The following is a 57,671-nucleotide window of genomic DNA, read 5'->3' as shown; positions in this document are numbered from 1 at the left end:
CCTTGCTTTAATTGCTTTATTATATACTATAATTGTAATGTTTGTTTTAAAAGGTCAGTATATCGTAGAGCTTCCTGGTGACGTAGTTAGAATCGCCATACCCCTTCTTATATACTTTGCAATTATGTTCTTTTCAAGCTTTTTTATGTCCTACAAAGGTGGGTTTAAATACGATCAGACCGTAACATTAGCTTTCACAGCGGCAAGTAATAATTTTGAGCTTGCAATAGCGGTTGCTGTAGCAGTTTTCGGGATTGGTTCAGACCAGGCATTTGCAGCCGTGATAGGCCCCCTGATCGAAGTCCCAGTAATGATAGCTTTAGTTAATGCTGCCTTAATTTTCAAACGGAAATATTTTGACGAGAATGGCTTGCCAAAACGTCATGTAAAGGGAGCTTAATATGTCAGAAAAAATAAAAGTCGCTTTTATTTGTGTGCATAATTCATGTCGTTCCCAGATGGCTGAGGCTCTCTCGAAGCTTTTGGCTGCAGATAGTTTTGAAGCTTATTCAGCAGGTACTGAAACTAAACCTCAAATTAATCAGGATGCGGTAAATGTAATTAAGGAACTCTATGCTGTGGATATGAACGATACTCAAAAATCAAAATTACTATCTGATATTCCCCCTGTCGATGTTGTAATTACGATGGGATGTAACGTAAAGTGTCCTTTTCTGCCATGTAAATACAGGGAAGACTGGGGGCTTGAAGATCCAACTGGTAAAGATAAGGAGGAGTTTGTAAAAACCGTTAAAATAATTGAACAAAAGGTCTTAGACCTTAAAAAGAGAATAAATAATTTGTACTAGAAAATAAATAGTATTAGCTCAAATCTTACCTCTTTGTGGAATCTAATAAGCTATGTCGACGGGGCCGTGAGAAAACTAAGTTTCTACACGGCCTTGTTTGTAAAGTCTTCTTTGAATTAACTTCTAAATTAATAAGAATATAAATTACAATAATTCCTACAGGAAGTAGTATATTTGATAAAAACAAAGACTATTCAAAGGTACTCGTATTTTCCTCATGGGAAATGGTGCCGAGAATGGTGTCGGTTATGCTTTCTTATGAAGCGGAAGGCTGACAATCGGCAAACTCTCATAACGCAAAACTGAAGCATGGCAGAGTATACTTTGCGACTAGGGAAGAACGTCGTTTTGGTACTACAAGGCTTAAAAACGTGACGGAAGATATTGTTTGCCATGTATCCGGCATTCTTGCACGGCTTTATAATCCAGATGAGCACATCGGCAAGGATATTAAGCAAATCAGGAGAGAGCTTGCCGAAAAGCTTCAGCCAAAGCTGAATGCCGTTAAAGCCAAATACAAGCTTTCCGAAAGCGGAGCTGCCGGTGCAAAGTCGCTGATAGAGCTCATAAAAGCACTGGACAGCAATCCATCAGCGACACCTTCGACTATCCCAGCTGGAATGTTGGCATATTAGTCAACATGGCAATTGGTTCACCTGCCATTTGTGCCTACAGGCTTTTTAATTCTAACGAAGTGATACCCAGGGAGCTTTCTAAAAAAGTATTTGTCAGCTTATTTAATAAAGCCGAAAGCTCGGCTGTTCTTGACTTGCTGTATGGCAGCAAGGGCGGCGATTCCTATTATGAAAATGTCTTTCGATATTGTGTGGCGGTAATCTGCAGGCTATGCTGGATGAATACGCTCATATACTTGGCGAACAGGGAGATGCTCTTGCAGATGCGATGATCGATGCTTTTTCGGATACGGCCTCTCTGCAGGTAGATACGCTGGAATCCTTTACAGGAGCAGAAAAAGAAAAGCCGTGTCTGGGCACGCACTTTGCTGTTGGATATTTCAATGCTCGCATCAGCAACGAAAATGTGCAGAGAACTGAGAAAATCCGCAAAGCATTTAATTCACCATTCCGTCCGTTTGTGTTGTCCACTACATCAATCGGACAGGAAGGATTGGATTTCCAATTCCACTGCCGCAAGGTCATGTGCTGGAACTTACCGTCAAACCCTATAGACCTGGAGCAGCGTGAGGGATGTATTAATCGGTACAAGTGCCTTGCAGTGCACCAGAATATTGCACACAAATACAGCAGTGAAAAAACATGGGATGCTATGTTTGAAAAAGCCGCACAAACAGAAAAGGGAGATCTGCCGAATCTTGTTCCGTACTGGTGTTTGACGGATGGAGAAGCAGCTCCAGTCAAGATTAAACGTATCGTTCCGATGTATCAGTTGAGCCAGGATCACTTGCGATACAATCGCTTAATTAAAATACTGTCGTTATATCAACTGACATTAGGCAGCCAAGACAAGAGGAGTTAATAGAGATAATCAGCAGAGAAATTACCGGAAATCGACAATCAGCTATTTATTAATTTAAGTCCATTTTACAAAATGGAAATATAATGTGCACCGAGTAGTCTTTATTTCGGTATATTTTACACAGAAAAATCTAAAAGCATCAGTCATCCAAAAGCCCCTCTTACAGAGCAGTAAGAAGGGCTTTCGTGTTATTATCTTTATCTCCGCTCAACAAACCAGCGGCCGATATTATTTTCGGTAATTGAGACATTACCCTCAAACCCTCCTTAGAAAGAACGGTTATCTGATCAAGAAATCTGAGCGTGGTGTATAAGCTGTATTGAACGAATAGCCTCTGGAGTTCATATCTCCCAGCTTTATCAGCATGAGGTTAATATCTGTGTTCATCATGGCTGCAATCTGGACAACGTCATAACCTTCACGGGCATACTTATGAACCTCATCATCGGGAAGAAGCAGTGAAGCCGCAAACAAATTGGCTTCATACTCAGGACGTGTATTCATGGAATAAAGAACGTATTCACGGAACGGACTGTCATCGGCAAGATTCCGATGATGTGCGTCATGTCCGAGCTCATGGGCGCATACCAAGGTCTGCACCTGTTCCGGCAAGTTACCATTTAAAAAGATAAAGCGGTTGCGCTGAATCACGCGGTAAAGCCCTTTCAGCTTAGTGAAGTCATTGCGGAACAGAACCTCAATGCCCAGCTCGTCTGCTATGGCAAAAGGATCACGCGTTCCGAAGCGCTTGATATATTTTTCAGCTGATTCAAAAATAAGCGCCTTGTTCAATGAATTCCCCCCCTATGCTAATTCTATCACAGCAGCAGTCCGAAAAAACGGACTACTCCTTGTCTGCTTTACGATACTTTTTCGGCGTGTACTTTTTGTTTTTCTCCTTGGCTATCCAATAAGCGTCGGAGATTGCTCTCATAACGGCATCCAAATCCTCGTCATCCATGTCGCCTCCGGCAAAAAGGCCGTTGACCTCTGTGATGAGCTGCTGAGCGTACTTCTTTCCCCGGTAGCCGTATTTTTCTCCGGCAGCGTTTATAAATTCCTCATTCTCGGTCAGCAGATAATTCGTATCAACACCTAAAACTTCAGCCAGCTTCCCGTACACCTCGCGTTTTTTAGGATAGCAATCTCCGTTTTCATAGCTGACCATTGTGCGGAGAGATACTCCGACTGCCTGCGCCAGTTCCGCCTGCGTCATGTCTTTTGCGACGCGGGCATTTTTTATTTTTTCTCCGAATTTCATGTAGACCGCCCTCCTAAGTATAAGCAGGTAAATTTCATGTTATATATTGACAAATACAAGTAGATTGCATATAATTCAAATATGCAGATAACCTGCACATTCATAATAATTCATGTTGCATATGGTGTCAAGAGTTATTTCTTCTGTGAAAATGATTGAACCCAACAGATTGCCGGGAAATTACCGTCTGCAAAGCGCATGACGGCTTTAATTACTCTGACAGCTAAAAATAGATAAAGTTAAGGGCAAACCTGTCTAAAGGCAGGGACGCAAAGCCGAGGGTCTAAAGCGTTTGACGCGCTATGACAGCCTGGTTGCCGATCTTTGCGAATGCCTGCCCTTTTTCAGAGCAGGTATTTGTATTGATAGAGATAAATGATGCAGGAGGGTATGAGATGGTAAAAAAGAAAAGGCTCAAATGTCCAAATTGCGGACGCCGAATTGCTGATTACAGCGGAAATGCTGAGGCACTGGCCCTGTTAGCTGAAACGAGTGAGGCTGAAAGTGATGTTGTAAACGTAAAGTGTCATCTATGCAAGTCTCAGGTTTCAATTTTGCTGGACAATAACGAGGTCTATGAGAGTAAGAAGTTCTCAGACCTCAAGTTATAAGGCGACTCCACAATCAAATAAATGAACTTATGATATTCGATTCCAGCGCTTGACGCTATCCTCCCCTTGTAAAGCGGAGTGATTATAAAGGTGCCGGCCGGGCCTGACGAGTAGCACTATTGCTATGCGTCAGGCCCGGCCGGTTCTGCATTAGAAGAAGCTGCTCGTTTGGCTCCCCAGAAAGGAGCAAAACGAGTGGCTTTTATTTTATGCAATAACAAAACAGCGGCTCGCTGCAGATCTCCTCCGCTTGTTCTTCATTTCCGGATTTTTAGATTCTCGAAATGGAGGACAAGCTTATGAATAATCATGATAAAAAATATACCCTGCTGGTCAGAGGGACGCGTGTCACAGTGACCAAGGAGGTCTACAAAGCCTATTACCACTGCCGGGACAGAGAAAAATACCTGGACAGGCTGGCGGGGGATAACAATATCTCGCTTGAAGGATGCAATGAGAAAGGCATCTCTGTGGAGTATACAATTTCTACTGCAGAGGATTCCATGGAGGATGAAATTGTTCAGCGTGATATGATTAAAAGGCTTCAACAATGTCTGTTGCTGCTAAATGAATCTGAACGCCAGCTGATTATAGCGCTTTATTACCTCAAAAAAAGCGAGCATCAATTGTCTGCAGAAACAGGTATTCCTCGCATGACCATACACAATCGCAAAAAACGAATATTTGGTCAGCTCAAAAAACTTTTAGAAAAATAAAAGTTTTTTGGTCCAACCCCTCACTTTTTTCCCTAAAGAAGTGAGGGGAATTTTTTATTCTCCTGTTGTTCTTTGAAAATATTATATCCGGCAGCATAGATACATGAGCTATCCAGCCGTGTGAAAAGCGGCAGCGACGTTGACGGGCGCGCCAAGACTGCCTGCGGATGAATTTCATCCGTCGAACCGATGGCATCGAAGGTGACGAGCGGGAACGCCCGGTCATTGAACGGTCCGTGGTGGACTGTTTCGCAATGAAATGGACAGTGATAATGCTACTTCCGTCCAGCCACAGGCTTAAGCAATGGGGGCGGCTCCCAGAGATCCTGGGGGAGGTAAAATTCTTATGGTGTTTGCTTAACCGGCAAACCGTTTATGCTGCCGCCCTGAGAGCCGCAAGGCTTTTCCGCTTCGGGAAGTAGTGTCGAATAGAAGCGGCAATTCGTAATGAAGAACAAGCAGATCATTTTTGATCTCAGAAACAATGCGGCAGGGCTATTTTTTTAACGCCCTGCCGTATCCTTCTGAGATTAAATTCAAAATATCAGGGAGGAAAACGAAATGGAAAAGGAAGCATTGGCTGAATTGCTAAAGAAGGAGCTAATTATCGGTTACGTGTACGGGCTTGACGGAGAGAGTCAGGAATTCTATTTTGAGAAATCCCCGTCCGGCATTGCAAGCTTTATCATGCTGAAAAAAGAGCATGCGGACAAGATGGTTTTAACAGATACGCTGGACAGGCTGGTTCTGGACACCTTCGGCGAATTTATCAACCGCTGCCCGGATCAGAGGCTTCTGAAAGGGATCACTAAAGAACTGGTACCCATGCAGCAAGGCGAAAAGGAGCCTGTAAATATTCCGATTGTGAGCGTTGATGAGGCTCTTGAATTTTTAAGCCATGGAAGCCAGAAGCGAGCATGGATTTACTGTCGGATCGACGCGCCGGAGGATACCCACGGCGCTCTGAAAGGCCAGAAAAAGGAACTTATGGATTACTCCGAACAGATGGGATTTGTTGTTGTCGGCGAATCAGTGGATATAGGAAGCGAGCTGGATTTTGACCGTACCGGTCTTGCGGAGGTCATGAAGGCTGCCGGAAATGGCATAATGGATGTATTGCTTGTAAAGAAGGTTGACTGCCTGAAGCGGGATACAGCCAAATTACTGGAGCTTCAAAGAGGTCTGGATCAGCTGGGCATTGAACTTTATTCGCCGTTGGAGGGTCAAATCCAATTGGAATATCAAAGCCCATCCCTTTCTCTGCAGTAAAATAGGGGGTGAGCGATATGTCAAATAATCAGACGGCCAATGAAGTCAAGTATAAGGCAGCGTTAAAGCTTTTGGATATCTTGCTCCGAAACGGCCTTATCTCCCCTGCTGAGTACAAAAAAATCGATGAATTGAACCGTCAAACGTTCACTCCGGAGCTTTCCAAGGTATATGCGTAAAAACACCTGGATATCTCAAAGCTTGTGTGGTATTGTGTGTTGCTGACAGGAGTCAAAAACGAGAGAAAGGAGAGAACGCATGGCTAAGAACGTAGTAAAAATAGATCCTGTAAAGCAGCAGATCGTCCGGCAATTACAGCCGAAAAAGCGGGTTTGCGCCTATTGCCGGGTAAGCACCGACTCCCGTGAGCAGCAGAATTCCTTTACCGCACAGATGGAGTATTACACCGCTTTGATTGAAAATCAAGAGGATTGGCAGTTTGCCGGAATCTACGCCGATGAAGCAAGAAGCGGAACAAATCTGCAAAAAAGGGATGACTTTTTAAGGATGCTGAAGGACTGCGAGGATGGCAGGATAGATATGGTCATAACCAAATCCCTGACCCGGTTTGCTAGAAACACAGTGGACAGCATCCAGGCCATCCGTCGCTTGAAGGAGCTTGGCGTCGCCGTCTATTTTGAAAAGGAGCATATCAACAGCCTGTCGGAGAAAAGCGAACTGATGCTGACCATTTTAAGCTCTTTGGCGCAGGGCGAATCCGAAAGCATTTCCACCAACAATAAATGGGCAGCAGTTAAACGTTTTCAAGACGGCACCTTCATCCTCGGCACTCCAGCCTACGGCTATACCAAGGATGATAAGGGCGAGCTGATAATTCAGGAGGAAGAAGCTGCTATAGTCCGACGCATTTTCCGGGAGTACTTAAATGGAAAGGGCACTTATGCAATCGCCAAGGATTTGTCCGAGGAAGGAATCCCCACAATACGCTCGGCTGAGAAGTGGAACGACGGCGTGATAAAGGAAATGCTTTTAAATCCCATATACATAGGAAATCTACTATATCAGAAAACCATGACCACAGAGGTGCTGCCCTTTAAGAAAAAGAGGAACAAAGGGCAGCTTCCTCAGTATCTGGTTGAGGATAACCATGAACCCATTATCTCACATGAACAGGCGGAGGCAGTAAAGGAAATCCTTGAATACCGCAGAATGCAGATGGGGATGGACGATTCGGAGAAATACCAAAGCCGATATACCTTCAGCAGTAAAATCCTCTGCGGCGAATGCGGAGGTACGTTCCGAAGACAGAAAATCTACATCGGCAAGCCCTATGAGAAGGTCCAATGGTGCTGTCGGCAGCACATTTTGCACAACACCAGATGCAGCCAGAAGGCAATCCGGGAGGATGATATTCAATGGGCTTTCACCGTAATGTGGAACAAGCTCGTAAGCAATTATGCCGAAATCCTCACTCCCTTATTGGATACGCTTAAAAAGCTCCGGATGGATGAGCAACAAGAGCAGAAAATTGGGGAATGCAGCAATAGAATCATGGAACTGACAGAGCAGGGTCATATACTCAGCAGACTTGTATCGAAAAGGTATATCGATCCTGCGGTATTTATAGAGCGGCAAAATAGCCTGACCATAGAGCTTGCCGCTGTGAAAAAGAAAAGAAGCCAGCTTCTGGACAACAACGGCTTCGACATAGAGATTGGCGGTACAGAACAGCTGCTGGAGCTGATCAGAAACAATCCCCACGTTATAGAAGAATACCGTGAGGATTTATTTTTACAGGCGATAGACAAGGTCATCGTACAGAAAAACGGCCAAATCACCTTCCGGCTCATCAACCGGCTCGAACTGTCCGAACCCTGCAGGAAGGGGGAGATTGAGGATGATACAAAGGCATATGCCCATCGGGTATGAGCTGGTAAATGGGAAAATACGGCTTGATGAACCCAAAGCCGCTGTTGTGAAAAAGATATTTTCAGATTATCTGTCCGGAGTCTCCACCTCTGCGCTTGCAAAACGGCTGACCGAAATGGGATTTCCAAACGCCAACAACAAAGCCTCTTGGAACCACGGGTCCATCGGCAAGATATTGGAGAATGTCAAATACCTAGGTGATGAATTCTACCCTCAGATGATTAGCACCGAGTTTTTTGAGCAGGTGCAGAAACGCCGCAAGGAACGCTGTGATCAGCTGGGGCGAAGCATCCAGCCAAACAGCGGAAACCATCAATATCCATTCACCGGTAAGCTACGGTGCGGAGAATGCGGCGAGGTTTACCGCAAATACATTGAGCACTGCGGGAAACTATCGGAGAAGTCCTTCTGGAAGTGCAAAAGGTATATTTACAAGAACCGAGTTTGCTGCCGGTGCGGTTTTCTTACGGATGAGCAGCTTGAAAAGGTCTTCCTTGAGGCAGCTAACCGGATTCTGGCAAGGTTACAAATCCTCGACCGGAAGCCTAAGAAAGAACCAATTTCATATAACCCTGAATTTAATAGCTTGGATCAGCGGATCAGAGAGCTGGAAGCAGAAGGGCGGTTTTCGTCCAAAGAGCTTCCGGCTCTTATTTTTAAGCGAGCGCAAGCTTTTTATAAAACAGCGAAAATCGATGACGCCAAATATAACACCGAAAAGATGAAGCAGGCGTTTTCAGGCAGACAGCTTCTCACGGAATTTGATGAGGAACTGTTTATGATGGTGATAAAGCAAATCACGGTCTATGCCGACCATCGGCTAGTGTTTGAATTTATAAACAGATTAACCTTGGAAGCCAGATACTAAACCAAGGAAGGAGAAACAATGATGCAGACAGCGACAGCAAAAAAGAAAAGCATATCTATGATACCCTCCAAGCCGGAGTATGACAGGAGTATAAAGCCTCAGTTTAAAGCCCTGCGGGTTGCGGCATACTGCCGCGTCAGCACTACGCTGGAGCAGCAGGAAACCAGCTATGAAGCCCAGGTATCCTACTATACTGAAAAAATCAAGAGCAATCCCAACTGGAAGCTTGCCGGAATTTACGCCGATGACGGGAAGAGCGCTACAAACACCAAAAAGCGTGACGACTTCAACGCCATGATCGAGGACTGCATGGCCGGAAAAATTGACATGGTCATCACCAAGTCGGTCAGCCGGTTCGCCAGAAACACGGTGGACAGCCTGCAGAACATCCGCAAGCTCAAGGAAAAGAACGTCGCCGTCTTCTTCGAAAAAGAAGGCGTGAATACGCTGGAGGGGACCGGGGAGCTTTTGATTACCATCCTGAGCAGCCAGGCGCAGGAGGAAAGCCGGAACCTGAGTGAGAACACCCGGTGGGGTCTTGTCAGACGGTTTGAGAATGGCATCGTCTCGGTCAACCACAATAAGTTTTTAGGCTACACCAAGGATAAGAACGGCGAGCTGGTCATCGTACCGGAGGAAGCGGAGCTGGTCAGACGTATTTTCCGCCTTTACCTTGAAGGGAGCAGTATCATACAGATTACCAAGATATTAGAATCGGAAGGTATCAAAACCGTCACTGGCCTGACCAGGTGGTGCCCCGGAGTCATCGAAAAGATGCTGAGCAATGAAAAATATATGGGCGACGTCCTGCAGCAGAAAACCTACACCATTGATTTTCTCACAAAAAAGCGGGTGAAGAACAAAGGCATCGTCCCCCAGTATTACATAGAGGATGATCATGAAGCTATTATCCCAAAGGAGCTTTATTATCAGGTGCAGGAGGAAAAAGCGAGGCGGGCAAGCCTTGGTAAAACTGCGGCAGCCCGAAGGGCAAAGCAAGAGAAAGAGAAAAGCAAATACAGCTCCAAATTCGCTTTAAGTGACATCATGATATGCAAAGAATGCGGCCAGCCTTACCGCAGGCAGGTATGGTCTAAATATGGCCAGAAAACCGCAGTATGGCGGTGTGAGAACCGCCTGAAGAACGGAACTAAGAACTGCAAGCACTCCCCCACTTTCAAAGAGGATATCCTGCATGAAGCAATAATGACCGCCATAAACAGCGTCGTGGAAAACCGTGGCGAGTTTGTCGGAGCCTTCCGTGAGAACGTAATCCGAGTCATCGGCAGCTATTCCACTAAAAACATGACCACCGACTATGACGGGCAGATTGAAAAGCTGCAGGGTGAAATGCTGGCCTTGATAGAGGAAAACGCCAAGCAAGGCTCCATCACGGAGGATTTTGACGAGAGATATAAGAGAATTTCAGAGAAGATCAACGAACTGAAGCAGAAAAAGTTGGAGCTGGTGCGGGAGCAAAAAATGGCGGCGAATTTTCAGCAGAGGCTCGACGATATGGATGCCTGCCTGAAGAAAACCACCTGCGAGGTCAGGGAATTTGACAACGACCTGGTCAGAAGGCTACTGCAGAGCATCAAGGCTGTCAAGGATGATCTGATAGAGATCCAATTCAAATCCGGAATCGTGATGAACCAGAGGGTTTCATACTTTGATTAAAACGAGGCAGGGACGGCTAAAAAGGTCATCCCTGTTCGTTTATAAAAACACAGGAGGGAATAGAACATGCTAAATGAACGAAATATGGTTGAACGCCTTAAGAAAATGTATCCTAAAGGAACCCGCATTCGATTAGCTGCAATGTTTGGAGAAATGGACATGCCTTCAGGATTGATGGGGACGGTGGATTTTGTAGATGACATCGGTCAGCTTCAAATGACCTGGGACAATGGCAGAACCCTTGCCCTTGTTCCCGGTGAGGATAGTTTCTCTGCCATCTCACGACCGGAGCCGGTACAGACACGGACGGAGAAGCCGAATGCTCCGCTCATTGGCGCCAACGGAAACATCTTCAATCTGATGGGGATTACCTCATGCACATTAAAAGCGGCAGGCATGCCGGAGCAGGCTAACCAAATGTGTCAGAGAATCACTGCTTCCGGCAGTTACGGGGAAGCCCTGGATATCAGGTGAGTACGTCAATTTCACTGAGGTAGATCATCTGGATATGTCGAATGACGAGGATGAGCTATTTGGTATGAAAATGAAGTGATGAACCAGCGGGTTTCATACTTTGATTAACACAGAGGCAGGAACGGCATAAAAGCTGTTCTTGCCTGAAGATAGCATCTGTTAAGACTAAAATCCTCAGTGTTACTGAGGGCTTTAGTGTTGGCAGTGATATTGTACCGGGTAGGTTTCGCGTATTTTTAATTCATGTTCGCGAATTTATTAATTGAAAACAACCCCATATTATGCTATTATCGTATAAACGAAATCTATGGGGTGGAAAGAATGGCATTAAGCTACAAGAAGCTATGGAAGCTCCTTATTGATAGGAATATGAAAAAAAAAGATCTGCGGGAGTTGTCTGGTATCAGCCCTGCTTCTATGGCTAAATTAGGGAAAAATGAAAACGTCACTACAGACGTACTTGTAAAGATTTGCACCGCCCTAAAATGTGATATTTCAGACATCATGGAAATGGAAGAAGATTAAGATTGATTATAAAGACAATCAGAAAGAGAAGGTGTTCACATTGTACAGCTCAATCGAATTGTTCAGTGGAACCGGCGGTCTTGCGTTAGGTTTACAGCAATCCGGGTTTAGCCATCGAGCGCTGCTTGAATGGGATAAGGACTCGTGCGACAATATCAAGGCAAATATTCAGAGGGGTAACCATCTTATTCAACACTGGAATGTAATTCAAACTGATGTGAGGTTGGTTCACTATGATGATTTTGGTAGCAATATCAAATTAGTGGCCGGCGGACCTCCTTGCCAGCCATTTTCTTTAGGTGGCAAACATCAGGCGTATAATGACAAAAGGGATATGTTCCCAGAAGCTGTGCGGGCTGTTCGTGAGCTGCGGCCTCAAGCGTTTATCTTTGAAAACGTGAAGGGTTTACTGAGAAAATCCTTCAGTACATACTTCAATTATATTCTTCTGCAATTGTCTCACCCTGAAGTTACAATCAAAGAAGGAATGACTTGGCTCGATCATTTAAAAACTTTAGAGGAATACCATACATCTGTTGGTGATCGCGGACTTTCCTATAATGTAGTTTTCCGGCTGGTTAACGCAGCTGATTATGGTATCCCACAGGCAAGACACCGTGTAATTATAGTAGGCTTCAGAAATGATTTGAACGCTAACTGGTCGTTCCCGAACCCTACGCATTCTCAAAACGCCCTGCGCTACTCAAAATGGATCAGCGGTGAATATTGGGAAGAGCACAAAATAGCAAAGGCAAAACGACCGACAATATCTGATACGGAGCGTATGCGTATCCTCAAAGCCACAGACCATGAAGATATGCTCAAACGATGGAGAACCGTGCGGGATGCCTTCGTCGGGTTACCAAATCCTCAAAAAGAACAGGGAGAAAGCGGATTCCAGAACCATGAATTCCGAGCAGGTGCCAAATCATACCCAGGGCACTCCGGAAGTGTCATGGACGAACCTTCAAAAACATTGAAGGCTGGTGCGCACGGCGTTCCGGGGGGCGAAAATATGATCATATTGGATGATGGTTCGCTCAGATATTATACAGTTAGGGAAAGCGCAAGGCTGCAGACATTTCCTGACGATTACATCTTCCACGGCTCGTGGACAGAAAGCATGCGTCAGATCGGAAACGCAGTACCCGTACAGTTAGCCAATATTATTGGCGGCTCTGTTTACTATCAACTTGAAAGGTTGAATGAATATGAAAAACAAAGACATTCCGGTTATAAAGCCGTTTAACCCACTCGACAAGAAGCAGCTCGGCCAAAGCGCAGCCGAAGCATTACTTGCAACAAACGTCCATCCCATACCACCCGAACCTTTTATAGGCGCGGGTGTATATGCTTTATACTATACTGGCCCTTTTTCTGCTTACAGAGAACTTGCAGCTGTAAATCGGGATAATCAATTCAGATGCCCGATCTATGTAGGAAAGGCGGTACCGGCTGGGGCACGAAAAGGCGGTTTAGGTTTGGATGTTGACCACGGACAAGCTCTGCAAAAAAGATTGGCAGAGCACGGAGAGTCTATATCTGCTGCTGGTAATTTGGATATTAACCACTTTTTCTGCCGTTTTCTCGTTGTGGACGATATTTGGATACCGCTAACCGAATCACTGCTTATTGAGAGATTTCAGCCCGTATGGAACCGGGTACTTGATGGATTCGGAAATCATGATCCTGGCAGCGGAAGATACAATCAGCAAAAATCACCATGGGATTGCTTACATCCCGGTCGTAGATGGGCTGAACGCTTACAACCTTGCCAATTTACGGCAGAACAGTTGGAACAGCGTGTAGCTGATTATTTGCACAATTTCTTTAATACTAACAGATAAAATGACTACCGCCTAGCAATGACACGAAGACGGTCTTTCGTATTGATATAAACGGAGAGGGGGGTATACCGTGTCATTCTTCGATCTTTTCAGAAGGAAACCGAAACCAGCTAATACTGAAAAGCTACCTACACAGAATATAGTGCCGGTCGAAACATCAAAACTGACTAAATCCAATATATCATCATTTATAAAGGTGACTTCAGAAATAATACCCTCTGCAGCAGAGGAAGTTATTCCGGCTGAGAAAAGAATCAAAGACGCCATTGCAAGCAAACACGGGTTATATCCTCATGAGGTGCTGGTTCTTGATTATGCTGGTTCGTACTATACGGAAGGTAATTCTTTTCAAGGCTTTTGGTGGTACAGATACGGTGTGAGGGATGTTGACAAATGTCTTCGTTCCCTGCTTGAACGAGGATTTCTGCAAGTCGGAAACCTGCAGAGTGCCATTGAAAAAGAAACCGCAACAGTCCTCAAGGATGAATTGAAAAAATACGGGCTTAAAGTGAGCGGTAAAAAAGACGAACTGGTACAGCGTCTGATGGCAGAGGTATCTCAGGAAGAACTTAATTCTCGTTTTACAAAAAGAACATATCAATTAACCGAACTTGGAAAGCAAGCGCTTGCTGAAGAAGGTTATGTGCCATATATACACCGGCATACGCTTGAAGATCTGGATATTTGGTCGCTTAATAAAATAATGCATGAACCGCCCCATATGCCATACCGAGATAAAATATGGGGTTATCTAAATAGGCGTAGCATGGAACACTTTGCATCCGGTAACTTTGGATTATATAGAAACTGCCGACATCATATGCATAATTTTCTGATGGAAGAAAAGAAGATAAAAGATGCGCTAGGCATGTTATCAGAAGTGGTGTTTTATGATTTGAGCGGCCTTGGTAACAACTACGATCCGCAGTATCTGGATATTTTTGCTAAGCATTTTTTCCCTTACAAAGATTCTACAGTTACAATGGCGCCTGGCATCACAAGCGCTGTTATACATTGTCAGAAAGAACTCAGTTTAACTGATGATGAACTTAAAACAGCAATGCTTGACCGGATGAACCGCTTGAGTGCGCCGTTACATCTTTTTACACCGGATGAATGTGTAGATATAGTATTAATGGAAAGTAGAGAGGATATTGACGGATTGACAAAGATATATGCTAAGGCAAAGCGGCGATTCAAGCAGCGTTTTCCGAGCATTAAGTGCTAAGGGGTTTTGGGGGGTATCAGTATGATTCTATCAGATAATGAAACAAAAATTGATATGATAAACAATCGTGCCATCGCCAAGACGGTTGCTGAACTTATTATAGAATGTGACGACCGTCCTATTTCTATTGGGGTTCATGGGGATTGGGGTGCCGGAAAATCGAGCATCTTGGCAATGGTCGAGGATGAGCTTTCAAAGCAAAAAGATGGCATCGAGTGCATTCGCTTCAACGGTTGGAAACATCAAGGCTTCGAAGATGCTAAGATAGCTTTGATGAGCGCGATTGTTTCCGAATTAACAGAAAAGCGAAAACCCACTGAAAAGGCAAAGGATATATTGAAAAAGCTCTGGAAGAACATCAATTGGCTTAGTGTAGCAAAAGCCGCAGGTGGTGTAGCTTTTTCTGCCGCTACTGGTATTCCTCCCATTGGGTTACTAAGCAGTTTGATGGAGAATCTAAAAGGTTCAGTAACCGATAAAGAAAAAGTAACGACCGCTATTGAGAGCGTGGGCGAATATCTCGCGGACGCCAAAGTGTTTGAAGACAATTCTCTGGCAAAGGAATTCTCCGAATTCCAAACTTCTTTTGAAGATCTGTTAAAAGAATCGAAGATTAAAAAACTTGTGGTGCTCATAGATGATTTGGACAGATGTCTGCCCAAGGTCACAATCGAAACATTGGAGGCTGTTCGCCTATTTATGTTCTCTAAGTCTACGGCTTTCGTAATAGCCGCAGACGAAGCAATGATAGAATACGCAGTTCGAAATCACTTCCCTGATTTGCCCGATGAGGGCGACATCCGGACGGGGTTTGAATACTCAAAGCGTTACTTAGAAAAATTGATTCAAGTGCCGTTTAGAATTCCCGCATTGGGTGAAATTGAGTCCGGAATGTATATAACTCTACTTCTGATAGGGTCACGATTAAAAGAGGATAGCGCGCAGTTTGATAAGCTCTTGACGGTCGCGATTGATAAAATGAAAAAGCCGTGGGAGAATTTAGGCTTCACAATTGAACAGCTCAAGGAAGCTCTCGGAGATCAATATACATCTGTATTAAATGAGATAACCGTATCGAACCAGATAGCTGATATATTAGCGAAGAACACCCAAGGTAATCCGCGAAAAATCAAACGTTTTATCAATATGCTATTGCTGAGAGATAAAATTGCCGGAGCCAGGGGTTTTGGAGATTCCATACAGATACCTATCCTGGCAAAAATGATGCTCGCGGAATATTTCTTCGTAGACGAATATAAGAAAATAGCAGCTTTAACAGATGACAATGGAAAGTGTTCTTTGCTTCATACCTTTGAAATTCAAAAGCAGCAGCTTTCAAAGGAGTCTGAGACAGCGGATGAGGATGCGGAAAAATCGAAACAAGAAAAAACAAAAACACCGACTTTAATATCAAAGCCTGAAAAAGACAAAGACTTAGTCGCATGGGAAAGTAATGCCGATTTTACCGCATGGGCATCCAGTGAACCCTACTTGGGCGAAATTGACTTGCGTCCATACTTTTTTGCCAGCAAAGAAAAAGAAGACTTTTTCTTTGCACAAGTTAAATCTGAACAGCTTCGGAACCTCATTAGTAAGCTTATGGGCGGCGAAATGAATATAGCCAGCGCAAATGATGAGATTAAGGCGTTGTCTCCTTCAGACGCTAAGAAAGTCTTCGAGGTTCTATCCTCAAAGATTTTCAGGAATGGCGACATTGCTAATAAGCCTAATGGAATTGAAGGGATCAAAGCACTTGTTTCCCATCATGCCGAATTAGAGCCGTCGCTGATTGGTTTGATTGAAACTTTTGATTGCAAGAGAGTTGGGGCTTGGATTTGTACTGGATGGGATAAATGCTTAACTTCGGAAAAATCTAAATCAAGTTTGAGTAAGTATTACGAAAGCCTATCTAAAGAAGGCGGCATCATTGTAAAGACAGCTTTGAAAAATACGCGGAAGTGAGGTGCTGGAAATGGGAACATCAACAAGTAATCGGGGACAAAACGGCAATACGCCGTTAGTACCTTCCTGGCTGGGTGATAATAATGATGGCGATCAAAAGCCAGAACAACCTCAGCCAGCGCAACCCCAACCGGAACAACCTCAACCAGCGGACTCCAAACGCTTTTCAGCGCCTCGTAGTAACTTTACGCGATATGTAAATAGCGGTGGTAGCGGGAACGGAAAATTACATCGGGCAGCGTCTAATTACGTCCGGCATTCATTAGGAGGTTCGCAAAACGCGACTACCCGGTTGGGTTCGGCCCGAAATAGTACCACTCGCCTTCTTTCTGTGTTTAGCAGTTTTGCGAGTCGTGGTGTAGCTGACACAAGCCGAGATTATAAACTTGGGGATATTATTGGGAAAAGTGCGTCTGATGTTTTACTCCGTATTATGGATTTTGTTTGTCCCGACGGAGGGAGTACTGATGAAGGGATTGCCAGAAACTCTTATGTCGAAGCACTTTCCACATTGCCTGACTGGGAGAACAAGCCGATTGAATCCCTCACCCCTCCTGAGTTTCTCGCTTTTGCTGAGATTTATATGGCTAATGTTATTGAGGGAAGGCTTGTAAATGACATCGGGAATAAACTATTTGCCTTGCCCAAAGATGTCGCTCAAGTCGAAAGCATTCAGGGGCAACTCAAAGACTATATAAAAGGAGCGGTTTCGGATGCTGTCTCCAAGCTTAAAATAGACATTCGATCTATAGATACATCGCAAACAAAAGCTATAGTGGATTCCATCTATCGAACAGCTTATGATATTTTATCAGAACTGGAGGAATAGCGTATGAATAAATACCTTCTTGTCGGCGATTATGATTGCAAAGAAGTTGTGTCTACGAAAAAAGAAGATTACATAGAGGTTATCATACCTTTCACGGGTAATGATAATTCTCTTCGGTTTGGTATAGGTCATGCTCTGGAAAAACTTAAAGAGAATGGTTTATATCCAACCGAAGAGGGCATTGATATTCTCAGCCTCGCTAGTTTGATCTATCTTGCCGATACTCGAATTTCACGAAGTCTCCACTCACAAGACAGTTGGACAAGAGAAATCGCCATTGAAATACCCGTTTTTCACCTTGAAAAGTGGGTGCCTCTTGGAGAGTTGTTTACAAGGAAGCTAAATTTCCTAACGGGAGATCGTTGGATAATATCGTTCAAAAAAAGAGATAAAGAGCTTTCAGAGAAACCCAAAGATGATGCAAAGCCGCCGGAATTTGATGCGGTTACTCTTTTTTCTGGTGGAATGGATAGCTTAATCAGCACAATCAATCACCTCGAAAACCATAATAAAATAGCCCTTATAAGCCATGCTGGAGACGGATATACAAAAAACGCCCAAAGCAAGCTGTTGAGTTGTTTTGGTGAAAAATACCCTGATCTCTATCCGCTATATCTCGATTTATGGATGGTTTTTGATAAAAATATAATTCCTGGTGGGGGAATAGAAAACTCAACAAGAAGCCGGTCTTTTCTATTCATAGCGTTTGGTATCTTTGCCATGAGTGGAATGAAAGGGGTGTCGACCCTGGAAGTTCCTGAAAACGGCTTGATAGCATTGAATGTTCCGTTGGATGAATTGCGTATTGGTTCCCACAGTACACGTACGACACATCCCTTCTACTTGGAGTCGTGGAATCGGGCGTTAAATGGGTTGGGAATTAACTTATCCGTTCTGAATCCATACTGGAATAAAACAAAAGGTGAAATGGCTGACGAGTGTTTAAACAAAGAATTTCTACTGCAAGTGATACAAGATTCAATTTCTTGTTCTTCTCCTCATAAAGCTCGTTGGAGTGGTTCTGCTCCTCAACATTGTGGGTATTGTGTACCTTGCATAATCCGCAGGGCAGCAATGAATAAGGCTTTCAGGGAAGAAAAGGACTGTACTCCTTATCTAATAGACAGTGTTTCAGAAATAATTGCCAATCATGCAAAAGGAAAAGGAGTACAACTTCGTTCTTTTCAAATTGCAATTAAAAAAATTAAGGAGCAACCGCAACTGGCAAAAATTCTGATACACAAGAGTGGTCCCCTTCCTGGCGATAGTGCTTATCTGCAAGAGTTATCGGAAGTATATCGGAGAGGGCTATTGGAAGTTGACAATTTCATAATAAAAAATTCCGAAAGTGAGAGGCAGACACAAGAAAGCGTATAAAGAAGAATGGTGTGGTGACTGGTTATGGATGTTTATGATATGCACTGCCATGTAGATTTGATGCAATCCATGGATGAATTCAGCAAAGCAGCTCTGGAAGAGAGAATCAATCTATTGGCGATGACAACAACGCCAAAGGCATTTGAGATTGAGCAGAAAAGGATTGGAAATTTTTCTAATGTTCAAGTTGCCTTGGGTTTACATCCGCAACTTGTTTTCGATAGATTCCAGGAGCTTGGTCTTATTGAAAAATATATACACGTAACAAAATTCGTTGGTGAGATTGGTTTGGATTTTAATAAGCAGTTCTATCATTCCAAAGAACTTCAGATAGATGTATTCTCACAAATCATCAAATGGTGCCAAAGATCACCCATGAAGATTATTTCAATACATTCTGTTCGATCGGATAAAGATGTACTGGATATTTTAGAAAAATATGATTGCACAAAACATAATAAATGTATCTTGCATTGGTATTCTGGAACATTAAAACAGCTAGATAGAGCTATAGAACTTGGTTGCTTTTTCTCGGTCAATGAGTATATGCTTAATTCTCGAAACGGGCAGTCGATAATACAGAGAATTCCTGTTGAACGATTATTATTAGAGTCTGATGCTCCGTTCATCTCAGATATTAAAACGGTAGAGCAACTAAAGCGAAGTTTGAGGCACTGTATTAATGAGCTAAGTGTACTAAAGGGAAACGAAGTACCAATGTGCATTTTTGAAACAAGCCATCGATTACTTGAAATATATTAAAATTGCCCAGGCCGGTTCAGCATCGGAGAGTATTATCTCATATTTATAGGTAAATAAAACACAAAACTGACTCGAAGCATCATTAGAGATGTTTGACGGGCAACAGTTACTCAATCAACTGTAATCTAATGCCTGATCTTTATAAGGGGAATAATCTATGGATTATATGGAGGCAAACGATATAGTATATAATGTTGATTTAGAACGAGCATTAGTACAAAAAGGAGTATCGGCAGAACATATAGCATATCTCAAGGCCAATAATCCAAAAGATTTCTTTGAGTATTACGAGTATTATGAGCACATATCGGAGAACGACAAAAATAAAGTATTGGTAGAAACAAAAAAAATTATAGGTATTTCCAGGGCTAATGTATGTGCTTCATTTTACGATAATGCGACCGGAAGATATGAATCAGAATTAAATGTATATAGGATGGCTACAGCAATAGAGCATATAAGAGACGATGCCCTTGGACAGCTTTATGCTTGGTACGAAAATTTATATGATCCTGTCGCTCTCATATATTTTAGCGATGAAGATGTGTACAAGGTAGGACGTGACGGAAATCACCGATCGTTATATGCAAATGTTATAGGAGCCCCGTTTATAAAGGCAGATGTTGCTTATTATAGTCGAAATGATGAAAAATACAAGACTTTTCTTCATTTCAAAGAAGTATGCTGTAAATATAAGTTGGAGTCAGTTGAACCAAGTATTTATGGAGATCCAGAATTTACCTTCAGTTATAACAACGAGGAATATGTTGTAACTGGATACGTTAATCCCAAAATAAACGGTCAATATAGCATAGAGCAAATTGATACCTTAGCGTCTCAATTAAAAGTGGATTGGAGATTCATAAAAAAAGACCGACTAATTAGCTTTTTGAAAAAGCACTCTCGAGTGTCGAATATGGTCTTAAAAGCCCTTTGCAAAGATTCAAAACAGGCTTATAGACTATATCAACATATTTGGCACAGAAATATAGGTAAAAGTAACCAATGATTATTAGTGCATACACCGCAAGGAGATAAGGGCAATGTTTTTTATAAATAAAAAAAATGAAGATATGAAAAGGCATTTGCAAAGTATCATTGCTATTGCTCAAAACATTATTGATAAATCGGAAATGTCCGGCGATTTTTTGCATCCAATTTATAGATATATTAATGCAATAGGTTCTTCGGTTCTACAGAGGCTTTTAATGCAATTATTTACTGGTCAAGAAGTCGACCATGTAGATGTTTTGTTTTATGATTTGTGTCATTATATAAAAAATGAAAATTATATTAGTGATTATGAGACTATCGAAAACAATGAAAAAATATCAATAAGTCTGAAAGATAACCTGGTCATTCCTGTTGCTTGGAATATGAGCAGATTCGAAACTACTATTACAGGAATAGGTACTGATTGTGGAAACCAATTTGAATTTCAAAAATTGAATCACATGTCAAAGTTATTCTTGCCCATCGGGGTTACCATTGTCCATAATGGAAATCATTCAATTTTGAGTGGTATTATAAAAAGAGAAGGTATAATCCATCCAACAGAGATGGTTAATTTAGCCTCGCTATATGAAAAGATTAAGTTTGATGGAATGTATTATCGGGATGTAGACAGTAACCAAGTTATTCAAGAGGTCAAGAATTTTGAATTAGGCGCTATATATGAGATAGGAAGATTGTTAAGAAAAAATGATATAAAATTTCTTGAGGAGAGAGACTATTAAAATCTGGTGTTCCGTTTATAGCCGCCGATTTTATGCAATAAATTGTTGGTATGAAATTGTATCGAATAAAGCCTTCAAGAGGTCAACACTCTTTTGAAGGTTTTATTGCTTACAATTACTAAGGTTGTAAAGCAAAATACGGTTCTTAATCCTGCAAAAAAGCCTGCAACAGGCTGTGATTTCTGAAAGATACCCCGCCGCCAGGGGGATACTAGAGTCAAACGGCATCTTTTTTGTATCCTCAAGGCACGTTGAGAGCATCGTTCGCCTCGAAAGAAAACGCACCCCCTAGATATAGCGTGAGCAAAGATTGATAGCCACTATATGTAGTATTTTTGGCCGAAATTCCTATGTTTCTGTATACTACTGAAAGGGGTGTGGGGAAACATATATTTTTCAGCTTAGATGTTTTATGGATTTTGCCGGGGTTGAAAAAACATTAAAGCAGTATGTTACCTATAACCCAAAATGGAGATTGTACGATGTATATAGTGATAAAGACTCGGGTGGGAATGTGTTTCGTCCTGATCTCCAGAAACTGACTTTTGATTGCTATGAAAATCGGATTGATATCGTTTTGGTGAAAACCATCTAGGAAAGGAAAGTGCATCTATAAAAAATTGAACAGATGCAAAAAATTATAATGAAAAAATTAAATGATTATTTATACTCAGGCGATACCGTTCTTAAGATATTACAGAGATATGCTGAGGATTTGAAACAGTCGGCGAAAGAAACTCATAATCAGATTGATCTTTTGCACTGTAATTTTCTGCTTCAAATTGCGGAACTTTTGCAGCACAACGAATTCCTGACTTCGCAGTCTCAGCGGATTCGGGAATTCTATAAACTTATGGCAAATGAATATCCTTTTCTTGCATTTACTTTTAAGGGCCGAATTAAATCTCTGATACGCGCGGAAGCAAAATTTAATGGATACATCGTAGAATATATTTACGAGTATTATATTGAACACGGCAATTACCCATCTCTTCCTGAACTGAAAAACTATTTAAACTGTTTTCGGGACCTGATTGCATACAGAATCGTGATTTCTCTTCCCAAATGTCATCTAAAAGAAGGTGAGATTTGCGCTGATGAAGAAAATAAATATCTATATGATGTTGCTAACAAGTTGCTTGGTTTCCTTGAAGAACGCGGATTTACCGCAGAATTGGCTTCATTTACGGGTCAGAAAAAATCGTCCTTGTTAAGAGATAGCGTAAGCCCATACTATAGAGATTATGTTGCAAATCCAGAGTATAGTGGCTATCGTTCGCTACATATAACATTTTATGATAACATTGCCCGTTGTTATGTGGAAGTACAACTTCGTACAAAAGAAATGGACGATTTTGCTGAAATTGGTCATGCCAATCATTTAGGTTACGAAAAGCGACAGGAAAGGGAAAGAGCTAAACGAGATGCAATTCCAAAAGGAGAAAATATTTATTTTGATGATGCTTATGAAAGAGGTATCATGTTGCAGCAGCTTGAATTATCAAAATTAGATGTAAATATGTTTTCAGCAGTGAATAATTCCCTTATTAACGATGGTTGTGGCCTCTACCGTGGAAGACTAATTCTTCCGTACGAGCATCTTTCAAGATTCCAAAATGACCTTATTGATTAATTAATTGCTGAGCAATTTAGACTACTTATCATCAGAGCGAGAAGTTCATAAGGCGAAGGTGATACTATGGAAAATGAACAACCAAAATCTAAAGTAATAGTAATCCCTCCTGCCCGACTTCCAGAAACTAATTTTTGACTGCTATGAAAATCGGATTGATATCGTTTTAGTGAAAACCATCAGCCGTTTTGCCAGAAATACAGTAGATTTGCTTGAAACTGTAAGCCGACTCAAAGGAATAGGTGTCGAAGTTATATTTCATCAGCAAAACCTGAGAACCAGCGAAACGGACAAAGATATCCTTATCTCGGCACTCAGCGCAATAGCCCACATAGAGACGGTAGTTCTTCTCGAAAGAAAACACACCACAATATAGGGCGTAAATCCAGTGATAGAGCCACTATATATTGTGGTTTTGGTCAAAAAATCATGTGTTTCCTCGTACTGCAATGTAAGTGTGGGGAAACATTATTTTTACAGTTTTCTATCAGAATCTAAGAACCGCCGTTACTTTGAACCTTCGGAGTATGGTTACACAAAATTACAAAAGCGTAGAGAGAAGGTGTGTGACTAAAAATGGAAGACAGAGTACTATTCACTTTAAATCATATTTTACAAAAGAAGAAGAGAAAGATAACCTTGGAGAGCCGTTTGCGGGAAGACTTGTTTGTGGATTCGGTAGATATGTCGATGATTATTGGGGACCTGGAGGATGAATTCGAGATAACCATTACTGATGACGAGTTTGCAGATGTGGTTACCGTCAATGATATTGTAGAAAAACTGAAAGCTAGAGGTTTATCCGATTACCAATCATAACCTGTCGTTCCCATGAAGAGAACCGAAGAATTCATAAAAAGGTATAATGGACAAGATATGGTTCATGAAATTTTTAAAATAAGTAATCCCAGCTAGAAAGCAATACCTTATACTGGATACTTCTTTGAAGAAGTTGAGATTGTCTTGTTTATAACATATGTTAGGTTCCCATAATTCTAAATTTGCTCCAGTATATTCCTGCTTATAAACTTCCAAAAATTTAATTAATGCCTGAGAAATAGTAATTCTCCCGTTACTCAAGTAACTGTGGCTGCATGTCACGGATTACTTACTACCTTGGGTATACTAAGAATATTTATGAGGATAAAAGAGGACAGGTTTTTGAGATAAAGTGGTCTTCGATATCGTGCTCGGTGCTAAGAGACATAATTTTTGGAATATGTACCCATGAACGCAGCACGTCGAGACCGTGACAAGTTTGAAAACACTTACATTTTGAGATCCGCCTGTACCAATGGTTTCGAGGCTGGGATTATTTTCAAATTAGCTGAAAATGTCAAGAACGTGTTAAGACTGCGTTTGCGGAAACATCTTGAATGTAAATATAGCGTTTTTGCAGGAAAGATATGCTAATAAATGTGTCGCAGTATCAAAGGGAGCCTTGAGACTGTGACTATTTAGAAAACAGTAATCGCCAGATTGTCCCATTTTTATGGATGGTCTGGCTTTTTATTAAAGTTGCGGACGAAATCGAGCTTTGTATAAAAAAGTATACAATTTAAAATATCGTTTATAGGAAGACCACAATTTTCATAAGTTAAGCAAATGTAGTGGTGCGTACTTCTGATATCTTATGGAATCCTTGATACGAAAGGGTTTCATTTTTTAAAATGTCAAACTCAAGTTAAATGGTTGACAAAATCAATTGCGGTCTATATTATTATAGATAAATAAAGTCTTTAATATCTCGAAAGGGGGTTTTTCATTTGAAATATACAAAGGCCACAAACTATGCTCTGCATATGATTGTATACATGATTGAACATGCTCAAAGTGGAAATTTGAGCTTACACACACTTGCAGACCACTTCAATGTATCAGCGACCTATCTTTCAAAGATTTTAACGCAGTTGGTAAAAGCTGATTTAATTGAGTCAACTTCAGGTGCGAACGGTGGTTACGCTTTACGCAAAAAGATGGAGGACATTTCCTATATGGATGTCATCAAGGCAACCGAAGGAACCGGATCATTATTTGAATGTAAATTCCAAGAGGGAAGTAAATGTTTGATTCAAAATGTAATGGCAGAAGCAGAGAATTTGATGGAGACTTATCTGCGGGATAAAAAACTTTATGAAGTAGCCAAAATACAAATAGGTAAAGGAAAATCCTTTTAACGTAATTTAGTCACATTCTACAGTATCTTTTATATTCAAATTATAGATATAAAATATCTTTAATATCTAATTGGAGGACAAAATGAACAATATTAAAGAACTTGAAATAAAGCCGATTAGAAAATTGCTTGTTCTATACTCCGTTCCAACAGTACTCAGTTTACTGGTCAATTCGCTTTACATCGTTGTTGACCGAATTTTTATAGGAAATATACCGAAGGTTGGCGCGTTAGCCCTGACGGGAGTCGGCCTTACAATGCCGATTACCACGGTGGTAGTGGCCCTGTCTGCCCTTATATCAATGGGCGCCAGCTCTAATATCTCCATAAAATTAGGCGAAGGGAAAAATGAAGACGCCGAAAATACCGCCGGAAATGCAATAACGTTATCCGTCGTCTTAGGGATTACAATCACCATTCTATATATGATATTTCAAAATCAAATATTAGGCTGGCTTGGGATACAAGGACAGACATTGTTTTATGCCAAGGAATTCATTACTATCCTTATACTTGGTACAGTATTTAATATGCTGGGCTTTGCATTACCTTTTATCGTTCGCTCCGACGGAAATCCAAAATATTCTGCCGCGATTACAATTACCGGATGTGTACTGAATATAGGGTTGGATGCGATCTTTATATTGGTACTCCATATGGGGATAAGGGGAGCTGCGATAGCTACGGTTCTTGCACAGTTTGTTACGGTAGTGCTTGGACTTTCCTATTTCGTAAAAGGAAAGCCTACCTTAGGGCTCACAAAGATTAATTTTAGATTAAGCCCAGCAATGGTAAAGGCCATATTTTTAATCGGAATTGTTCCCTTTTCTAATCAATTGTCCATCAGCATCGCGCAAATCGTTAGCAATTATTCTTTGAACTTATATGGAGGAGAACTGGCAATTGGCGCGATGACTGTAATCAACTCCATTGCGGCGTTATTTCTAATGCCTGTTTATGGAATAGCACAGGGTTTTCAGCCAATTATCGGCTTTAATTATGCGAAAAAGCGGTATGACAGGGCAATGAAAACACTTGTGCTGGCTGTCGTATGCGGCGCTGCCATTTTGGCCGCAGGCACATTGATTATGCAGGTATTTCCGAAATTTGTAGTTGGCCTTTTTACTCATGATTCTGAGCTTGTGAACATTACTGTTAACGGCATAAAGAAATATTCGGTTCTTCTTCCGCTCGCTTCCATCCCAACATTCGGTTCAGGCTTTATGATGCTGACGGGAAAACCTAAAACAGCGGTATTTCTAAGCATATCAAGGCAGTTTGTGATATTGTCATTAACGATATTTCTTCTACCTAGGGTGATCGGACAGGATGGACTTTGGTTCGCACAGCCTATAACAGACCTTTTGGCCAGTGTCATCACAATTATGCTGTTTATAAAAGGGTACGGCCATATTTTGCACAACAAACTGTGTCACAAGTAGACTTGCAGTTTATTCATGGCTACTACTTTTCTATTCTTTATTCCCAAATGCAATTAAATTAATATAAACCATATTCGAATTCACCTTGAAATAATCAAGGCGGTGCAAGAAGCCGGGGGGGGGCCGATTCTTTTAAGACTGGGCGCTTCGGATAGCAGTTGTTTGCACGCTTGCTACTTTCCTATCTATCATTGGGGTATTTTCGGCAGCAACCTACTATTTAGATGAAGACATCATATGTATGAAATGGATGATATTTATTGAATTAGTACGAGGGAAGGTTCTTTGCATTGATCTGCTGTGTTCCGACCACAATCGATAACAATTCACCACGCCGGATGTGTCTTGCAAGAATATGCTGTCTTGATAAAGCCTAGCCAGCGGTTAAGTACTGAGTCTTGCGTGGTACGGGAAATACGCACTCGGGTTTTCCGTGGGGGTGGGGTCATCGGACGGTGGCACTTCTACCCGGAGATCGATGGGACTTGTCCGATTTTGGTAAGTATGTGTACAACGTGAAATAGCAATTTATGTGAATTTATATTATAGGAATGTTTATTAGAAAATACAAACTGGTAATATTTGCACATTATGATGTCTCGTAATATAATTTTGTTAAGATAATTACTAAGAAGGGAGAGGATCAACAATGCCGTTTATCAAACTTGAAGCTGGGAAAATGGACAAAGAGACAAAAGAAAAACTGATTAGTGGGTTAACAAAAGTTGCAAGTGAAAACCTTGGCATTCCTGAGCAAGCGTTTACGGTATTAATAAAAGAAAACGAGATGGATAACTGGGGTGTTGGAGGTAAAGTACTTACCAAAGTATTGGCAGAAAGGGCAAATAAACAATAGCGATTATCCTGTGCAGAGACGGAATTGCCCTCCTTCGTTGATCAGCGTTGGAGGGCGTTTCTTAATATTGGTTGCTTTGCTGGTTATTTCATTCACTTCACCGTCGAGGATAAATCACCCCGCCCACTTGTCCTTTGTCAAGTTCAAGAAGCCGTCTCGTGTAAAGGTTAGTCAGAGGTCATAGTGGCGGGGATTGCGTGGTGAGTAACCGGATGGTGGCACTTCTGACCGGAGGGCGTTGGGGACATTAACAGGCAATCCCGCAGGATAGATGTCCTTACCTATCGGATGACCGAACTGGAAAGCTGGAGTTGTCGCAGAAGAACGGCTGGAAACCGGATACAGCCAAGCTGAAGCAAAACTGAGAGCCTTTAGTCCTTCTTTTGTTAACGTCCCGGTATCCGTGATTGGTCAGGAAGGTTTTGCTTCTGCCTTAGCGTCCATGCAAAGGGAGTTATCTCAGTGGGAAATATCAGCCAACCAAGTCTTTAACCAGGTGCAAACGACGACAACAGCCTGGGAAGTGAGCACAGAAACAACCTTAACAAAGGCACAAGGAGACTTATCGTCCTGGGTAACGAATTCATCCCGGAAATTCAGAGAATACAGCTCAACCATGGTCAGTGAATTGAAAACGGGATATTCCTCTGTCAGCTCATTAACCAACGATTGGACTCTTGAGACAGAACAGCGCCTTTCCTCCATGGTCGCAAGTGCGGGTTCCGCTATTACTACGTTTACGAACAATCTGCATAACAGCCTTAACCAAGTCTTTCAAGCGACTGGACAAATGGCGGTTTCTTGGGCAAACAGTATGGGTCAAACGATTACCTCGGCAGTCAGCCAAGTATCTTCGGAAATGCAGTCTCTGGCGGCTATGACAGGACAAGCCATCCCTAATATGGCGAGTACAGCTTGGCAAAGCGTCACTGGGGCTTATTCCAGTGTAGCCAATTGGGCAGAGACGAATAAATCCTGGCTCGTACCTCTTGGAGCTGCGGCTGGAGGCGTTGGATTTACCTTAGCTACAGGCGGGACAGACTTATTGGCTGGTGGAATTGCTGCAGCAGGTTCAGCTTTGGCAGGTATTGGGGCCGCCATTCCGGCGATGGCCTCTGGGGGGATTGTTATAGCGCCACAATTGGCCATGATCGGGGAAGCTGGACCGGAGGCGGTCATTCCGTTAGAAAAATTGGGGAGCTTAATGAGTTCCGGTCATTCAGGAAGTGCCGAAGGGAATGGCCTAAACAGTGGAACCCAACCGATTCAAGTGACCTTAACCCTGGATGGCCGGACGTTGGCAAGGACACTCTATTCCTACACTGTGAACGAAAACGACCGGATTGGCAAAATGATCGGCTATAATTCCAGCTATAATTTGCCGAAGTAGGTGATTCTATGGCAACTTTAATCGTTAATGGTACGGACTTACCTGAACCGCAAAAAATTACCAACAATCTCTATATGATTGGGGATTCTAAAAGAAACGCAGCGGGAACCATGAATATGCAGTATATCGCCAACAAACGGAAATACGATGTTCAGTGGGGGACGATGACGGCAGCACAATTATCCAGTCTCATTTCCCTCATCAAATCAAGTACTCCGCAATTCACCCTGACGGTTCTTGATCCAGGCTTACCCGGTGGCAGTTACACCGGGAATTTTTATGCCGGAGACTTGTCGTATGATGATGTGAAAATTGATACTTATGGTACTGTAACCTTCAATACCATTAAGTGCCAGCTGATAGAATGTTAGGTGGTAAAGCTTATGCTAGGTGTATCTCAGAAATTTCTCAACAGCATCAGTACATTTCCCCGCACGATCACGGCCACAGTGCAGTTTGCATGGTTGATCCGGCGGCCCAGGGAAACTGCACACCGTCTGCGAATTCTATCGGACCGGTTGGCGGAGTGGCCCAGGTTACGGATGGTTATAATCAGACCCGAAACTATATGAGCGAGGAACAAAATTATTTACTCTTGGATGGCAGTTTTTTCACGCCACCTAAGCCCACGGACAATGTCACCAGTGATGAAATAGGTTGGTGGAGTGCGGCGATTTCTGATGCGAACGGGAATTTTGCTCCTCCCTATCCTACATTAACGCTGAATCAATCCGCGCCCTTTACGAGTTTAGGATTAACTTTTGTCTTTTCGTCACTGACGGGGGATTACTGCACTTCACTTCAGATCGTTAGTACAGATAGTAACAACACCCAAACGACGTACAATGTCAGCCTAAATTCAGCGTCTTATGTCTGGGAACAACAGCTGACCAATATTGTTAAAGTTGTCGTAACTTTTTATAGCACGAATAAACCAAGTCGTCGGGTTCACTTGTCGGAAGTCCTGTTTGGTGAGTTATTCACTTGGACAGGGCAGAATATCTTCGAGCTTAGTATCCTGGAGGAACTTGATCCACTCGGAAACAGCGCTCCTCCCAAAGAAGCCCATGCCAGCATCGCCAACAACCTGAACTACTTTAATTTATACGAAGGTTTTCTCCAGAAGAAACAGCAGTTCATCCCATCACTCACCTTGCTTTATGGGGATGGAACCTCGGAAACCGTGCCGATGGGTACGTTTTATCTCTATAATTGGAGAAATGATAGTAATTATTTATCATCCACGCTGTATGCCCGCGATTTACTTGATCTTATGGATGGGACGACCTATTACAAGTACACTTATTCCGGCAGCCCGATAACACTGTATAACCTGGCGGTGTCAGTCATTCAGGATTTCCAGTCCCAAGCCGGATTAACGGTTAATTACACTATCGATTCAGCCTTACAAACTATTAGCACCAACGGAGTTCTCCCGTCCATGACTCACCATAATGCTTTGATGTATATTGCCCAGGCGGGAATGTCTGTCATGTATATAGACAGGTATAATACTCTGCACATTAAGCAGTCGGTGAGTATGCAGCCTTTAAACCCGATGCCCTATACTGCAGAACTCACTCTCAATATGCAAGAGACCTACCCCAAGATTGGAATTCAAGACCCATATAATTATTTCACCCTGAACATTTATACGAGTAGTGTTGCTGGAAGTGCCAGTACCATCTATTCCAGTACCATACCGGTGAATGGGCAAACGAGCCTTTGGGTAACGTACACGACACCGGCCAGCGCTTCCACATGCTCGGCAACTGTATCCGGCGGGACGCTGGTTTCTGCTAATTATTATACGAATGCAGCCTTCTTAACAGTGAGTGGTTCTGGAAACGCGACCATAACCATCACAGGAGAGATCATTACCAGCACCTCTGTCCAATCTGTGTTAAACACTGCCGGAACTCAGCCTGTGAATACAGTGGATTTGGACAATCCGTTGGTGACGGATGCGGCGATGGCGGCCAACATCCTGAACTGGTATGCTGCGGAATGTCAGAACACTTACCTCTATGAAGTAGAGGGTTGGGGAGATCCCTCCATGGAATGCGGAGACTGTCTGTTTTGGGACAGTCAGTATTCTAACGGAGTGAAACAAGCAAAACTTATTCGGCAGGAATTTCGTTTCTCTGGGACTCTCTCAGCAACAATGAATGGGAAAGGAAGTGGATGATCTGGCCTGGCAACAACCAATTACCACTTGGACGACCCAAAATTACTTCAACACTACCGATTTTAACCGCATTGAAGGAGATACAGCCGAACTTGCCGTACTCTTACAAACGTGTGGCTTTAATGTATCCTTAACAACAATCACCAATCGAAGTGATGGGAGTTACCTGGACTTTTACGATTCTCTCAACAGAATTGAAGGCAATATTTTAGCCCTATATAACTGTTATGCCGTAGCCCCTACGGGATGGGTTGACCCGAAAACAACCTGGAGTTATGACCAGAGTTTTTCTTACCAGGATACCAATCGGATGGAAGGGAATGAACTAGCACTTTATAACATGATCAACGGCATCCTTCAGGAATACCAGGTTTGCGGGCAAAGCCTAAATATTTGCGGTTTGGTCTGGAATAACTGAGAAAGCGGTGATTAATTTGGGTTATAAAAAAGATTTATCCGCTCAAATATTTGGTAAGTGGACAGTTGTAAGATTTAGCCATAATGACAAATATGGCCTCTCGTATTGGGAATGCTTATGTGAATGTGGTAGAACATCAGTCATCCCGAGGAAATACCTCACGACAGGTAAGTCAAGATCATGTGGAAAATGTTCGAAAAATGTCTTTTATGATCATCCAGATGGGCATATGGTTGGGATAACAAGAAAGGGACAAAAGTTTATTTTGATAAAGAAGATTATGATTTGGTAAAAGGCTATACCTGGTATATGGATAGAAAGGGATATGTTAGAACTGAAAGAAATTATGAAGCTCTAAAACTCCATAGATTAATAGCAAGAAATCCTCAACACAAGGTTATTGACCATATAAACCATTATCCGGCTGATAACCGGAAAGAGAATTTGAGAATTGTTACTCAAAGGGAAAATGCTGCTAACCAGCAAATACAGAAAAGGAGAAAAACGAGTAGATACAAGGGTGTATTTTATCGTGAAAGTACTAGGAAATGGATAGCCAGTATAAAAGTAAACCAAAAGCATAAGCACATTGGATGTTTCAATTCAGAGGAAGAAGCTGCAAGAGCCTATAATGAAAAGGCTCTTTTTTATTTCGGGGAATATGCGTATTTGAACAAAGTACAGGAGGCGGTTAAATTTGTACAGCCCAAGCTTGTGGCAAGATAGGATTTCCCAGAATCCCGGCCAGTTTTCAGCAACCGGTAGTGTACCAGGAAATGTGACACTAACCCTGTACGATAACCCAACTCAAGCCGGTACTCCGGTGACGGCGGCCCGAATGAATAATATGGAAGAAGGTATTTATTTAAGCACTCAATTGTATAGTGATGCCATCCAGGGGACAACTCAAACGCCTTCCTTCACCAATGGTCAAATTACCCAAATTTTTCACAAGGCAGGGAGTACCACTGTAAGGACGGATACTTTTAGTTATACCTCCGGTCAAATCACCGAAACGAGAACCTTAAATACGAGTGAAACCGTGACCTTGACGTATTACTTTAATGCTGATGGAAGTTTAAACGGAACGGTGGTCGTTTAAGGGATGGATGCTGTTGTTTATAATGCAATTCTCAATAGAGCCAAAGTAAGACATGCTCAAGTGTTTACTTCAAACGGGACATGGACATGCCCAAGTGGCGTGAATCAAGTATTTATTACAGCTTGTGGAGGTGGAGGCGGTGGTGGTTGCGCCTACAGTTATTCTAACCTTCCTGGTTCAGCGGGAGGCACCACATCATTTGATGTACTCCTGTCTTTAGTCGGTGGTTCTGGCGGGAATAGTGGCGGGCAAAGCGTTGGAGCAGGGGCCGGAGCAGGGAACGGCCAAAATGGTGAGACGGGATTTCACAACTCAGGCACTGGGTATTCACCAGAGTTTGGTGGTTCAGGTGGAGCAAGTTTAGGCCCACAGACTTCGAGAGCAGGTCAAGTAGGGGCATATCCTACAGCAGGAAATAACGGGAAACTTGGCGCAGGAGGTTCTGGTGCTTCCGGTCAGAGTGGAGGGTCAACAGGAAGTGCTTGTGGAGGAGGCGGTGCAGATTGGGTAAAAGACCACCCTATCAATGTAACTTCGGGCACGGTCTACAATATCACCATTGGTGCAGGAGGATCAGGAGGTACAGGCGGTTCTGCAAATGGTGGTAGCGGTGGAGCTGGATATATGAAAATTGTTTGGTACGCATAGGAGGATTCAGCAATGAAGTTAGCACAAATTTATAAAGGTAGAGCATGGTGGGTCTTTGATGCTGATGCAGTACCGATGTTTGCACCTGACATAGTCATAAAAGATATCACAAACCTATCACCGCAACCGCAGGAAGGTTGGGATTATGATTCATCCACAGATACTTTTAGCCCACCAAACCCAATTCAAACGCTAGCTCAAGCACAAGAGGCTAAGAGGGATGAACTCAATTTGGCATTTACTCAAGGATTTCTTAAAGGATTTGTCTCAGCGGCGAATGGATCACAAATCAAGTATGGTTGCTCTCCTGATCCTGTCAATGGCCTCCCGAGTGACCAACAGAATATGAGTGATGAGCTCAACAGTGTGAATGCAGGAATTGCCGTCTACCCGATTCAGTGGGCTGCTTTGGATGGAAGTTCGGTTTCCTTTACGACAGCGGATCAGTTTAAACAGTTGTGCCAGGATTTCTATAGCTATAAATGGGCACAAATCACGAACCTGCGGACAAGGATCGCCGCAGTTCAGGCAGCCACGACCATAGAAGCAGTGAGTGCTATAACGTGGTAAGTGAACTAAAGTCAGCAGATTTAATCCTGGTGCGCGGGACAGGTTTAATCAGCAAGGCCATTGAGGATGTGGAACAGAGTCCGTATTCGCACACCGCAGGTTATGTTGGAGAGAGTCAACTTATAGAGGCCAATGGATTCCAAACGATTGGATTCATTGGCCTTTCCGCTTATATAGGAACTTCAGATGTTTACATTTGTGATAGCCTAACCAATCAACAACGTCAAGCTATTCTCAAGGCTGCCATGAATAAAGTCGGCGGTCACTATGATTACGTCCTGCTTGCCTGGGAATTTTTCCGCTATGAGATCCATAGGATCTTACCTTATAGGGAAGGAAAGAATGTGCGGATTTGTTCAACACTCTGGTCAGATGCCTATAGGGAGGCGGGAATTGATCTTTGTCCAGGAATTAAGTTCCCGAGCCCAGGGGATTTGGCCAATTCAAAGTTACTCCGGAAAGTTGGAAGCCTTTAGAATGATATTGTTGGATTAACGCCTTCAACCGGGCGTTTATTTTTATATCTCTGAAAGGGGTTGATTCTATGTCTGAGCAAGAAGTAGCCGATCTCAAGACCCGAGTCGCAGTCCTAGAAACGAAGAATGAAGCTGCAGAAGTAAGACTTAATTCCCTGGAGATTGATGTAGGAAAAAAGTTCGACCGCCTTGAGGCTAAGTTGGATCAAGTTTTGCAGGCTGCCCGAGGACGACCAACGTGGATTGTGGCTCTGGCGATTTCAGGACTCATGACGATTGTTACAGGACTAATTGTTTATTTGGTGACCCGTTAAAAAATCACCGAAGAAGGCTTGTCTGCATATTCTAAATTAAACGATGATCCTTGGTACAGTCGAGGATATAACTTTTGATCGATTGTACTGAGAAGCTTAAATAAGGATCCTAAGATGGTCCATCTGAGCTCTTCAAACTTCTCAGGAAAGTTGGTTCGTAAATTTCAAAGAGGAGGAGTCTTGATTGGATCTATCGACGACGATACCCATAGTTGTTGCTGCAGAGGCGATTAGTGCCCTGATTTTTGGCTATTTAGGTTATGCGAGAGGGGTTAAGAAGGAATCCACCCTGGATGGTCAAGAAAAAGGAAGCATCAAATCAGACATTAAATATATCATGAGAAGGACTGACGATTTGTTAATGGAGCAGAAGGAGACCAACAAGAACTTTCATACTCTGTCTGAACGCCTTGCACGGGTTGAGGAAGGAACTAAGTTAGCTCACAAGCGTATTGACTATCTTGAAAAAGGGGAACGACGAGATGTTAGAAGCCCATGTGATTAAGCGGACGCTCACGGAAATTGTCATTGATCCTTCCCACGCAGAGAGGAAAGAATCGGCAGAATTTCGGCGAAGTAAGGAACGATTGAAAGCCGATGGCCATTATAAATGTTGGATATGTGGAACCACAGAAAATCTGCAGGTCCACCATTTTGGAGCTGAGTGGAGCTTAGAAAACGTGACAGATTTTGAAAAGCTCAAGGTGTTTTGTGAAGAATGGGATCCCTATGGTTATGGGCGGCTTCTTAGGAACCTGCCCATAACAACCGTCGATGATGTTCGAAATATGTTGGTACTCTGTCAGGAACACCATACGGGTGGTTCTAAAGATGGTGCTGCCAACGGAATTCATGAAATAACCTTCCCAGTATGGCTGATTCAGAAACTGGCCAAGCAAGGAGAAGATCCTGTTCCGCAAGACGGTGAGTCTGTGGAGAACGTGGTAAAGAAAATCACGGATTTATAAACGTTGGATTAAGAAGAAAATCAACAGATAAGGCACGAGATAACTCAACGTTAAGTCTCCCGGATTACGGGTGGCTTTTTTTGCGTAAGGAAAATGATGTATTCGAAATAAGGACAATGGTACTTAGCAATAGGAGGGCTAATGAGCTACACAATTGAACAAAACCTTATCCCAGGACTGCCTAAAGAGCCATATGTCGGCGGCGTTGGAAACTATGTTGGAGTTATTGCACACTCAACAGCCAATAATGGAGATTCTGTAGATGGAGAACGTAACTATGAGTTAACCACTTGGCAAAACGCTTTCGCCCATTTTTTTGTAGATGACCAAAAAATCGAACAAGTCGCAGATACCAATTATATCTGTTATGGTGCAGGACATACTGCCAACCATTTGGGTTATGTCCAAGTAGAGTTATGCCAAACGACAGATCCGACCAAATTCAATAAGGCTTACGCCATGTACACCTGGTTGCTAGCAAAGCTCCTATATAATAGGAAGCTTTCTGTTGTTGATGGGATAACTTTGATGTCTCATGCTCAAGTTTCCGCCAAGTGGCATGAGAGTAATCATACTGACCCGATCGAATATCTAGCTAGCCACGGGAAAACATGGGCCAATGTGGTTGCTGATGTTACGGCCCAATATAACTTGATGGGGGAGGAAGATAGTGTGCTAAACGTTGCAGTTTTATTATTCACCAAGGATGATTACTGGGCCGGGGCTGATGTTGCTGCTAAAAATGGTAACTGTGCCTTATTTATAAGATCAGCTAATCAGTCTGTTCCGGCTGAGGCTAAGAGTGCCAAACAGTTAATAGTTGTTGGTGGGCCAAGCGCCGGGCATCCGAACGAAGTACTGTTATCTGGTAAAGACAAATATGCGACCGCTGCTGCGGTTGCTAAGTATTTGGGACAATAAAATAAGGGGGAATTTTAGTGTTAAACTTTATCCAATCATTAATGGCCGCAAAAGTCTTAGTCACATTAGAGACAGTTCTTGGCTTTATACTGGCAGATTTCATTTTTGGAGTGTTGCTTTCACTTAGAAACAGTAATTTTAGTTTCAGTAAACTGCCTCAATTCGTTGAAACTAGCTTGGTTCCTTATATTGGCGGTCTTCTGGTGTTAGCTGTCTTTTCCAATGTGAACGCTGAACTTGGGACGTTATTTTTTACTATTGCCGCCACAATTAGTGTGAAGTTCTTGGCTGATATTGTGACCAAAGCAGGGCAACTGTTTAATGGGTTGCAAATTCAAAGCCCGGTGACAGTGACTAAAACGGATAGCAAACCGGAAACGGTTCCTGTAGAGCCAGCTACTAATACTTCGACGGAGGTTGCATAATAAATTAAGAGCTTATTCAATATTATTTAATAAGTAAATCCTGCCTGATTTGTTGAAGCTATATCAAGATTATTTCCAGTGCTTTATTTAACTATCTAGGATAAAAATGTTTACAAGGAAACCCTAGTGTGATAAATTTATAACATAAAGTTATGAATTTATCACACCGAGAAAGGGTGAAAATACAAATGAAAACTAGTTTGCGTAAAAGGGTCATCGTCAAAACAATAATTCCTACTCTAATAATACTCATCAGCGGATTTATTGTCATGCGAGGAAAACCTGATATCTTGGCTAAAACAGTAAGTATCATTGACATAGTAATTTTTTTATCTTCGTTTATCTATACCCGTCGTAAGAAATTTGAACTTAATGATGAAATGACAAGGTCTAATCAACTAAAAGCGGCCAATGTCACTTATGTTATCATATTAAGTGCGGTGGGGCTGGTCATGTCATATGGTTTATACTATAGAACCTCAGTTACAATTTCAATGATAGAATTAGTCCTTATTTTTGTTGGTATGTATATCTTGAATTCAATCCTATTTTTATTTTTCGATATACGAGGAAACTAAACATGCCAAAGTTAAGAACAAGAATTAAAGAATATAGAGCAAGGTATAATATGAAACAAGAAGAACTTGCTCAGTTAATAGGAGTTCGACGGGAAACGATTGTTCATTTGGAAAATGGTAAATATAATCCTTCATTAAAAATGGCTATGGATATAGCCAAGGTATTCGAGACTTCGGTTGAAGAATTATTTCAATTTGTTGATATAGATATCAACTAATTTTGTTACTTGCCCAATGTGAGAGCTATCATGTCCTACACCCTTTCAAACCACCGTGCGTAGAATATTTTTAGCCAGTGAGAATAGCATTGAGATTCTGCACCAAAATGAACCACCGGACAAAACTCTTAATAAATCCATTCTATAACCAATCAACCCTCATCAATTTTGTCGATGAGGGTTGGTGTAATTTTATGAAGGAGATATTGATAGTAAAACTGAGAACGGATATAATAAGAACACAAGTTCGGTAAAAAACCAAATATATGTACTAAGAGGCGATAAAAATGAGAAATGCCTGTGCTGAGTGTAATAGGAAATCCTATTGCATGAAACCCTGTGAAGAGTGGTTAATTGCCCATGATCAATGCCCAGTGTGTCGGAACAAACTCATACATATTGGGGGATGTACTGAGTGTATAACGGGTGATTGGGCGAAGTGTGGTTAACATGAAAGTCGTTATGGCTCCGATCGAAATGATTGCATGGTTTGATATCCCCGGCACACCGCGTCCGATTCGCTTTCGACATGATGGCAATGTTGTGAAGGTTGAAATGATTAAAAGAATATCTGAAGAGAAGATTGCCGGAAACCGAATGAGGATTTATGATTGTCAGAGTGAGATTCATGGGCTAATGAGACAATTTCAATTGAAGTATGAGCTAAATACCTGCAAGTGGTTTTTGTATAAGATTTAGAACCTAAAGTTTACATGCAGGATTTGGAAGTATGCCTAATCCGCAATAATGCGTAGAAGTAACTTAGCGAATCAAATATGAGATAAATGATTCTAAAGAGGAATATTACTCATTTTGTAGAATTAATTTAAAAATATTAAATAGAAGGGGATATGAATGAGCAATTACCTTTTTTTGCCGGTTAGTGTATTGAAGACATTTGCTGAAATTGCGGTGCTTTTTACTATAATCTTTACGATTTATTTGATTTTTAAAGACTTTGAATTAGATATTAAAGAATGGTGGTTCTGCGCATTTAAAAGTATAGTTTATATACTCCTAGCGGTTTATATTTTTAAATATTATATAAAATTAGATAGAATACCAGTAATAGATTTTTTTACATTTATTCTGGCCACATTTGAAGGCAGTCATAATTTTGTTAATTCGATTGGTTCATTAATTGCTGGTTTAATAAAGTTTAATATATTTGATTTATTCTAGATTCAATGTGTATATAATAATTGGCTAACAAGAATAAAAAGTAAAGGTACCCTATGGGTTGTCTTTACTTTTAAACCAAATTATGTTTGGTGATAACACGATATTAGGTGTAGTGCTGAAACATGTAGAAGAGCATAAGAAATATCGCATTAATAAGAATTCACAAGAAAAATTATCTATCAAGTTAATTATGCTCGCGATTTCTCTAAAAAGCAAGAAATTAGCTTGTCTTGTAAAAATCTCAAATCCGCATAAATAGCGTTTTGTGAATATGATCCACAACAGACCGATTATGCGTAACAATAGTTTTTTGCTAAAGACCATCTAACGAAACTGTTTCAAATTCAACTTGCAATCCACCCTATACAAGAGCTATCATGTCCTACAACCACTGGTTGTAGGATATTTTTTTACCATCAATATGTTCCCACAAGCCTTGCAAGTGAAGGGAGTTGAGCAGCATAAAAAAGATACGTACTATTGAGAAAACTCCTGTTTTCCATGAACAATATAAGAAACTTAGAGTTTGTGCTTACGTCAGGGTATCTACGAACCAAGTCGAACAGCAGGAAAGTTTTTCAGCCCAAGTCCAGCATTACACTTCTTATATAAATAGCAATCCAGCATGGATCCTTGCAGGCGTCTATAGCGATAATGCCCTATCCGGCAAGGACGCAGCAAAACGACCAGAGTTTATGAGGATGGTTCAAGATGCTGATAATAAGAAGTTTGACCTTATTATTACTAAGTCCATAAGCCGTTTCGCTAGGAATACTCAAGATTGTTTGGAAACCGTCCGTAAACTTAAGCTTCTTGGAATAGCAGTCCAATTTGAGAAAGAACAAATAAATACTTTAACCTCCGAAAGCGAACTTTTACTTTCCATCCTAAGCTCAGTCGCCGAAGAAGAACTTGCCTCAATTTCTCAAAACATGCATTGGAGTAATCAACGGCGTTTTAAGAAAGGTAAGTTTTCAGTAACGACGAAACGATTCTTGGGTTATGATAAGGACCAAAATGGAAATCTAATAATCAACGAAGAACAAGCAGCCATAGTGAGAAGAATATTCAAAGACTATCTTTCTGGCCTGGGGGCTTTTAGAATTGCAAAAGGTCTTGAAGTTGATGAAGTCATAAATATCTCTGGAAAGATTAAATGGGCCGAATCAAGCATCCGAGATATCCTGAAGAACGAGAAGTATGTCGGGGATGCACGACTTCAAAAAACTATTACAACAGCCCTATATAATAGGAAAAAAAATTACGGCGAAGTCCCAATGTACTATGTGAAGGATAGCCATCCCGCTATTATTAGCCGTGAGGATTTTGAGAAAGTCCAGGAATTAATGACGGAGAGGGCTAAATCGAAAGGCAATATTCAGGGTAACCGAAAGAGATACACAAATCGATATGCTTTAACAGGAACCATTATCTGTGGTAACTGTGAAAATACGTTTAAAAGACATATAGACAATTGCGGGACGGTGGCTGAGTCGGTTTGCTGGATTTGTCGCACCTATATAATAGGGAGAAAAAATTGTTGTGGGGTAGGGAGAATTAAGGAAGAGACAATTAAAGGTTTGTTTGTGAAAGTGTATAACCGCCTTTATAATGATCGGGCCAAGCTGCTGGAGGATTATAAGTCAAGATTGGAGAAGGAAAAGTTAACTGAGTTAGATAATGAGCGCATCGCGAAGTTGGATGAGGAAATTGAGAAACTCGTCAGACAAGAACGAGCGCTTTTTTTGATTGAGGAAAAGGGTTATGCTGACCATAATTTGGTGAAAGCTGAACATGAGGAACTGGTTAAAAAGTTGACCCAGCTTCAGACAGAACGATCTGATTGGATGGCTGAAATCAATGAGCGAGACACACGATTGGCTAGAACATTGGAACTCGAAGCCGTACTTGAGGCACAGGATGGCAATCTCATAGAATTCAGCGATGACTTGTACCGAAATATAGTCGAAAAAATAGTAGTCAAGGAACGAACCAAATTAATATTTCACTTAAAAAATGGCCCTGCTTTCGAGGAAACTTACACCTTGAAGCGAGGCCATGATATTTTCTAAGGGGGTTTTTATAATGGCAACAGTAACAGTGATTCCGGCAAAACCAATGCAAGAGTTAAAAGGTTTAGAGGCTACCGCAAAGCTTAGAGTTTGTGCTTACGCAAGGGTTTCCACAGATAATGAAGAGCAACTATCAAGTTATCAGGCGCAGGTCGAACATTATACATCATATATTCAGAACAATCCAGCCTGGGAATTTTGTGGAATCTTTGCGGACGAAGGTATAAGCGGAACGAACACTAAAAAACGGGTTGAGTTCAACCGCATGATTGATGAGTGTATGGCAAGTAAGATTGATATGGTTATTACAAAATCGATTAGCAGATTTGCTAGGAATACGCTCGATACTTTGAAATATGTACGTCAACTGAAGGAGAAGGGGGTGGCTATTTATTTTGAAAAAGAAAATGTGAACACGCTCGATAGTAAGGGAGAGTTCTTGATTACTTTGCTCGGAAGCCTGGCCCAAGAAGAGAGTTCCAATTTGTCTCAGATAACTAAGATGGGTATAAGTTACAGATTTCAAGAAGGTAAGGTCTTGGTCAACCATAATAAATTCCTTGGTTATACCAAGGATGAACAGGGCCAGTTGATTATTGTGCCGGAAGAAGCTGAGGTAGTTCGCCTGATTTATCGGGAGTTTCTTGATGGAAAAAGTCCCTATAAAATAGCAAGCGATTTACAAAGAGATGGGATTATCACAGGGTCAGGAGGTTCGAAGTGGTATGACAGCACGGTTATTGGAATACTGAAAAATGTGAAGTATATGGGGGATGCTTTGTTGCAGAAAACATATACGGTTGATTTTTTGACTAAGAAAAGAGTGAAAAATACTGGGCATGCAGCTCAGTATTATGTTGAGGATAGTCACGAGGCTATTGTTTCTAAAGAAGAGTTCGCAGCGGTGCAGGCTGAGTTTGAGAGGCGGGCAAATATGCGGGGATATTCCAAGACTGGGAAAAGTTCTTTTACTAGTGAATACGCTTTTTCGGGGAAGCTGTTCTGCCAAAATTGTGGTTCGAAGTTTAGACGACAAGCTTGGGGGAGTGGCAAAAACAGAAAGTACGTGTGGCGATGTATTAACCGGGAAATTAATGGAGTGGAATCATGCGGCATGAAATCAATTAGAGAGAAGGATTTAGAGAAAGCTTTCGTACGGGTAATGAACAAACTCATTAGCGGTAAGGAAGCTTTTTTGATTGAGGAAACTGGTAATTGTGTAGGTGGGACTGAGGACGTTGATACCAAATTGGAAGAACTCCAGCAAGAGTTGATGAGTGTGGTAAGAAGTTTGGGGGCCAATAATGATGAATATTCAAGAGTGGTAAACGAAATTGAAATTTTGCGGGGACGTAGGGGTGAGGTAAAAACTGCTGAGAATGAAAAGGCTTGGAGAGATAGTAAGTTGGATGAGTTCAAAGCGTATCTGGCAGCGCAGTGTACGCTGCTGGGTAAGTTTGATGGTGATTTGTTTAGGAGGTTGATTGAGAAGGTTAAGGTGTTGTCGATGGTCGAGGTAGTATTTGTGTTTAAGCTTGGGTTGGAGGTGAGGAAGGTCTTGTTAATGTGACATGTGATAAATTATCATTTCCAACGTCAAGGTCATGGACTGTACTTATAGGTATTTTTTGTGGAACAAAAAGTAAGGTGTGTTCTAACTGCCTTACTTGCCGGTAATGTTCGCTCGCCATAGGGGGATCGAGAAGCTACTTGCTATTAAATAGAAAACTTTCTATTTACATGGTAAAATGAATTAAAAAAACAGGTAACCATCCCAGTTGTGTTTAGATTTAGTTTACATTAGTGGTATATTCTCTATTGTGAGGTGATGACTCATGTTCCACATTCTCGTCGTAGATGACGATAAAAATACTCGGCGACTGATGCGCGCCGTATTGGAAGCAGAACGCTATACTGTATTTACTGCCGCAAATGGTGAAGAAGCCTTTGAGGTCATAGGTACAGAGCACATTGACCTTGTGGTACTGGACATCATGATGCCCAAAAAAGACGGCTATGAGTTTACAAAGACACTCCGCAGTGTTCATAACGAGCTCCCAATTTTAATGGTATCAGCTAAGCAGCTTCCGGTTGACCGGAAGCTGGGCTTTCTTGCGGGAACGGATGATTTCATGACCAAGCCTGTAGATGAGGAAGAAATGCTGTTGCGCATTAAAGCACTTTTGCGTCGCGCTAAGATTGCGAATGAACGAAAAATTGTGATTGGCAGAGTCACGTTGGATTATGATTCTCTAATTGTTACAAGAGATGGAGAGACGCAGATGCTTCCACAGAAGGAGTTCCAGCTTCTCTATATACTGCTGTCTTATCCTAGAAAAATTTTTACTCGCATCCAACTTATGGATGAGATATGGGGTGCTGAAAGCGACACCGGTTGGGAAACGGTTACTGTTCATATCGGGCGGCTGCGAAAACGCTTTGACGGATGGCCTGAATTTGAAATAGAGTCCGTGAGAGGGCTGGGTTATAGGGCAGTGAAAAAGATATGAGAGAACCGAAAGTTCCACCGCATGTTGCTCTAAGAATTATATTTTCCATAGTGGTTTTCGTCATTCTTGCCATTACGAATCTTATCGTCGGAACCGTGGTATTTTCATTGATTCAAGTAGGCGTTCTCAAGAAAAATGACTCACCTAACGTGATGTTTCTCGTAGTCATGCTTGCCATTGTGAGTATACTGGTAGGTACTGTTGTCGCAGCCGTTATAAGCCGCATTCCTTTAAAGCCGGTTAACGTCTTAATAAACGCGATGAACCGGTTGGCGAGCGGTGACTACGGAGCAATGATTGACTTGGGAAACTTTTCAATAGCACGCGAAGTTTCGGAAAGCTTCAACACCATGGCTAGCGAACTTCAGAATACAGAGATGCTTCGCTCGGATTTTGTCAACAACTTTTCCCATGAGTTTAAAACGCCAATCGTTTCCATCCGTGGATTTGCGAAGTTACTTAAGAAAGAAAATTTCACTGACGAGCTGCAACGTGAATATCTCGATATTATTGTGAATGAATCTAACCGTCTTGCCGATATGGCTACCAATGTTCTCGACCTCACAAAGATTGAAAATCAAAGCATACTTACAGATGTCACTCGCTTCAACCTCTCAGAACAAATACGGAACTGCGTCCTGTTGCTTGAAAAGAAATGGTCGCAAAAAAGTTTGACCATTACTGTTGATTTTGACGAATATGAAATTGATGCCAATGAGGAGATGCTCAAACAGGTTTGGATCAATCTCATTGATAACGCCGTGAAGTTTTCTCCTATAGCTGGTGAAATAGGTATCTCGATCACAAAGTCATTAGAGGTGCTTGCCGTTTCAATCAAAAATAATGGAACCGAAATTTGTGAAGAGGATAGAAAACGGATTTTCAGTAAATTCTATCAGGGCGATACATCTCACTCCTCAGAAGGGACTGGCATTGGACTTTCTATAGTAAAGCGCATCATAGAACTTCACAAGGGCAGTATATCCGTAATAAGCTCACCGGAGGAAACGACCTTTACCATTCTGCTACCAAAAGAATAGAGAATTAACAAGCATGAGCCATCGTGATTTTTCACGGCGGTTCTTTTTGTTTAGATTCGGTTTAGATTTATGCCGTATCATAATACACGTATGTGAAGGGGTTCGCAAGACTATCTTTCGGGCTTGGGGGTTCCTAGAATATCTAAAGGTCTTGAAGTAGACGGAATCCACAACATTCTTCGGAGGGAGCAGTGAGCTCGTTCAGCTAAAGCTGAACATCGGGGCTTCAGATGGGGACTCTACCCCACCTGAAGTTAACGAAGGACCCACCCCCACTTACAAGAAGTGGGGGTCTTAAAAACTGGATAAATAATAAAAGGAGGATTCTAAAAATGTACCTAAGGATAAGGGGATTTTGAAGGGGTTGTTATTCGGTAACAAATATGAAGAGAGACTAGGGGGATGATTAAGATGTTCATAAGACTCAAACAATCAAGGATAGCTAAAATAACAAAAATAAGTAAAAGAAAAGTAATTCCAGTAATTGTTATTATACTCGCTTTAATTATTGGATTCACAATTTCTAAAGGAAAGAAACCTAACAGTATGACAGTGTCCACTCCCACAGCCACTAAAGTTTCTGTTAAAGTATATCAGGTAAAAAAGACCGAAAAAGATATAACGCTTACATACAAAGTTTCCCTACAAGCTTCACAAGAGGGAATTGTGAGTAACAAAGTCAGTGGCAAAGTCGTTCAAGTCATGTTTAAGAATGGTGACCATGTAACCCAAGGAACTCCCTTAGTAAAACTGGACGATCAAGATATTAAAAATAATATTGCCACTTCACAAAGTACTTTAACCAGTTCCCAAATAACTCTGGAAAAAAATCAGCTGACTTTAGATGATGCACAGCGTTCGTATGATCGAACTAAGGCTCTTTATGATCAAGGTGCGGCTTCCAAGACTGATCTAGAGTCAGCTGACACGAAGCTTAAAAATGCTCAGTATGATTTAGAGTCAACAAAGGCCACAATTAATACGGCCCAGATTGAGTTGACGAATCTCCAAGAATCGCTGGCTAATACAACGATCACCGCCCCCATTTCCGGGGTGATGGATGAAAAAAATGTGGATTTAGGTCAATATGCCAACATTGGTTCAACTTTTGGAAAGGTGAAAGACATATCCCCGATCTATGCTGTTATTGCTGTCCCCCAAAACGATTTGAGCTCTGTTAAAGTTGGCCAGACCGTAAAAGTCATGGTTGGAGAGGACAATAGCAAAGAATATGATGGAGTTGTTAAAAGGATAGAATTATCTGCGGATACGACTTCACGGGTTTTTGAATGTAAAATCGAACTTAGCAATCAGGATCAGTCTCTAAAACCTGGAATGTATGGTACTGTAACTATAGTCGGTGGGCAGAAGAAAGAAATGTTGGCTGTACCTACTGATGCTTTGATTGGATCGGCAGGGGATTATTCGGTTTTTGTCAATGACAAAGGGACCGCCCGGGAACACATCGTAAGTATCGGCCAAATTGCCAATGGATTAGTAGAGATCAAAAATGGCTTAAATGATGGGGACAGCGTAATTACCACCAATGTCAATACACTGCAGGATGGCGATGCGGTTGCAGTAGTTTCTAAATAGGGAGGGTTTTGACTTATGTTTTTAGCTAACCTCAGCATTAAAAGGCCTGTGTTCGCCGTTGTAGTTATTATAGCCCTGCTTGCAGTGGGGGCTGTTAGTTATTTGGGATTACCTATTGATCAGTATCCTCAGACAGATATTCCTATGGTGAGTATTTCCATTACCGAGTCGGGAGTTTCCGCAGAACAATTGGAATCGAACGTTACAAAAAAAGTTGAAGAAGCTGTCGGACAGATTTCCGGTGTTAAACATATTACTTCCACCATTAATGAAGGCCGATCCCAGACCACGATAGAGTTTAACTCAGGTAAGTCTATTGATGTGGCGGCTCAGGATGTCAAAGATAAGATCAGCGGTATCCGGGGCAGTTTGCCGCAAGATATTGACGAACCTGTCATACAAAAATTTGATATGAATTCACAACCGATACTATCACTGGTCGTGACTGGTCCCTTGCCCAACAGAGATTTGTCTCAGATTGTCGATGATATCACCAAACAATTGAATACGGTTAACGGCGTTGGCTCGATCACATCCTACGGAACCCAAACACGGGAAATCCATATCAAACTCGATAATCAAAAGATGACTGCTCTGAATCTGACAGCTTCCCAAGTCACGGCAAGCCTGGGAAAAGATAATGTGGATATGTCGACCGGGAGTCTATCCAACGGGGACAAGGAAGTCACTTTAAGGACCACCAGCCCAATAAAGGAAGTTGATGATTTCCGGAATGTATTAGTGGCCAACCGCAACGGGACAGAAATACGAATTGGTGATATTGCTCAAGTTGAAGACGGTATCGAAGATAGGGACAGCTTATCTTATTACAAGGGTGCTGAAGCAATCGGTATCGACATAGTCAAACAATCGGGTGAAAATACGACCCAGGTTGCCAGCGATTTAAAAAAGGAAATATCTAAACTTCAAGGGTCCGTGCCTAAAGGCGTAAAAATAGAAATAGTGGATGATAACTCCCTGACGATTCAGGATTCGGTCAATGAAGTTAAGAAGACGATCATTGAGGGCTGTGCCCTAGCGATTATTGTTGTTTTCCTCTTTCTTCGGAACTGGGGAAGCACGGCGATTAGTGCCGTAGCCTTGCCAACATCAATTATTACGACCTTTGCGGCGATGCGAATCATGAATTTCTCTCTGAACACCATGTCTTTGATGGGACTTTCCTTGGCGGTTGGACTATTGATTGACGATGCTATTGTGGTGATAGAAAATATAGTCCGTCATCTAAAGATGGGAAAATCTCCAATTCAAGCCGCTAAGGACGGGACAAGCGAGATTGGGCTTGCAGTTATGGCGACTACGTTTACCATTGTTTCCGTTTTTCTTCCGATTTCACTGGTTACGGGGATGATTGGCGCCTACTTTAAGCAGTTTGGACTTACCGTTGCAGCCAGTGTATTGGTTTCCTTATTTGTCTCCTTTACTTTAGTGCCAATGCTATCTTCAAAGTATCTTAACGAAGGTGCCCCCCAAAATAAGAAGCCAGGACCGCTGGGGCGGTTTTTATTATGGTTCAACGAATCCTTTGAAAAACTGGCCGGAGTATATTCACGGATACTTAAGGTAGCCCTGCGTCACCGGGGAAAAACTATTATTATTGCTTTCGCCTTGTTCTTCGCCAGTCTGACTCTTCTTTCTGGGTTAGGAATGAGTTTAATGGAGTCAACTGACAATGGGAAAGTCACGATTGAAGCGGATCTCGACGGAGGCACAACCCTGGACGGAGCAGACAAGACTTATAAGGAAATGGAAGCAATTCTTAACAAGAATTCTGAACTTCAGTACCTGTATACTACGGTGACTTCAAGTAAAATTGATATAACAGCAAAATTTCCGGATAAAAACCACCGCAAAACAAATGAAAGTTTAAGCTCTATTGGAAATCAGATCCGTACGGAATTGAACAAAATCCCCGGAATTAGCTTATCGATTACCGCAGGGTCGAGTGTTATGTCGGGTAAGGATGTCCAGCTGCATTTTAAAGGAAATGACTTTAACCAGCTTTTAGCCTATTCTCAAAAAGCGGAAAAAATTTTAAAAGAGACACCGGGTGCAGTTGATGTCAGTATGGATTATCAAGCGGGAAAGCCGGAAGCAAAAATTGACGTCGATCGTGATCGAGCAGCGGATTTGGGTGTTAGTCCCTCTGATGTTGCCAATACCTTACAAACACTATTTAACGGAACGGTTGCAACTCATTATGAAACACAAAAAGATCGGTATAATGTCAAGGTCTTGCTGCAGGACAATCAAAGAAAGGACTTAGACAACCTAAAAGATATTTATGTACAAGGGACGAACGGACTGGTTCCTCTTGATCAGGTGACAAAAACAGTTTTTAGCACTGGATCGACGACGATTAATCGCTACGATAAGGAAAGAGAAATTGAGTTGTCTGCAAATCTCGTCGGAGTTTCCACGGGAACATTTAATACTCAGTTTAACAACGCCTTGAACAGCAAAGTAAAAATGCCGGTTGGGGTAAGCCAATCTGCCGCTGGTTCTCAAGAAATGATGGCGGAGAGTCTTTCCGGCTTAGTTACAGCCTTGTTAATGGGGATCTTATTCATCTTCCTGATTTTAGCCGCCCAATTCGAAAGTTTTATGGACCCATTTGCCATCTTATTTTCGTTACCCTTTGCGATTATTGGAGCAATTCTGGGATTATACCTTTCCCACAGCAACCTAAGCATGATGGCTTTTATTGGGGTGATTATGCTGATGGGCTTGGTTACAAAGAATGCTATTTTGCTCATTGACTTTACAAAACAAAGTCGGGCGGCGGGAACAGAACGGAACGAGGCAATACTTCAGGCTGGGACAACGCGGTTACGACCGATCATTATGACAACTTTGGCAATGATTTTTGGTATGCTTCCTACCGCCATCTCGACAGGAACGGGATCGGAGTCTCGCGCACCTATGGCTTACACAATCATTGGTGGCTTAATTACCTCAACCTTTTTAACACTTGTCGTAGTGCCAGTGGTGTATACTCTGTTGGACGATTTAAAAGGTAAATTTATGAGGAAGAAAAGGTCGGTTGCAGTTACTGAAGATTTATTAAGTAATTAAGGCACATAGTAAATATAATGGAAATGAAAGCCCGTGGGGGAAAGCTCAATAATTTGCGTTTTTTCTTCCTATTGGGCTTTTTATCTAAAAGTATGTTTATTAGCGAAGTGCCTGAAATAAAGATATTTGCTGGAAGGAGGCAAAGAGAATATGGAACATTCACAACAACTAGGAGAAAAAGAGATTATCAGCCTTTTACTGAAGTTTTCCATTCCTGCAATTGTGGGGATGATGGTTATGTCCTTATATAACGTTATCGATAGAATTTTCGTCGGAAACAGTGCAGGTGCCTTAGGTATTGCCGGAATTACAATTTGCTTTCCCTTACAACTTGTGATGATAGCATTTGTATTACTTACTAGTATCGGAGCAAACTCTCTGGTATCGATAAAACTTGGTGAGGGCAAAAAAGATGAGGCGGAACATATCCTGGGAAATGCGTTTAGCTTGCTTATCATTATTTCAGTGATAATTACGGTCTTAGGGCTGATCTTCTTGGATCCGTTGCTTAAATTATTTGGTTCAAGCAATGAAGTACTCCCTTATGCGAAAGCCTACTTTCAAATAATTTTATACGGCACAGTTCTGCAAAGTTTAGGGTTTGGTTTGAATAATTTTATTCGGGGCGAAGGCAATCCCAAGGTAGCCATGATGACTATGCTAATGGGTGCGATTTTAAACGCTATTCTTTGCCCAATCTTGATTTTCGGCTTTAAGATGGGCATTAGAGGTTCGGCTCTGGCCACCGTTATAGCGCAAGGCTTATCCGGCGTCTGGGTTCTCCACTACTTCTTTTTCGGAAAGAGTTCATTAAAAATTCATAAAAAATACCTTTTGCCCAATATAAAAGTTGTAAGCAGGATTGTTGCCCTTGGTTCCGCGCAATTTGCCATGGAAATGGCCACGAGTTTAGTGAATGTAATTCTCAATAAAAGCTTATTGTATTATGGGGGGGATATGGCTATTTCCGGAATGGGTATTGTAACGAGCATACAAGCTTTGGTACTCATGCCGTTGTTCGGAATAAACCAAGGCGCTCAACCGGTAATCGGATATAATTATGGGGCGAAAAAACTGGACCGGGTAAAAGAAGCTCTAAAACTGGCCATTTTAGGCGCTAGCTTTATATGCATTCTAGGCTTCATTCTTGTTGAAATCTTCCCTCAAGAAATCGTGAGCCTTTTTAATAGTAATGACGCTCGGCTAATTAATTTTACAGTATACGCAATGCGCGTATTTTTAATCATGCTCCCTGTGCTCGGATTTCAAGTTGTAGGTTCCAACTATTTTATGTCTGTGGGACGACCAAGACCTGCGGCTTTGTTAAGCCTTTCCAGGCAATTCATAATCTTTATTCCCGCCGTCTTAATTCTTCCCTTATTTTTAAATCTTCATGGCGTGATCATTGCTGGACCATTTGCTGATTTTACAGCGTTTATTCTTACCGGAAGCTGGTTATTCAAAGAGCTGATAGTCCTAGATAAAAGCAAACAATGCTAGTCAGTAAATCAAGTTAGTTATCCTGTACCCTCAGTTCAAACAATGCACTCCCTATAAGGCGGAGGTGCATTGTTAATTTATATCAATTATTGAGTCATTAGACAGTCGAGGCAAGGGGACTTGAACTCTTTATATTGTTTCAATGTGTTTTCTACCGAGCCGATTTGGCAACTCCAGGCACGTTGAGACGGTTACAAGTTTGAAAACACTTACAGATTAAAAATCCGCTATTCATACGGGTTGTAGGGTTTGCAAATTTTCGGAATTGGATCAAAAACAGGGCGCATTTTTTTCAACCTACGCACACGGGAACATGTTTTAGGGAAAAACAGGCAAAATATGCTAATAAAATGTACCACAGTGTCGAGGGGGCCTTGAGACTGTGAAGATAATTTCTGGATAATGCATTAGTAATTTATGTAAAGAGAATGAGCCTGCCCAGACAGGCTACTACAGCCAGATCGTTTTACGGTCTGGTCTATTTAGTTTTATTGTATTAATTTTATGATGTTGAAGGGAAATTATAGAAGAATATAAAGTCACTAAGAAGTTAATTGTTGCGGATTTTATAAATTTATAACTGGCCCGGACGCCAATTCACAGTTAGCGGACAACTCAACCCGGTAATATTCCATCCAGTATAGCAGGGATAGTTATTTAGCCGGAGAACGTTGGATAAAGAAATCCTAACAGACAATCCAGCGGGATGTCCTTACCTATCCAAAGGCGTTCACTGAACCGGGATGCTGAGGGGATGCGTTTTAATAGTTTGGATTGGAGATCTACGATATGCCAAAAATAAGAGTGCCTGAAATTACTGCGTATTTTAAATCAGATGTTAAGACAGTGTGGAATGTTGTAACTAATAATGTGGATTATAAATGGCGTTCAGATATTATGAAAATAGAAGTTTATCCCGATGGGAACCATTGGCTGGAGTACTATAATGAAAAAACTTATACGAAATTTACTCTTGTTGAAAAGGTCGAAAACAACAAATACGTTTTTGACCTGGAAAACAAAATGTTTATTGGCCACTGGACAGGATATTTCTCTCCTACCGAAACGGGAGGTACAAAAGTAATTTTCACGGAAAATATTCTGATTAAGAATCCAATAATAAGAATGATGTCCCATTTATTTTGGGACCTAGAAAAGATTCAAAAGACTTATCTTGCTGATTTGAAGATTAAACTACAAGAAGATTCAAACTCATAACGATGCCAGTGCAACGTCCGGTTCGGCTATTAAGGATGTTAGCGGCTTTGAAATCGGTCTACGGGTTGGTGTAGGCTGGCCTGCCAGATTAGATGCTCGACATATCGGGATATGTGAGTTGCTCAGCAGGTCATATTTACCCTTTTTGAATACCCCAATTAAAACAATCTTTACTTTTTGTTTATTTTTATGATATAATGTTTCCTAAAGAGAAACTATCGTTTTATTTTTAAAATATCATGACAATTAGGTTTTCTTAAATAATATAAAGTTTAAGATGAGAAAAAAGTGAAGAAGGTGCTCTATGAGTTTTGAACGCAGTGATGTAAAAATTAAATTTGATGAAAATGCCAGTCAGTATGATGGGCAAAGAAAAAAGCTTATTCCCTGTTTTGATGATTTCTATTTTATAGCAATTTCACTCGCAGAAACTAAAACTAAAAACCCCCAAATATTAGACATTGGTGCTGGAACCGGTTTATTATCTTCTTTCATTTTGGAGAAATATCCGGATGCATTTGTGACTTTGATTGACCTGTCTGAAAAAATGTTAGATATGGCAAAAGAAAGGTTTGTCGCTAATCAGAATATCACGTACATAATTGATGACTATACCAAGCATAAATTCGATAGAAAGTATGATGTCGTGATTTCCTCACTTTCAATACACCATTTATCTGGTGATGAGAAAAAACAGTTATATCAAAATATCTATTCTAGTTTAAATCAGGATGGGGTTTTTATTAATGCAGACCAAGTTCTGGGGGAAACCCACTTCATGGAATCGTTGTACAAAAACGATTGGAAAAATAAGGTCGGAAGCAGCGGCTTGTCAAAGGAAGAAATTCAATCAGCATATGAAAGAGCAAATTTAGATAGAATGTCAACATTATCAGACCAACTGAAATGGATAAAGGATAGTGGCTTCTTAGATGTAGATTGCGTTTATAAATATTTTAATTTTGTAGTTCTTTTTGGAAGGAAATAAATATCAATTTCTTCGCAGCAAATTTCGTGAATCTACTAATCAGGTCAACCATCCACTGTTTGAGGAAGACTAAGAAAAATCCCCACCTGCCAGAAAACCAAATAATCTAAACGGCTTTGCGGGAATGTAATCCAGGGCGTGTTGTTCTGGATTTTTACTTATATAAGCGAAAACAGGAGACGTTGAACAACAATTTGTCTAGGTACGGTGGTATAATTAAATTCATCACAAAAGACCGACACCTTGAAGGTAACTCTGTTGCCCATTTCTACTTTTGTGAGTTTGATGGGCCAAGGGAGCGGAGTTGTTATGTTAAGTTTCTACATCAAGACATGGGAAGGGCCTGATAATTCTGGAGGAACATCGTGGCAGTTAGCGAAAGTTTCAAAGAATATGTATTAGACCAACTTGGAAAGTTGGGTTTTGTTACGGTCAAAAGGGAAGAAATAATCTCACGAAGCCTAAGAGGCGAAAAACAGAAAAGAAAGAAAAGTAACATTACAGCTCTGATTGATGCCCAAAATATGTCAGCTTAGTCTTGCAGGCAACCTCCGAGATTCATTGATAAAGGCCGAATATATAATAAGGAACGGCACGATTATGGGTAATTAGATGTTTAAGTTAAGTCAGGCTGTCTGCTTGAATTTAAAGTGGCTATTAATGTTTGCATATGGATATCGAGTGTCCATACGATTAAGATACCTTATACAGGATTTTGTAATAAATATTTATTTCTCCCATTTGGAGTTTAAGTTGTGGTATACTCAAAAATGGTTTAAAAATTTAGGATTGGTTGATTTCAAAGATGATTAGCGAGTTATTTATTAATGCTGCAGTGATTATTGCAACAATAAGTATAGGCAATCAGATTCTCATCAATAAGGAGATAACACCGTTTTCGCCGTTAAAGTTACGAATTTTTTTTGGCATTGCCTCAGCAATGCTTGGAATGATTTTGATGACTTATAGTATAGAAATTACCCCAAATGTGATTATGGATTTGAGGAATATAGCGATTTTGCTATCAGCTTCTTACTGCGGGTTAGTGTCAGTAATAATAACCGGTCTTGTCCTGAGTTTGTTTCGACTATTATTCCAAGGCTTAACGTTTGCATCGTTAATGGCAGCTTTAAATATCATTTTAATCTCTATTTGTTGTGCATTTACATCTAAATATATGAAAAAGGGTAGGGAACAATGGATAGCAATGAGTATCTACACGCTCGTATTCCCTACTCTAACTTTTCTTATTACTATTAGGAATGGTAAGTTGTTGATTGAAACAATTTTAATTTACTGGATTAGCACTATTATTGCTTCAATTGTGGTCTATGTTTATCTACACTATATTGATTTCTTACGATTTACCTATCAGAGATATAAAGAAGAATCATTCAGAGACCATCGAACCGGACTTTTATGCGTTCGACAATTTGATAAAGAACTCAATAAGTTAATTGATAACTTAAGTAGCTACAGTATAATTTCTATGCTATTTATTGATATTGATTATTTCAAAAAGGTCAATGATCTATACGGACATCAAAATGGAGACAAGGTTTTAGAAGAGATAGGTAAAATCTTGCTCAGTTCTACGAGTTCTTCAGACATAGTATCGCGCAATGGCGGTGAAGAATTTTCGGTAATTTTAATTGAGTGTCCACGAGATAAAGTTTTGGAAGTGGCTGAGAGAATTCGAAAAGCAGTCCAGGAGCATAAGTTTTTCCTTCTGGATAATAAAACAATAAACATTACTATTTCAATAGGGGTAGCAATCTATCCATACACAGTGAGGAATATAGAAATGCTAGTGGAGCAAGCCGATTCTGCACTGTATCAAGCCAAAAGAGCAGGCCGAAACAGAGTTATTTTGGCAAATAATGAAGGAACGGTTTTAAACGAAAATTAGGTTAGTAAACATAACATTCAAAATGCTTAAATTGATCCATTACGTTCCACAAAATCAAAAGCCGTCCCACAAGAAAGGGACGGCTTAATAATTAGTCACACTTTTAAAAAGTTCTGGTTTGATTTATTTTGCCAAAATGCTAACGGTAATACTCGCCGTATTCAATAGGTCATCAACAACACCACTTAGATGTTCCAAATCAAACGGTTTATCCAACATGTAATCGATTTTGTGAAGACTGGCTAATTTATCTTTTTCTTGCTTCAATAGAAGAAATCGCAGCGGGGAGTAAAATGCTTTCTGGAATTGGCCCAAGAACTAAAATCAAGTTTAATTCTGTTGTACGAATACAATTAAGAACAAGGACCAATTTCGATTTTGGTCCTTGTTTTGTTGGGGTGTCGTTTTGATTTAGTTTTACTTGCTAATTCATTGTATGTATTTAACATAACTATCTGAATAAGGGCACAGTAGCCTAGGCCTTTAGATTAACTCTGATGTGGTTTTGTATCAATAAACGATGGATTTATGGTATCTAGTATCTCCTGTTTTGCAAGGTCAAAAGAATCAAAGTAGCCGAGAGGTTTATCTAAAGATGTGTCTACCCAGGCTAAGAATCCGTATTCTGTAAGTGTCACCAGCCAAGTGCTTGTGTCACTAATCACAACTTTACTTGACATCTTGCTTATGCGGAAGGAGAAATTTTTTGCATTAAAAGCCTATAGAAATTCGCGGTTTGTGAAGGGTTATGATGTTAGATGTAGAAATACTTCTAAATAAGGATACTTATGGAAAATAGCTTAACAAAAATAGGGTGAAATGCATGAACAAGAGTAAAAACTCAGGCAGTAACAGGAAAGCGTACAAAAAATGTTGTTTTGCTAGAGCTACTTTTAAAATCGATTTTCGCTTTTTGTGGCTTTAGTTTTGTACTGCTATGAAACACACGTTTAATTTGTTTAATCTTTAAAAAGGTTTAAGTATTTCCAGAATAACTAATCAAGAAAAAATTTATCAGCTACATTTGATAAAAAACAAATAGCAGAGGCATAGTGTATAACTAGACAGATTACTCTGCAAGTTCGTTAAGAAGAGCACAACAGACCCCTTGATTTAGTTTCCGCCTATAGGCATACAAAAGTCCTTTCTTCTTGTATTCATTTATTTCCATTCTTATTCGTGGCCATTTTTTTGTAATTGACATAGGAATTACTTTGCTTAGTGGAAAAAACATATATATACCATTAACCTCCATACTTGCCTCCCTAAAAGCAAATGAACCCCTTTAAAATAGAGTGGGTGCATCGTTAATTTGTATCAATTATTGAGTCATTTGACAGTGGAGGGCAAGGGGACTCGGACTCATTAAACGGCTTCAATGTGTTTTCTATCGAGCCAATTTGGCAACTCCAGGCACGTTGAGACGGTAGTATTGATGTCTCGCGGGTAAAAAATTGAATGTACGGAAAACCCAGTAAATAAGCCCTTTCTGTGGTTTTGCGATTTTTAAACTGTACACTCAAAACGTGATTTTGCTTGTGCGAGGAAATCAGTCTATCAGGTCGTATTCCGTTCGCGAGAGAACAGGATTGATACCGGGCTTCCTTGAGAGAATGGATTTTGCCGAGATAATGGCAGATGGTATCCTATCAATTCGTTTAGGAGGTACGCTTTTTATATTTCCGGTATTAAGATGCCGAATGACATATCAATTATTTCCAAAGATACGTTCTTCAAAAATCACACTATGAATTGACTACTGCGTATAATTCATTTGAAAAAAGATATATGCTAGGAGTAGTAATGTTGAATAAAAACAAAGAAATAAAAAACATAGGGAAACTAATATTTCTTCATTTGTTTCCTGGGATTGCATTAAGTATAGTCTACATATTCTTTTGGAAGTTAGGACTGTTGGCGGGATATCCCAAAGTAGTTATTGCAGCTCTGTCCGCAGTTTTTTCTACAATACCTATAGAACTTGGGCTTTTGTTTTATGTAGCAAAAAAGGAAGATGGAAGCTACAACATATTTAAAATACTTGGGTTAAAAAGTAAAATGAACGTTACAAAATTAATAGTATACTCTCTTTCATTGTTTGTAGCAGGAGCTATACTTATGACAGTTCTGAAACCAGTAGAAATTTTACTTCCACTAGTGAACCTTCTTCCAGAAACCTCCTGGCGGCAGGCTCTATCATGAAGCTATAGCCAATCCCTTCTTTTAAAAATGTAATAATGCTACTGCTAATATTGATATCCAGTGGATATACATAGTTTTTTGGAAAAACCGAGTAGAACCATTCTTGAAAAGGTTCCGTCAGTATTGCAGAGGATAATAAAGGTAGCCTTCTAAGCTCGTCGTCTGTGATACCGCTTAGAGTGGAATTGTTCTGCGAACCTGTAACCAATATGATTTTGTCACTATAGAATGGTTCACATATAAATAGGTATAGCACAAAAGAAAGCCTTCCATGCAGAAATTATAGGAGAATTACAGTTTTTCATGAGAAATTATTGTCAAAAGGAAATGAGAACTTAGGTATACTAAGCCTTCCTAACTGTATGCCTATTGAAGGCGGCATACAATTAATTTATGAAGATAAAGTCCTAGGTGCAATAGGGGTAAGAGGTTTAGCCTCAGATGAAGATGGAAGAGTTGCACAAAAAGGTTTTGAATCCTTTAAGAAATTAATGTTAGAGTAATTGTATGAGTAATGTAATAATTATAGCCAATGGTTTTTTGTTTAAAAAACAATAATCATCATGCTCGGAGCGATGGGGAGAACCTTTAAGTGAAGGAAGTACGTATTATGAGGAATATTGTATTGTTGGTTGTGGATGTTCAAAACGCATTGATAAATGAACATCCTTATAATGAAGAAAAAGTAATCGAAAAT

At 41.1% G+C, this 57,671-nt stretch carries 61 protein-coding genes and 1 riboswitch (2 of these 62 cut by a window edge); of the genes, 59 read left to right on the top strand and 2 right to left on the bottom strand.

Translation table 11 applies throughout. The features are described 5' to 3' along the window. The 4 genes from arsB to B5Y67_RS06085 form a co-directional block, all read left to right on the top strand. A protein-coding gene (gene arsB, locus B5Y67_RS06100; protein ID WP_088188011.1) for an ACR3 family arsenite efflux transporter crosses the window boundary here: on the top strand, positions 1-400 show its 3' end. Its footprint begins 689 nt before the window's first position; the window shows 400 of its 1,089 coding nt (coding positions 690-1,089); its start codon lies beyond the left edge, outside the window; the stop codon is at positions 398-400. 1 nt (position 401) lies between these two features. After that, positions 402-809 carry an arsenate reductase ArsC gene (locus tag B5Y67_RS06095; RefSeq protein ID WP_088188012.1) on the top strand — a complete coding sequence of 136 codons (408 nt, stop codon included), beginning with the start codon at positions 402-404 and terminating at the stop codon, positions 807-809. A 371-nt stretch (positions 810-1,180) separates the two neighbouring features. After that, positions 1,181-1,444: a hypothetical protein gene (locus tag B5Y67_RS06090; RefSeq protein WP_088188013.1), complete on the top strand. Its 264-nt coding sequence runs from the start codon at positions 1,181-1,183 to the stop codon at positions 1,442-1,444. Between the two features lie 211 nt (positions 1,445-1,655). Beyond that, positions 1,656-2,306: a helicase-related protein gene (locus B5Y67_RS06085; protein ID WP_088188014.1), complete on the top strand. Its 651-nt coding sequence runs from the start codon at positions 1,656-1,658 to the stop codon at positions 2,304-2,306. Positions 2,307-2,585: 279 nt separating this feature from the next. On the opposite strand, the gene B5Y67_RS06080 is transcribed toward B5Y67_RS06085, so the two are convergent. Beyond that, positions 2,586-3,098 carry an ImmA/IrrE family metallo-endopeptidase gene (locus B5Y67_RS06080; RefSeq protein WP_088188015.1) on the bottom strand — a complete coding sequence of 171 codons (513 nt, stop codon included), beginning with the start codon at positions 3,096-3,098 and terminating at the stop codon, positions 2,586-2,588. Positions 3,099-3,150: 52 nt separating this feature from the next. Further along, the gene (locus tag B5Y67_RS06075) at positions 3,151-3,567 is read right to left on the bottom strand and encodes a helix-turn-helix transcriptional regulator (RefSeq protein WP_088188016.1); all 417 of its coding nucleotides are present in this window, start codon (positions 3,565-3,567) and stop codon (positions 3,151-3,153) included. A gap of 234 nt (positions 3,568-3,801) precedes the next feature. Then, a riboswitch (cyclic di-GMP riboswitch) is annotated at positions 3,802-3,889 on the top strand. Positions 3,890-3,962: 73 nt separating this feature from the next. Between B5Y67_RS06075 and B5Y67_RS06070 the strand changes: the two genes are divergently transcribed. From B5Y67_RS06070 to B5Y67_RS05790, 55 genes are all read left to right on the top strand, one after another. Then, entirely contained in the window at positions 3,963-4,178 is a 216-nt protein-coding gene (locus B5Y67_RS06070) for a hypothetical protein (protein ID WP_088188017.1), read from the top strand. Positions 4,179-4,477: 299 nt separating this feature from the next. Next, positions 4,478-4,894: a sigma-70 family RNA polymerase sigma factor gene (locus tag B5Y67_RS06065; RefSeq protein WP_088188018.1), complete on the top strand. Its 417-nt coding sequence runs from the start codon at positions 4,478-4,480 to the stop codon at positions 4,892-4,894. Between the two features lie 561 nt (positions 4,895-5,455). After that, the gene (locus tag B5Y67_RS06060; protein WP_088225621.1) at positions 5,456-6,163 is read left to right on the top strand and encodes a recombinase family protein; all 708 of its coding nucleotides are present in this window, start codon (positions 5,456-5,458) and stop codon (positions 6,161-6,163) included. A 17-nt stretch (positions 6,164-6,180) separates the two neighbouring features. Next, positions 6,181-6,342, top strand: coding sequence for an SHOCT domain-containing protein (locus B5Y67_RS25235; RefSeq protein WP_170932606.1), 162 nt, complete (start codon positions 6,181-6,183; stop codon positions 6,340-6,342). A gap of 79 nt (positions 6,343-6,421) precedes the next feature. Then, positions 6,422-8,053 carry a recombinase family protein gene (locus tag B5Y67_RS06055; protein ID WP_088188020.1) on the top strand — a complete coding sequence of 544 codons (1,632 nt, stop codon included), beginning with the start codon at positions 6,422-6,424 and terminating at the stop codon, positions 8,051-8,053. Then, on the top strand, positions 8,022-8,921 hold the full coding sequence (locus B5Y67_RS06050; protein WP_088188021.1) for a recombinase family protein: 900 nt from the start codon (positions 8,022-8,024) through the stop codon (positions 8,919-8,921). Before B5Y67_RS06055 ends, B5Y67_RS06050 begins: the two co-directional genes overlap by 32 nt. 21 nt (positions 8,922-8,942) lie before the next feature. Continuing rightward, positions 8,943-10,598 carry a recombinase family protein gene (locus B5Y67_RS06045; protein ID WP_088188022.1) on the top strand — a complete coding sequence of 552 codons (1,656 nt, stop codon included), beginning with the start codon at positions 8,943-8,945 and terminating at the stop codon, positions 10,596-10,598. 66 nt (positions 10,599-10,664) lie between these two features. Then, positions 10,665-11,072 (top strand): DUF4314 domain-containing protein, encoded by a 408-nt coding sequence (locus B5Y67_RS06040; protein ID WP_088188023.1) that lies wholly within the window; start codon positions 10,665-10,667, stop codon positions 11,070-11,072. Between the two features lie 321 nt (positions 11,073-11,393). After that, a complete protein-coding gene (locus B5Y67_RS06035) occupies positions 11,394-11,597 on the top strand; it encodes a helix-turn-helix transcriptional regulator (protein ID WP_088188024.1) in 204 nt (67 codons plus the stop codon). A gap of 40 nt (positions 11,598-11,637) precedes the next feature. Further along, on the top strand, positions 11,638-12,846 hold the full coding sequence (gene dcm / locus B5Y67_RS06030) for a DNA (cytosine-5-)-methyltransferase (RefSeq protein WP_088188025.1): 1,209 nt from the start codon (positions 11,638-11,640) through the stop codon (positions 12,844-12,846). Then, positions 12,809-13,444 (top strand): Eco29kI family restriction endonuclease, encoded by a 636-nt coding sequence (locus tag B5Y67_RS06025; RefSeq protein WP_088188026.1) that lies wholly within the window; start codon positions 12,809-12,811, stop codon positions 13,442-13,444. The genes dcm and B5Y67_RS06025 overlap by 38 nt, the downstream gene beginning before the upstream one ends. 70 nt (positions 13,445-13,514) lie before the next feature. Then, the gene (locus tag B5Y67_RS06020; protein WP_088188027.1) at positions 13,515-14,672 is read left to right on the top strand and encodes an SAP domain-containing protein; all 1,158 of its coding nucleotides are present in this window, start codon (positions 13,515-13,517) and stop codon (positions 14,670-14,672) included. Between the two features lie 21 nt (positions 14,673-14,693). Continuing rightward, entirely contained in the window at positions 14,694-16,634 is a 1,941-nt protein-coding gene (qatA, locus tag B5Y67_RS06015) for a Qat anti-phage system ATPase QatA (protein WP_088188028.1), read from the top strand. Between the two features lie 10 nt (positions 16,635-16,644). Further along, positions 16,645-17,463, top strand: coding sequence for a Qat anti-phage system associated protein QatB (gene qatB / locus B5Y67_RS06010; RefSeq protein ID WP_088188029.1), 819 nt, complete (start codon positions 16,645-16,647; stop codon positions 17,461-17,463). A 3-nt stretch (positions 17,464-17,466) separates the two neighbouring features. Next, positions 17,467-18,840, top strand: coding sequence for a Qat anti-phage system QueC-like protein QatC (gene qatC, locus B5Y67_RS06005; protein ID WP_088188030.1), 1,374 nt, complete (start codon positions 17,467-17,469; stop codon positions 18,838-18,840). A gap of 24 nt (positions 18,841-18,864) precedes the next feature. Next, complete coding sequence (qatD, locus tag B5Y67_RS06000) at positions 18,865-19,602, top strand: Qat anti-phage system TatD family nuclease QatD (RefSeq protein WP_088188031.1); 738 nt, start codon at positions 18,865-18,867, stop codon at positions 19,600-19,602. Positions 19,603-19,759: 157 nt separating this feature from the next. Next, positions 19,760-20,611 (top strand): hypothetical protein, encoded by an 852-nt coding sequence (locus B5Y67_RS05995; RefSeq protein ID WP_088225620.1) that lies wholly within the window; start codon positions 19,760-19,762, stop codon positions 20,609-20,611. A gap of 34 nt (positions 20,612-20,645) precedes the next feature. After that, positions 20,646-21,338 carry a DUF6710 family protein gene (locus B5Y67_RS05990; RefSeq protein WP_088188033.1) on the top strand — a complete coding sequence of 231 codons (693 nt, stop codon included), beginning with the start codon at positions 20,646-20,648 and terminating at the stop codon, positions 21,336-21,338. A 643-nt stretch (positions 21,339-21,981) separates the two neighbouring features. Then, on the top strand, positions 21,982-22,971 hold the full coding sequence (locus B5Y67_RS05980) for a guanosine polyphosphate pyrophosphohydrolase (protein ID WP_088225665.1): 990 nt from the start codon (positions 21,982-21,984) through the stop codon (positions 22,969-22,971). A 576-nt stretch (positions 22,972-23,547) separates the two neighbouring features. Beyond that, the gene (locus tag B5Y67_RS05970; RefSeq protein WP_088225617.1) at positions 23,548-23,790 is read left to right on the top strand and encodes an acyl carrier protein; all 243 of its coding nucleotides are present in this window, start codon (positions 23,548-23,550) and stop codon (positions 23,788-23,790) included. A 947-nt stretch (positions 23,791-24,737) separates the two neighbouring features. Beyond that, positions 24,738-25,148: an Rrf2 family transcriptional regulator gene (locus B5Y67_RS05965; RefSeq protein WP_088225616.1), complete on the top strand. Its 411-nt coding sequence runs from the start codon at positions 24,738-24,740 to the stop codon at positions 25,146-25,148. Between the two features lie 82 nt (positions 25,149-25,230). Next, a complete protein-coding gene (locus B5Y67_RS05960; protein ID WP_088225615.1) occupies positions 25,231-26,589 on the top strand; it encodes an MATE family efflux transporter in 1,359 nt (452 codons plus the stop codon). A 649-nt stretch (positions 26,590-27,238) separates the two neighbouring features. Continuing rightward, positions 27,239-27,445 carry a 4-oxalocrotonate tautomerase DmpI gene (dmpI, locus tag B5Y67_RS05955; protein WP_088225614.1) on the top strand — a complete coding sequence of 69 codons (207 nt, stop codon included), beginning with the start codon at positions 27,239-27,241 and terminating at the stop codon, positions 27,443-27,445. 403 nt (positions 27,446-27,848) lie between these two features. Continuing rightward, positions 27,849-28,835, top strand: a complete 987-nt coding sequence (locus B5Y67_RS05950; protein ID WP_088225613.1) for a hypothetical protein — start codon at positions 27,849-27,851, stop codon at positions 28,833-28,835. An 8-nt stretch (positions 28,836-28,843) separates the two neighbouring features. Further along, a complete protein-coding gene (locus tag B5Y67_RS05945; RefSeq protein WP_088225612.1) occupies positions 28,844-29,206 on the top strand; it encodes a DUF6711 family protein in 363 nt (120 codons plus the stop codon). Beyond that, the gene (locus B5Y67_RS05940) at positions 29,200-31,023 is read left to right on the top strand and encodes a hypothetical protein (protein ID WP_088225611.1); all 1,824 of its coding nucleotides are present in this window, start codon (positions 29,200-29,202) and stop codon (positions 31,021-31,023) included. Before B5Y67_RS05945 ends, B5Y67_RS05940 begins: the two co-directional genes overlap by 7 nt. Then, positions 31,016-31,441, top strand: coding sequence for a hypothetical protein (locus B5Y67_RS05935; RefSeq protein WP_170932605.1), 426 nt, complete (start codon positions 31,016-31,018; stop codon positions 31,439-31,441). Before B5Y67_RS05940 ends, B5Y67_RS05935 begins: the two co-directional genes overlap by 8 nt. A 285-nt stretch (positions 31,442-31,726) precedes the next feature. Further along, a complete protein-coding gene (locus B5Y67_RS05925) occupies positions 31,727-32,167 on the top strand; it encodes an HNH endonuclease (protein WP_088225608.1) in 441 nt (146 codons plus the stop codon). Next, a complete protein-coding gene (locus B5Y67_RS05920) occupies positions 32,139-32,543 on the top strand; it encodes a hypothetical protein (RefSeq protein WP_140419056.1) in 405 nt (134 codons plus the stop codon). Before B5Y67_RS05925 ends, B5Y67_RS05920 begins: the two co-directional genes overlap by 29 nt. Before the next feature lie 3 nt (positions 32,544-32,546). After that, positions 32,547-33,191 carry a hypothetical protein gene (locus B5Y67_RS05915; RefSeq protein WP_088225606.1) on the top strand — a complete coding sequence of 215 codons (645 nt, stop codon included), beginning with the start codon at positions 32,547-32,549 and terminating at the stop codon, positions 33,189-33,191. A gap of 12 nt (positions 33,192-33,203) precedes the next feature. After that, the gene (locus B5Y67_RS05910) at positions 33,204-33,761 is read left to right on the top strand and encodes a hypothetical protein (protein ID WP_088225605.1); all 558 of its coding nucleotides are present in this window, start codon (positions 33,204-33,206) and stop codon (positions 33,759-33,761) included. Then, positions 33,674-34,237, top strand: a complete 564-nt coding sequence (locus B5Y67_RS05905; RefSeq protein ID WP_088225604.1) for a hypothetical protein — start codon at positions 33,674-33,676, stop codon at positions 34,235-34,237. The genes B5Y67_RS05910 and B5Y67_RS05905 overlap by 88 nt, the downstream gene beginning before the upstream one ends. Before the next feature lie 68 nt (positions 34,238-34,305). Continuing rightward, positions 34,306-34,551, top strand: coding sequence for a hypothetical protein (locus tag B5Y67_RS05900; protein ID WP_088225603.1), 246 nt, complete (start codon positions 34,306-34,308; stop codon positions 34,549-34,551). A 184-nt stretch (positions 34,552-34,735) separates the two neighbouring features. Continuing rightward, a complete protein-coding gene (locus tag B5Y67_RS05895) occupies positions 34,736-35,056 on the top strand; it encodes a hypothetical protein (RefSeq protein ID WP_088225602.1) in 321 nt (106 codons plus the stop codon). Then, on the top strand, positions 35,034-35,519 hold the full coding sequence (locus B5Y67_RS05890) for a hypothetical protein (protein ID WP_088225601.1): 486 nt from the start codon (positions 35,034-35,036) through the stop codon (positions 35,517-35,519). The genes B5Y67_RS05895 and B5Y67_RS05890 overlap by 23 nt, the downstream gene beginning before the upstream one ends. Before the next feature lie 141 nt (positions 35,520-35,660). Next, the gene (locus B5Y67_RS05885; RefSeq protein WP_088225600.1) at positions 35,661-36,440 is read left to right on the top strand and encodes a peptidoglycan recognition family protein; all 780 of its coding nucleotides are present in this window, start codon (positions 35,661-35,663) and stop codon (positions 36,438-36,440) included. A 17-nt stretch (positions 36,441-36,457) separates the two neighbouring features. Further along, a complete protein-coding gene (locus tag B5Y67_RS05880) occupies positions 36,458-36,865 on the top strand; it encodes a hypothetical protein (RefSeq protein ID WP_088225599.1) in 408 nt (135 codons plus the stop codon). A gap of 188 nt (positions 36,866-37,053) precedes the next feature. Next, positions 37,054-37,443 carry a hypothetical protein gene (locus B5Y67_RS05875; protein WP_088225598.1) on the top strand — a complete coding sequence of 130 codons (390 nt, stop codon included), beginning with the start codon at positions 37,054-37,056 and terminating at the stop codon, positions 37,441-37,443. A 2-nt stretch (positions 37,444-37,445) separates the two neighbouring features. Beyond that, positions 37,446-37,661 (top strand): helix-turn-helix transcriptional regulator, encoded by a 216-nt coding sequence (locus B5Y67_RS05870; protein WP_088225597.1) that lies wholly within the window; start codon positions 37,446-37,448, stop codon positions 37,659-37,661. Positions 37,662-38,111: 450 nt separating this feature from the next. After that, a complete protein-coding gene (locus B5Y67_RS05865; protein ID WP_170932611.1) occupies positions 38,112-38,360 on the top strand; it encodes a hypothetical protein in 249 nt (82 codons plus the stop codon). Positions 38,361-38,516: 156 nt separating this feature from the next. Further along, the gene (locus B5Y67_RS05860) at positions 38,517-38,843 is read left to right on the top strand and encodes a hypothetical protein (protein ID WP_088225595.1); all 327 of its coding nucleotides are present in this window, start codon (positions 38,517-38,519) and stop codon (positions 38,841-38,843) included. Between the two features lie 452 nt (positions 38,844-39,295). Beyond that, positions 39,296-40,915, top strand: coding sequence for a recombinase family protein (locus B5Y67_RS05855; protein WP_088225594.1), 1,620 nt, complete (start codon positions 39,296-39,298; stop codon positions 40,913-40,915). Between the two features lie 13 nt (positions 40,916-40,928). After that, entirely contained in the window at positions 40,929-42,485 is a 1,557-nt protein-coding gene (locus B5Y67_RS05850) for a recombinase family protein (protein ID WP_088225593.1), read from the top strand. 265 nt (positions 42,486-42,750) lie between these two features. Then, positions 42,751-43,425 carry a response regulator transcription factor gene (locus B5Y67_RS05845; protein WP_088225592.1) on the top strand — a complete coding sequence of 225 codons (675 nt, stop codon included), beginning with the start codon at positions 42,751-42,753 and terminating at the stop codon, positions 43,423-43,425. After that, on the top strand, positions 43,422-44,465 hold the full coding sequence (locus B5Y67_RS05840; RefSeq protein WP_088225591.1) for a HAMP domain-containing sensor histidine kinase: 1,044 nt from the start codon (positions 43,422-43,424) through the stop codon (positions 44,463-44,465). The genes B5Y67_RS05845 and B5Y67_RS05840 overlap by 4 nt, the downstream gene beginning before the upstream one ends. 411 nt (positions 44,466-44,876) lie before the next feature. Then, the gene (locus B5Y67_RS05835) at positions 44,877-46,061 is read left to right on the top strand and encodes an efflux RND transporter periplasmic adaptor subunit (RefSeq protein WP_088225590.1); all 1,185 of its coding nucleotides are present in this window, start codon (positions 44,877-44,879) and stop codon (positions 46,059-46,061) included. Between the two features lie 15 nt (positions 46,062-46,076). Beyond that, positions 46,077-49,157: an efflux RND transporter permease subunit gene (locus tag B5Y67_RS05830; RefSeq protein WP_088225589.1), complete on the top strand. Its 3,081-nt coding sequence runs from the start codon at positions 46,077-46,079 to the stop codon at positions 49,155-49,157. Positions 49,158-49,307: 150 nt separating this feature from the next. Further along, positions 49,308-50,657: an MATE family efflux transporter gene (locus tag B5Y67_RS05825; RefSeq protein WP_088225588.1), complete on the top strand. Its 1,350-nt coding sequence runs from the start codon at positions 49,308-49,310 to the stop codon at positions 50,655-50,657. Between the two features lie 789 nt (positions 50,658-51,446). Further along, positions 51,447-51,875, top strand: a complete 429-nt coding sequence (locus tag B5Y67_RS05820; protein ID WP_088225587.1) for a hypothetical protein — start codon at positions 51,447-51,449, stop codon at positions 51,873-51,875. Positions 51,876-52,179: 304 nt separating this feature from the next. Further along, complete coding sequence (locus tag B5Y67_RS05815; RefSeq protein WP_088225586.1) at positions 52,180-52,863, top strand: class I SAM-dependent methyltransferase; 684 nt, start codon at positions 52,180-52,182, stop codon at positions 52,861-52,863. Between the two features lie 365 nt (positions 52,864-53,228). After that, positions 53,229-53,399 carry a hypothetical protein gene (locus B5Y67_RS25595; RefSeq protein WP_207652400.1) on the top strand — a complete coding sequence of 57 codons (171 nt, stop codon included), beginning with the start codon at positions 53,229-53,231 and terminating at the stop codon, positions 53,397-53,399. Positions 53,400-53,668: 269 nt separating this feature from the next. Next, a complete protein-coding gene (locus B5Y67_RS05810) occupies positions 53,669-54,772 on the top strand; it encodes a diguanylate cyclase (RefSeq protein ID WP_088225585.1) in 1,104 nt (367 codons plus the stop codon). Between the two features lie 1,803 nt (positions 54,773-56,575). Further along, positions 56,576-56,974: a hypothetical protein gene (locus B5Y67_RS25230; protein WP_170932604.1), complete on the top strand. Its 399-nt coding sequence runs from the start codon at positions 56,576-56,578 to the stop codon at positions 56,972-56,974. Between the two features lie 314 nt (positions 56,975-57,288). Next, entirely contained in the window at positions 57,289-57,477 is a 189-nt protein-coding gene (locus tag B5Y67_RS05795) for a heme-binding protein (RefSeq protein ID WP_088225583.1), read from the top strand. A 107-nt stretch (positions 57,478-57,584) separates the two neighbouring features. Beyond that, positions 57,585-57,671 carry the start of a cysteine hydrolase family protein gene (locus B5Y67_RS05790; protein ID WP_088225582.1) on the top strand. Its footprint extends 453 nt past the window's final position, so only the first 87 of its 540 coding nucleotides appear in the window; the start codon lies at positions 57,585-57,587; its stop codon lies beyond the right edge, outside the window.

Origin of the sequence: Desulfosporosinus sp. FKB, assembly GCF_002196705.1 — a bacterium.
Lineage (GTDB): Bacteria > Bacillota > Desulfitobacteriia > Desulfitobacteriales > Desulfitobacteriaceae > Desulfosporosinus.
Note: the sequence above shows the minus strand (reverse complement) of the source record. Positions and strands in the feature narration are given on the sequence as shown.

Excerpts from the sequence above, each read along its gene's own strand:
- B5Y67_RS06095 (WP_088188012.1), top strand. The coding sequence starts at position 402 with ATGTCAGAAAAAATAAAAGTCGCTTTTATTTGTGTGCATAATTCATGT.
- B5Y67_RS06085 (WP_088188014.1), top strand. The coding sequence starts at position 1,656 with ATGCTGGATGAATACGCTCATATACTTGGCGAACAGGGAGATGCTCTT.
- B5Y67_RS06075 (WP_088188016.1), bottom strand. The coding sequence starts at position 3,567 with ATGAAATTCGGAGAAAAAATAAAAAATGCCCGCGTCGCAAAAGACATG.
- B5Y67_RS06070 (WP_088188017.1), top strand. The coding sequence starts at position 3,963 with ATGGTAAAAAAGAAAAGGCTCAAATGTCCAAATTGCGGACGCCGAATT.
- B5Y67_RS06065 (WP_088188018.1), top strand. The coding sequence starts at position 4,478 with ATGAATAATCATGATAAAAAATATACCCTGCTGGTCAGAGGGACGCGT.
- B5Y67_RS06060 (WP_088225621.1), top strand. The coding sequence starts at position 5,456 with ATGGAAAAGGAAGCATTGGCTGAATTGCTAAAGAAGGAGCTAATTATC.
- B5Y67_RS25235 (WP_170932606.1), top strand. The coding sequence starts at position 6,181 with ATGTCAAATAATCAGACGGCCAATGAAGTCAAGTATAAGGCAGCGTTA.
- B5Y67_RS06055 (WP_088188020.1), top strand. The coding sequence starts at position 6,422 with ATGGCTAAGAACGTAGTAAAAATAGATCCTGTAAAGCAGCAGATCGTC.
- B5Y67_RS06050 (WP_088188021.1), top strand. The coding sequence starts at position 8,022 with ATGATACAAAGGCATATGCCCATCGGGTATGAGCTGGTAAATGGGAAA.
- B5Y67_RS06045 (WP_088188022.1), top strand. The coding sequence starts at position 8,943 with ATGCAGACAGCGACAGCAAAAAAGAAAAGCATATCTATGATACCCTCC.
- B5Y67_RS06040 (WP_088188023.1), top strand. The coding sequence starts at position 10,665 with ATGCTAAATGAACGAAATATGGTTGAACGCCTTAAGAAAATGTATCCT.
- B5Y67_RS06035 (WP_088188024.1), top strand. The coding sequence starts at position 11,394 with ATGGCATTAAGCTACAAGAAGCTATGGAAGCTCCTTATTGATAGGAAT.
- B5Y67_RS06025 (WP_088188026.1), top strand. The coding sequence starts at position 12,809 with ATGAAAAACAAAGACATTCCGGTTATAAAGCCGTTTAACCCACTCGAC.
- qatA (WP_088188028.1), top strand. The coding sequence starts at position 14,694 with ATGATTCTATCAGATAATGAAACAAAAATTGATATGATAAACAATCGT.
- qatB (WP_088188029.1), top strand. The coding sequence starts at position 16,645 with ATGGGAACATCAACAAGTAATCGGGGACAAAACGGCAATACGCCGTTA.
- qatC (WP_088188030.1), top strand. The coding sequence starts at position 17,467 with ATGAATAAATACCTTCTTGTCGGCGATTATGATTGCAAAGAAGTTGTG.
- qatD (WP_088188031.1), top strand. The coding sequence starts at position 18,865 with ATGGATGTTTATGATATGCACTGCCATGTAGATTTGATGCAATCCATG.
- B5Y67_RS05995 (WP_088225620.1), top strand. The coding sequence starts at position 19,760 with ATGGATTATATGGAGGCAAACGATATAGTATATAATGTTGATTTAGAA.
- B5Y67_RS05990 (WP_088188033.1), top strand. The coding sequence starts at position 20,646 with ATGTTTTTTATAAATAAAAAAAATGAAGATATGAAAAGGCATTTGCAA.
- B5Y67_RS05980 (WP_088225665.1), top strand. The coding sequence starts at position 21,982 with ATGAAAAAATTAAATGATTATTTATACTCAGGCGATACCGTTCTTAAG.
- B5Y67_RS05970 (WP_088225617.1), top strand. The coding sequence starts at position 23,548 with ATGGAAGACAGAGTACTATTCACTTTAAATCATATTTTACAAAAGAAG.
- B5Y67_RS05960 (WP_088225615.1), top strand. The coding sequence starts at position 25,231 with ATGAACAATATTAAAGAACTTGAAATAAAGCCGATTAGAAAATTGCTT.
- dmpI (WP_088225614.1), top strand. The coding sequence starts at position 27,239 with ATGCCGTTTATCAAACTTGAAGCTGGGAAAATGGACAAAGAGACAAAA.
- B5Y67_RS05945 (WP_088225612.1), top strand. The coding sequence starts at position 28,844 with ATGGCAACTTTAATCGTTAATGGTACGGACTTACCTGAACCGCAAAAA.
- B5Y67_RS05940 (WP_088225611.1), top strand. The coding sequence starts at position 29,200 with ATGTTAGGTGGTAAAGCTTATGCTAGGTGTATCTCAGAAATTTCTCAA.
- B5Y67_RS05915 (WP_088225606.1), top strand. The coding sequence starts at position 32,547 with ATGGATGCTGTTGTTTATAATGCAATTCTCAATAGAGCCAAAGTAAGA.
- B5Y67_RS05910 (WP_088225605.1), top strand. The coding sequence starts at position 33,204 with ATGAAGTTAGCACAAATTTATAAAGGTAGAGCATGGTGGGTCTTTGAT.
- B5Y67_RS05905 (WP_088225604.1), top strand. The coding sequence starts at position 33,674 with ATGGGCACAAATCACGAACCTGCGGACAAGGATCGCCGCAGTTCAGGC.
- B5Y67_RS05900 (WP_088225603.1), top strand. The coding sequence starts at position 34,306 with ATGTCTGAGCAAGAAGTAGCCGATCTCAAGACCCGAGTCGCAGTCCTA.
- B5Y67_RS05890 (WP_088225601.1), top strand. The coding sequence starts at position 35,034 with ATGTTAGAAGCCCATGTGATTAAGCGGACGCTCACGGAAATTGTCATT.
- B5Y67_RS05885 (WP_088225600.1), top strand. The coding sequence starts at position 35,661 with ATGAGCTACACAATTGAACAAAACCTTATCCCAGGACTGCCTAAAGAG.
- B5Y67_RS05875 (WP_088225598.1), top strand. The coding sequence starts at position 37,054 with ATGAAAACTAGTTTGCGTAAAAGGGTCATCGTCAAAACAATAATTCCT.
- B5Y67_RS05870 (WP_088225597.1), top strand. The coding sequence starts at position 37,446 with ATGCCAAAGTTAAGAACAAGAATTAAAGAATATAGAGCAAGGTATAAT.
- B5Y67_RS05865 (WP_170932611.1), top strand. The coding sequence starts at position 38,112 with ATGAAAGTCGTTATGGCTCCGATCGAAATGATTGCATGGTTTGATATC.
- B5Y67_RS05860 (WP_088225595.1), top strand. The coding sequence starts at position 38,517 with ATGAGCAATTACCTTTTTTTGCCGGTTAGTGTATTGAAGACATTTGCT.
- B5Y67_RS05850 (WP_088225593.1), top strand. The coding sequence starts at position 40,929 with ATGGCAACAGTAACAGTGATTCCGGCAAAACCAATGCAAGAGTTAAAA.
- B5Y67_RS05845 (WP_088225592.1), top strand. The coding sequence starts at position 42,751 with ATGTTCCACATTCTCGTCGTAGATGACGATAAAAATACTCGGCGACTG.
- B5Y67_RS05840 (WP_088225591.1), top strand. The coding sequence starts at position 43,422 with ATGAGAGAACCGAAAGTTCCACCGCATGTTGCTCTAAGAATTATATTT.
- B5Y67_RS05835 (WP_088225590.1), top strand. The coding sequence starts at position 44,877 with ATGTTCATAAGACTCAAACAATCAAGGATAGCTAAAATAACAAAAATA.
- B5Y67_RS05830 (WP_088225589.1), top strand. The coding sequence starts at position 46,077 with ATGTTTTTAGCTAACCTCAGCATTAAAAGGCCTGTGTTCGCCGTTGTA.
- B5Y67_RS05825 (WP_088225588.1), top strand. The coding sequence starts at position 49,308 with ATGGAACATTCACAACAACTAGGAGAAAAAGAGATTATCAGCCTTTTA.
- B5Y67_RS05820 (WP_088225587.1), top strand. The coding sequence starts at position 51,447 with ATGCCAAAAATAAGAGTGCCTGAAATTACTGCGTATTTTAAATCAGAT.
- B5Y67_RS05815 (WP_088225586.1), top strand. The coding sequence starts at position 52,180 with ATGAGTTTTGAACGCAGTGATGTAAAAATTAAATTTGATGAAAATGCC.
- B5Y67_RS05810 (WP_088225585.1), top strand. The coding sequence starts at position 53,669 with ATGATTAGCGAGTTATTTATTAATGCTGCAGTGATTATTGCAACAATA.
- B5Y67_RS25230 (WP_170932604.1), top strand. The coding sequence starts at position 56,576 with ATGTTGAATAAAAACAAAGAAATAAAAAACATAGGGAAACTAATATTT.